We start from the raw sequence: 55,643 nt of genomic DNA, 5'->3' as shown, positions 1-55,643 counted from the left end.
GCGGCGGAGTTGAGGGCGTTGTAGCGGCCGCGAGTGCGGTCGGTCGCGAAATCGTTGTAGATGGCGGGGATCGTCGGCTGCATCATGGTCTCCCCGAACGCGAAGACGCCCATGAACGCGATCACCGCGATCGCGGCCGTGACCGAGTCGGGGAGCAGACCCGCGGCACCGAGCATGACCCAGGAGACGGCCCAGATGAGCGCCATGACCTGCATGACCCTGGTGCGGCGGCGACCGTTGATGAGGCGGAGGACGGCGAACTGCAGCAGCACGATGACAGCCGTGTTCACCGCGAACGAGATGCCGACCACGGCGGTCGACACCTGGGCGATCTGACGGGCGTAGGCGGGGAAGCCCGCCTCGATCTGTCCGTACCCGATGAAGACGGAGAAGAAGGTCAACAGCGTCATCCACAGCACCGCCGGTCGACGGAGGATCTCCCGGTAGCCGCCCTCGGTGGTCACCGCCGGGTCGGGCTCCGCCTGCGTGCGCACGTGCCGGAGCGGACCCAGGAGCAGTGCCAGCGGGATGAGGCTCGTGGCCGCGTCGATGAGGAAGATCGTGGTGAAGGTCGACGGCTCCGTCACGTCGACGAAGAAGCCGCCGATGATGCCGCCCACGCCGATGCCGAGGTTGACGAGGGCGAAGTTCACGCCGAAGTACTGCTGACGGACCTCGCCGTCGACCACCGAGGCGATGAGCGCGTTGAAGCCGGGCCAGGAGACCCCGAAGTTGACCCCGATGAGCACGACCGCGACGGTCGCGACGGCGGGATGCGTGGCGTAGGCGAGGAGCGTGCACCCCGCGATCATCGAGAGCAGTCCCACGATCAGCACACGGCGGGCGCCGAAGCGGTCGATGAGCGTACCGCCGGGGCCCGTGACGACGAGCCCCGTGATCGCGATGAGGCTCATGAGCGCCCCGGAGAACCCGAGATCGAAGCCGCGGACCTCGTGGAGGTAGATGATCGTGAACGGCAGCGTCATCCCCCGCCCGAGCGTCTGGATCGCCACGGTCGACAGCAGCCAGCGCCCCTCGGTGGGCAACGCGTTCCAGAAAGACCTCATACCGATCACCTCGTCATTGTTCCAGGAGCCGCGGACATCGGATGACCGCCGGGCTCCCGGGAGCAAAGCCGATATTCTGCGAACATGCCCGTGTCGTTCGAAGACTTCCGCTCCGCCCTGCTCCACGCACCGACCCGTGAGGCCTGGGGCCTCGTGCTCACCGATGCCGAGGCGCAGCAGGTCGCCGCGGACGAGCAGGCGAGCCGGGCCTGGTACGACTACTGGCTCGCCACCACGGCGCCGGCGACGCCCGCCCCCGCGGCGGCAGGGCTCGGCGGACACGAACTCCCCAGCGCCGCAGCGCCCGGGTTCGCTGCGGCGCCGCCGCCGGCACCGGCCGCGCAGGGACCCGTCTCCTCCGGTGGGCCGGAGATCGCGTTCCCCGCTTCGGAGAGCACCGGGAGGAAGAGCCGGGTCGGCCTCTGGGTGACGCTGGGCATCGTGGGCGCGCTGCTGCTGATCGCCGCGATCGTCACGGTGTTCGCGTTCACGACCGCACGCCACTGGACCAAGGTCGACGTGCCGGAGAAGCCCGAGACCTTCCACAGCGAGGAGTACGAGACCGGCAAGTACCTCGTCGCCGACGACGGCGTGAGCCCGTGCGCGGTGGACCAGGACTGGACGGACTGCATCGGCCTCATGGAGGCCGAGTACGCGGGCGCCTGCGCCGGGGTCGACCTCGTCCCCGCCGCCGCGGACCTGTGCGCCCAGCACCGCGCCGAGATCGACCGGATGATCGCGGAGGACGCGGACGGGATGTACGTGGCCTCCCTCGGCGATTTCGGACACCTCACCCGGACGCCCGAGACGGCGACGCGCCAGGTCTCGAACGACGATGCCGAGCCGGCCGTCACCCACGAGGCCGTGTGCTATCTGGGGTTCCTCGGGGAGTGCGAGTAGCCGGTTCACCATCCGCGGGTCTCGCCGGGGAGGCCGACCGAGCGTATCGTCGGGCACAGACCTGATCGGGTCGGGGACGAGGTGTCGACATGTGTCGGTGGCTGGCGTATGTGGGAGAACCGCTGCACCCGTCGGAGGTGATCCTCGACGCGCGACATTCGCTCGTGGCGCAGTCCCTGGACTCGCCACTCGGCGCGGAGACCGTGAACGGGGACGGCTTCGGCCTCGGCTGGTATCCGGTGTCGAACCGTGAGGACTCGGGGCAGCCGCCGGGGCCCGCGCTGTTCCGGAGCATGGAGCCCGCCTGGAACGATCTGAACCTGCGCGAGATCTCCCGCATGATCCGCAGCCCGCTGTTCTTCAGCCATGTGAGAGCCGCCGCCGGGCCGCCGGTCCAGCAGACCAACTGCCACCCGTTCCGGCACGCGAACTGGCTCTTCATGCACAACGGCGGCCTGACGGACTTCCTGACAGTGAAACGCGACCTCACTCTCGCCGTCGATCCCTCCCTCTTCCCGGAGATCCAGGGCACCACCGACTCCGAGGTGCTGTTCCACCTCGCCCTGACACTCGGCCTGCAGGACGATCCGATCGCGGGGATGCGGGCGGCCATCCGGGAGGCCGAGCGAGTGGGCCACGAGCATGGCATCCGCTTCCCGGTGCAGGGCACCTTCGCGGTCTCCGACGGCGCCACCGTGTGGGCGATCCGCTATTCGACCGCCGGACGCTCCCGCTCCCTCTTCCACTCCGCCGACATCGAGACTCTTCGTCGGATGTACCCCGATGCGGAACGTCTTCGCGTCTTCGGTCGCCGGGCGCACGTGATCGTCTCCGAGCCGCTGAACGATCTGCCCGGTGCGTTCGAAGAGGTCCCCGAATCCACGGTCTCGATCCTCGACGAGGCCGGCTACCGGTACGAGCCCTTCCTCGAAGCTGCGTGAGCACTGACGTTCCCGCCGGGGGAACGAGAAAACCCCCGCCGGAGCGGGGGTTTTCGAAGTGCTGGGGTACCTGGACTCGAACCAAGAACAACTGAACCAGAATCAGCCGTGTTGCCAATTACACCATACCCCAAGGGCGAAACCGGAGCCTCGCACCGAGAGTCAAGCTTACCCGAGCGGCGACCGATCACCAAAACCACCGGTGCCGTGTCGCCGCTCGGGCGCGTCGCGGATCAGTTCGCGAGGAACGCCGAGAGCGCGCGCAGGCGGCGCAGCGACTCGTCCTTGCCCAGCAGCTCCATCGACTCGAACAGGGGCGGCGAGACGCGGCGGCCGGTGATGGCCACACGCGGCGGCCCGTAGGCGACGCGCGGCTTGAGCTCGAGGTTCTCCACGAGCGCCGTCGACAGCGCCTCCTGGATCTTCTCCGGGGTGAAGTCCGTGACCGGCTCGAGGGCGGTGACACAGGCGTCCAGCACCTCGGCAGCGTTGGCCGGGAGCCCCTTGAGCGCATCCGCGTCGTACGACACCTCGTCGCGGAACAGGAAGCCGAGCATGCCCGGGACCTCGCCCAGCAGCTGCACGCGCTCCTGCACCAGCGGCGCCGCACGGAAGGCGAGGACGAGCTGCTCGTGGGTCGGCTCGTCGAACAGACCGGCCGCGGCGAGGTACGGCACCGTGCGCTCGGCGAAGTCCTTCACGTCGAGCATGCGGATGTGGTCGCCGTTGATCGACTCGGCCTTCTTCTGGTCGAATCGGGCGGGGTTCGGGTTCACGTTCTCGATGTCGAACGCGGCGATGAACTCGTCGAGCGAGAACACGTCGCGGTCCGGGCCGATCGACCAGCCCAGGAGCGCGAGGTAGTTCAGGAGGCCCTCGTGGATGAAGCCGCGCTCCCGGTGCAGGAACAGATCGGCCTGGGGGTCACGCTTGGAGAGCTTCTTGTTGCCGGTCTCCCCCAGCACGAGCGGCATGTGGGCGAACCGCGGCACGAACGTCGTCACACCCGCGTCGATGAGAGCGGCGTAGAGCGAGAGCTGGCGCGCGGTGGACGGCATGAGGTCTTCGCCGCGGAGGACATGGGTGATGCCCATCAGCGCGTCGTCGACGGGGTTCACGAACGTGTACAGCGGCACCCCGTTCGGGCGCACGACGACGAAGTCCGGGAAGGAGCCGGCGGGGAAGGTGACCTCGCCGCGGATCAGGTCCACGTACGTGAGGTCCTCGTCCGGCACGCGCAGGCGGAGGGCGGGCTGACGACCCTCGGCACGGAAGGCCGCCTTCTGCTCGTCCGTCAGGTCACGGTCGAAGTTGTCGTAGCCGAGCTGCTTCGCCCGGCCGTTGGCCTCGTTGCGGGCGTCGATCTCCTCGGCCGTCGAGTAGCTCTCGTAGAGCGCGCCCGTCGCGAGGAGCTTGTCGATCACCTCGCGGTAGATGTCGTGCCGCTCGGACTGCCGGTACGGGGCGTGCGGGCCGCCGACCTCGACACCCTCGTCCCAGTCGATCTTCAGCCACGTGAGCGCGTCGACGAGCTGGCGGAAGCTCTCCTCGCTGTCGCGCGCGGCGTCGGTGTCCTCGATGCGGAACACCATCTTCCCGCCGTTGTGACGGGCATAGGCCCAGTTGTACAGAGCCGTGCGGACCATGCCGACGTGCGGCAGCCCCGTCGGAGAGGGGCAGAAGCGGACGCGGACGTCGGCGCCGGCGGCGGTCGTGGTGAGGGGATGCGGAGTAGCCATAGCCCTTCGATTCTACGGGTGCGGGCGGGTCAGCCCCGGCGCGAGACCGCCACCGCCGCGCAGTGCTCCAGGGGCAGCACTGTTCCCACCCGATGGGCCGCGACCGTCTCCTCGAACCCCGCGCGGAACCGGCGTCGCTCGGCCGTGGAGAGCAGGGCGTACTGGGCGCCGGCGCCGGCCACACCCCCTTCGACGGAGGTCCACAGCGCGCCGGGGTCAGCCTCCCACGTCCAGGTGTGCTCGGTGACCACGACCTCCGGGAGCCCGGCGCCGGTGAGCACGTCCGCGAAGCCGTCCGGGGTGCGTGCGAAGTCTTCTTCGGCGGGGAGCCTCTCCCCCGCGTACGGCGGCAACCCCGCGCGTTCGACGACCTCCGCCCAGAACCACGACGGGGAACGGGTCCAGATCGTCGCGGCGACCGGACCACGCGCGACCCGACCCAGCTCGCGGGCGGCGGTCCGCGGGGAGGAGACGTGGTTCAGCACGAAGTTCGCCACGGCGGCATCGAAGGACCCGTCGCCGAAGGGCAGCGTCGGCGGTCCGCCCTCGACGATGCGCAGCGTCGGGTACTCCCGGTGGGCGACGGCACGCATCGTCGGCTCGGGCTCGCAGGCTGTGACGTCCCATCCCCGGCGTGCGAAGCGGGACGCGAGACGGCCTTCCCCCGCGCCGACGTCCAGCAGGCCACGACCCTCCGCCGGGCCGAGTGCGGCGGTGAGAAACTCGAAGGTCCCGGCGCACAGGGCGGCGTACGAAGCGGCATAGGCCTCTCCGACGCCGTCCCAGGCCTTCACCGCGCGCTGCTCCGGGCGAGCGGTGACAGCGCGACGATCGCGAGAACGAGCACCGAGGCCGCGATGCCGAGTCCGGCGTACTGGAAGTTCGACAGCACGATGCCGGCGAGGACGGACCCGGCGGCGGCGGACAGGCTCATCAGCGAGTCGCTGCGCCCCTGACGACGAGTGCGCACCTCGGGCGCGGAGGCTTCGGTGAGCAGTGCGGCACCCGCGACCGTCGCGGCACTCCAGCCGAGGCCGAGGAGGATGAGGGCGACCATGACGCCCCACGCCTCGGTGCCCGCGAAGACGGCGAAGGCCAGGGCGCCGCCGAGCAGAGCCTGCCCGAGCAGCACCACGCGCAGCCGCCCCCAGCGGTCGGCCAGCACGCCGAACACCGGCGAGAGCGCGTACATGCCGCCGACGTGCAGCGCGATGGTGATGCCGACGAGCGCTGAGACGTCCGCCGGTGTCGCCGCCGCACCGTGAGCGCCGTGGGCCATGTGCGAGAGATGCACCGGGGTCATCGCCATGACCGACGCCATCACCACGTGCGACCCCGCGATGGCGAAGATCGCGTAGCGGGCCACGCGCGGGCGGTCCGCCACGATGGCGCTCGTCGTCGCGGCCGCCGCCTGAGCGAGTCGCTGCGCGGCCAGCAGCGGATCGGGGCGCAGGGCGACGAGGTAGAGCGCGAGCGCCGCGCACTGCGCGACGAACGAGAAGACGTAGGAACCCGTCTGCGGAGGCATCCCGATCGCCTGTCCGACCATCTCCCCCGGGCCGAGCAGCAGCGGTCCCGCCACGCCGCCGATCGTCGTGGACCAGACGACGATCGAGAGGTCACGCCCGCGGTGCTGCGGCGCCGCGAGGTCCGTGGCCGCGAACCGGGATTGCAGGTTGCCCGCGTTCCCCGCACCGATCAGCAGGATGCCGACGAGCAGGAGCGGGAAGACGCGCACCGACGCCGCGAGGATCACCACGGCGATGCCGACGAGGGCGAAGAGATTGCCGAGGGTGAGGGCGCGGCGGCGTCCGAGCCGTGCGGCCATCCGGGCGAGCGGGATCGCGCAGAGCGCGGCGCCCAGGGTCACCGATGCCGTCGCGAGCCCGGAGAGCGCGTCGCTGCCGGAGATGTCCGCGGCGAGCAGCGCACCGAGCGACACGGTGGCGCCGAAGGCGATGCCGCCCAGCACCTGCCCCAGCGACAGCACGAGCACGGTGCGGCGCTGGACCGCCTGCTGCTGCGTCGCCGTGAGGGCGACGTCGGTCATGACGCGGGAGCGGCGTCGCGCACGGGGTTGCGCAGGATGCCGAGTCCGGAGATCTCCACCTCGACGGTGTCGCCCGCCTCGAACGTGCCGACGCCCGCGGGTGTCCCCGTCATGATGACGTCGCCCGGAAGGAGCGTGAACACCGCGGAGGCGTACTCGATGATCGCGGCGACCGAGTGGATCATGTCGGTGAGCGGCGCGTGCTGGCGAACCTCGCCGTTGACCCGCGTCTCGATCGTGGCCTGCGCGGGGTCGAAGTCCGTCTCGATCACGGGTCCGAGCGGGCAGAATGTGTCGAAGCCCTTCGCCCGCGACCACTGCCCGTCCTTGCGCTGCAGGTCGCGTGCGGTGACGTCGTTGCCGATCGTGTAGCCGAGCACGTGGTCGAGGGCGTTCTCCGCCTTCACGTTCTTCGCGATCCGTCCGATCACGACCACGAGCTCGCCCTCGTACTCCGTGCGCTCGGACAGCGCGGTGGGACGCACGATCGCGTCATCCGGGCCGATCACGGCGGTGTTCGGCTTGAGGAACAGCAGCGGCTCCTCGGGGGCCACTCCCCCCATCTCGGCGGCGTGATCGTGGTAGTTCTTGCCGACGCACACGACCTTGGAGCGCGGGATGACGGGCGCGAGCAGCGTGACCTCGGTCAGCGGGACGCGGGCGCCGGTGGTCTCGTACCCGGAGAACATCGGGTCCCCGGCGAGGACCACGAGCTCGCGGTCGTCGATGATCCCGTACATGATGGCGTCGTCGTGGCTGAACCGGGCGATCTTCATGCCTCCAGCCTAGATCCCCTCCTTTATCGTCGAGACCCCGCTTTCTCGTCGAGACCCCGGTTCGCTTGCGCGGGAGAGGCGGGGTCTCGACGGAAGCCCAGGGCCCCGGTGGAACTCATCCGGGAGGACGGATGCCGAACGCGGCGAGCCGTCGTCCGAGGTCCTCGGGGGTGCGGATGTGCCGGGAGCCCCAGCGCACCACCCGCGAGCCGGTCACCCCGCGGATCTCGTCCTCGCGGTGCTTCTCCGCCATCACCGCATCGGCCGCCGTGGGCATCGTCCGCAGCTCCGCATCCCGGTACTTGTCCTCCCCGTCGAACTCTCCGAAGGCCCGGGACCGCGGGAACCCGAAGTCGGCGAAGTACCGCGCGCCGTCGGAGCCCACGATGGGGACCTGCAGATCGATGTCTCGGAACCCGAGTCGATGCAACTGGAGGCGGCTCACGCTCTCGCCGGGAAGCTGGGCCCGCCCGTCCGCGAAGGCTCCGATCCATCGCGCGCGCCGCACACCCCGGAGTCCCGCCACGCACAGGCCTTCGACTTCGGCCCGCCAGGCGGCGACGGCATCCTGGTCCACCTCGTGCCCGTCGACCGAGACCAGCCGCAGTGCCGCATCCCCCGCGGCGACGACGGCCTCCGGTCGCAGCAGTCGGGCGAGATCGAACACGGTGCGGGCCAGCGACGTGCACCGGAGCCCGTGCCGCCGGACGACATCGCCCTCGTCGAGCATCATCTGGTGTCGGACGACCCCGGCCTCGGTCCTGGTGTGCCGACGGCTGCGGATCGCGGTGTGCACGTCGTCCCGGATCGGCCCCACGAGCGGCAGCCCCCAAAGGGCCGCCGCGGAGACATGCGAGAACACGGGACCCCCGCCCGGACTGGCCCTGCGGACGGCGCACACCCGCACGAGCTGCCGCCCCTCCGGCCACAGCTCGTCCCAGACCTCCGTGTCGACGTACGCCCCGCGGTGCACCCGTCGCAGCCTGCCGTGCGCGACCGCCGCCGCCAGCTCCCGTTCCGTGACGCCCGCATCGAGGACCTCCTCCCGCGACCGCACGAGATCCCAGGCATCGGAGAACGAGAGGCGCCGCGACATCCCCCCACTCTCCCCCGCTGATCTCTCCCTCCCAACGTTCTCCACACCCCCCACCCCTCATCCCCCACTCCCCCCGCACTGTGCAGGAACGACCCCGGCGCGCGAGACCCCGGGTACACGCCGAGACCCCGCCTACCACGCGTCGACACGGCGGGGTGTCGGCGGGAAGACGGGGTCTCGGGGAATGGAATCAGGCGTCGAGGCGGAGGAGCCAGCCGTGCTTGTCCTCGCGACGCCCGTACTGGATGTCGGTGAGCTCCTCGCGGAGCGACAGCGCCAGCTCGCCCAGCGGCTGCGGCTCGTCGAAGCCCTCGCCCACGAGCGCGCCGATCGGTGTCACGACCGCGGCCGTGCCACAGGCGAACACCTCGACGATGTCGCCGGAGGCCACGCCCTCGCGCCACTCGTCGATCGAGATCGGTCGCTTCTCGACCGTGTAGCCGCGGTCCTCGGCGAGCTGCAGCAGCGAATCCCGCGTGATGCCCTCGAGGATGCTGTCGGACTCCGGCGTGACGACACGACCGTCCTTGAAGACGAACACGACGTTCATGCCACCGAGCTCCTCGACGTCGCGGTTCTCGTTGAGGAACACGACCTGGTCGCAGCCCTTCGCGCTGGCCTCGGCCTGCGGCAGGAGGCTGGAGGCGTAGTTGCCCCCCGTCTTCGCCTTGCCGGTGCCACCGCGGCCGGCGCGGGCGTAGTCCTCGGAGAGCCAGATGCGCACCGGCTTCACGCCTCCGGTGAAGTAGGCGCCCGCGGGGCTGGCGATCACGTAGTAGGCGACCTTCTGCGCCGCTCGCACGCCGAGGAAGGCCTCCTTGGCGAACATGAACGGACGCAGATACAGGCTCTGGTCGGCACCGGAGGGCACCCACCGGCCGTCGACGGCGATGAGCTCCCGCAGCGACTGGATGAAGTACTCCGTCGGCAGCTCCGGCAGCGCGAGGCGGCGGGCACTGGCCCGCAGGCGCGCGGCGTTGCGGTCGGGACGGAAGGTGTGGATCGAGCCGTCGGCGTGCCGGTAGGCCTTGATGCCCTCGAAGATCTCCTGTGCGTAGTGCAGCACGGACGCCGCGGGGTCGAGCGGGATCGGACCGTAAGGCTGCACGCGCGGACGGTGCCAGCCGCCCTTGGCGGACCAGCAGATGTCGACCATGTGGTCGGTGAAGACGACCCCGAACCCGGGGTTCTCCAGCACTTCGGCGACGCGTGCCGGCGAGGCCGCGTTCAGGTTCTTCGTCACGGCGAACTCCAGGGGAGCCACGCTCGTCTCGGCGTCGATCGTCGTCATGTCGTCATCCAATCCTCGTGGGGTGGGCGCATCCTCGCGCCCTGTCAGCCTACGCCCGCCGTTCAGAGACGGGCAGTGATCGCGGAGCCGATCTCCGCGGTGGTGCGGGCACCGCTGCGGGCGGCGATGTCCGCCTCGACCGCGGCGCTCACACGCGCCGACTCGGCCGTCAGGCCGAGGTGGTCGAGCAGCAGCGCGATGGAGAGGATCGCGGCGGTCGGGTCGGCCTTCTGCTGACCCGCGATGTCCGGAGCCGAGCCGTGCACAGGCTCGAACATCGACGGGAAGTTGCCATCGGGATTGATGTTCCCGGAGGCGGCGAGGCCGATGCCGCCCGTGACGGCGCCGGCGAGGTCGGTGAGGATGTCACCGAAGAGATTGTCCGTCACGATCACGTCGAAGCGCGAGGGATCGGTGACGAGGAAGATGGTGGCGGCGTCGACGTGCAGATAGTCGACGGCGACGTCGGGGTGCTCGGCGGCGACCTCGTTCACGATGCGCTGCCAGATCGCGCCGGCGTGCACGAGCACGTTGGTCTTGTGCACCAGGGTGAGCTTCTGACGGCGGCGCTCCGCGAGGGCGAACGCATAGCGGACGACCCGCTCGACACCGAACGCCGTGTTCACGGAGGTCTCGTTCGCCACCTCCTGCGGCGTCCCCTTCCGGATCGCTCCGCCGTTGCCGACGTAGGGACCTTCCGTCCCCTCGCGGACGACGACGAAGTCGACCTCGCCCGGGTCCGACAGCGGACCGGGAGCTCCGGTGAAGAGCTTCGAGGGACGCAGGTTCACGTAGTGGTCGAGCGTGAACCGGAGCTTCAGCAGCAGCCCGCGCTCGATGTTCGCGTCCTTCAGCCGCGGGTCGCCCGGCGTCCCGCCGACCGCGCCGAGGAGGATCGCGTCGTGTGCGGCGATCGCGGCGAGGTCGTCGTCCGTGAGCGTGTCGCCCGTCTCGAGGTACCGTCCGGCACCGAGCGAGAAGCGGGTCTTGTCGAACGTCACGTCGCTGTCGGCCGTGACGGCGTCGAGCACCTTCTCCGCCTCGGCGATGACCTCGGGACCGATGCCGTCACCCGGGATGACGGCCAGCTTCACGACACGCGACATGAGACTCCTTGCGCACTGCACGGGGGTGGACCGACCGCGGCGCGACCGCGGGTCGAACGGGCCGGTCCCCCCAGCGTAGTGGTCAGTGCGTGGGTGCCTTGCGCAGTGTGACGGCCGCGATGACCGCCGCGACGACGACGAGGCCCGCCCCGATGAGCGAGGTCACGGTGACGCCGGAGCCGAACGCGTCGGCCGCTGCCTGCCACAGGGCGTCGCCGAGCGCGGCCGGGAGCTCGTGGGCGGCGGTGTACGCGCCGGCCAGCGTCTCCTGCGCAGCGCGGGCCACCTCGGCCGGAAGCCCCTCGGGCAGCACCAGCGCGCCGCGGTAGAACGCGGTGATGATGCCGCCCAGGATCGCGGTCCCCAGCACGGCACCGAGCTCGTACGCCGTCTCGGACACCGCGCTCGCGGCACCGGCCTTCGCCGCGGGGGCGCTGGAGAGGATGAGCTCGTTCGAGATGGTCTCGGCCGCGCCGATGCCGATGCCGAGGACGACGAAGGCGAGGATGAGCGGTGCCACGACGTGCTCGTGCGTCGTGAAGGCGACGATGAGGTACCCCGCGACGGAGAACACCAGCGCCGCCGGGATAAGCACGTGCGGCGGCACCCGCCGCGAGATCGGCACCACCGTGAGTCCGGCGACGATCATCGCCGCCATCCCCGGCACGAGCGCGAGGCCCGCGACCATCGGCGAGAGCCCCAGCACGAGCTGCAGGTGCTGCGAGACGAAGTACAGGAACCCGACGAGGGCCACGACGCTGAGCAGGTTCACCAGGATCGCCCCCGAGAACGACCCGCGGCGGAACAGGGCCATGTCGAGCATCGGGGTGTCGGCACGGAGCTGACGGCGCACGAACAACGTCCCCATCACGAGGCCGAGCAGCGCCCATCCCCCGGCGTACAGCGACGGGCCGTCGACCGCGAAGGACTTGATGGCGTAGACGACCGGGATCATCGCGGCCATCGAGAGCACGATGCTGAGCGGGTCGATGCGGCCGGGATTCGGGTCACGGCTCTCCGGCACGAGCAGCGGCGCGGCGATGAGCAGCGGGATGAGGACGGGCACGGCGATGAGGAACACCGAGCCCCACGCGAAGTGCTCGAGGAGGAAGCCGCCGACGATGGGGCCGAGCGCGGATCCGGCGGAGAACGCAGACGCCCAGACCGCGATGGCCATGCGGCGCTGGTCGCGGTTCTGGAAGATCGACCGCAGCAGCGAGAGCGTCGAGGGCATCAGCATGGCGCCGAAGAAGCCGAGCAGGGCGCGGGCGGCGATGAGCAGTCCCGCGGTCGGCGCGAAGGCGGCCAGAGCGGAGACCACGGCGAACCCCGTGGCTCCGATGAGGAGCAGGCGGCGGCGCCCGAAGCGGTCGCCCAGCGTCCCCATGGTCACCAGGAGTCCGGCGAGCACGAGCGGATAGACGTCGATGATCCACAGCTGCTCGGCCCCGCTCGGCGCGAGCGAGATCGAGATCTCGGGCAGCGCGAAGCTCAGCACCGTGTTGTCCACCGACACCAGCAGCACCGGGAGCATGAGGACGACGAGCGCCGCCCACCCCCGAGCCCCGACGCGGGGAGCTTCCGTCTCTGTCGTCGGGATCGACGCAGTACGGGTCATGGAACACCTTTCCTTCCTGTGGACCGCTCGTTACTAAACCGTCCGGCTGGTATAGTAACAGATGCAGCCCTCCCGATCCCGCTCAGAGGATGACCGATGCCCCGCCCTCCCCTCGCCCGTGAGAAGGTCCTCGACGCCTTCGAGGCGATCCTCATCGACGACGGCGAACGCGCCGCGACGCTCGAGGCCACGGCGAAGGCCGCCGGCGTGTCGAAGGGCGGCCTGCTCTACCACTTCCGCTCCAAGGACGACCTGGAGACCGGGCTCCTGGAGCGCCTGGACCACCTGACCACCCTCGACCTGGAGCGCATGCGCGCCGCCGAGGAGGGCCCCGTCGCGTACTACGTCCGGACCTCGGTGATGGAGGACGACGCCCTCGATCGGGCGCTCATCGCCACGACTCGGCTGGCCCAGGGCGGCTCGACCGCCGCGTCCGACATGCTCCGGGATACCCGGCGTCGCTGGGCGGAGACGATCCGTCCGCACGTCCGCGACACCGCCAGCCTCGACCTCGTGATGCTCGTGAGCGACGGCCTCTACTTCAACAACTCGCTCGACGTGCACGGGCCGGAGCGCCTGGTCCCGCGCAGCGACGAGCTCGCCGATCTCATCGCCCTCGTGCTGCGCGCCACCGCCTGACGCCGGACAAGGCTGCGGGTACGGAGAAGGGCGGGAGCCTCGCGCTCCCGCCCTTCTCCCCCGCTCTGCGGTGTCAGACCTCGGTGATCTCGATCTGACGGAAGAGGTCGGCGTCGATGGCACCGCGCACGTCGTCCAGCAGCTCCTCGGACACGGGCGAGTCGAGCGTCAGCACGCTGAGCGCCTGATCGCCCGCCGCGAGCCGCGAGATCTGCATGCCGGCGATGTTGATCCCGGCCTCGCCGAACTTCTGCCCGTAGACGGCGACGATGCCGGGACGGTCGGTGTAGAGCATCACGACGTGGTGCTTCTCGATCGGCAGCTCCAGGGCGTGGTCGTTGATGCCGACGAGCTTCTCGGCCTGCTTCGGTCCGGTCAGCGTGCCCGACACCGAGAGCTGCGTTCCGTCGGACAGCGCCCCCGTGAGGGTGATGACGTTCCGGTACTCCTCGCTCACGTCGTCCTTGAGCAGGCGCACCGCGATGCCGCGCTGCTCCGCCAGGAGGGGCGCGTTCACGTACGACACGGTCTCGCTCACGATGTTCGTGAAGACACCCTTGAGGGCCGCGAGCTTGAGCACGCTCACGTCGTAGTCGTTGAGCTCGCCGTGCACCTCGACGTCGAGGCTCGTGAGCGGCGACGTGGCCAGTGCGGCGAAGATCTGACCGAGCTTCTCCACGAGCGAGATGCCGGGACGCACGTACGGGTCGATGACGCCGCCCGCGACGTTGACCGCATCCGGGACGAGGTCACCGCCGAGCGCGAGCCGCACCGAGCGTGCGACCGAGACGCCGGCCTTCTCCTGTGCCTCTTCCGTGCTCGCACCGAGGTGCGGCGTGACGACGACGTTCGGGAGGTCGAGCAGGGCACGGGCGCTGCCACCCTCGGCCGGGGGCTCGGAGGTGAAGACGTCCAGACCCGCACCGGCGATCTCACCGGCGACGAGAGCTTCGTGCAGCGCCTCCTCGTCGATGAGCCCGCCGCGGGCGACGTTCACGACGAAGGCGGTCGGCTTCATGGCGGCGAACTGCTCGGCGCCGATCATGCCCGTCGTCTCCGGGGTCTTGGGCATGTGGATCGTGAGGAAGTCGGCTTCGGCGACGAGCTCGTCCAGCGAGAGGAGCTGCACGCCGAGCTGCTGGGCGCGCGCCGAGGTGACGTAGGGGTCGTACGCGACGACGCGCATGTCGAAGGCGGCCAGGCGAGCGGCGACGAGAGCGCCGATCCGGCCGAGTCCGACGATGCCGACGGTCTTCTCGAAGAGCTCGGCACCGGTGAAGGAGCTGCGCTTCCACTGGCCGGCGGAGAGCGAGGCGTGCGCGGCCGGGATCCGGCGGGCGAGGCTGAGGATGTGGCCGACCGTCAGCTCGGCGGCGGAGACGATATTCGACGTCGGGGCGTTGACGACCATGACGCCGGCCGCGGTCGCAGCCTTGATGTCGACGTTGTCGAGGCCGACACCGGCCCGCGCGACGACCTTGAGCTTCGGCGCGTGCGACAGCGCCTCCTCGTCGATGCGGGTCGCGGAGCGGATGAGCACCGCGTCCGACTCCGCGAGGGCGGCGAAGAGCGCCTCGCGATCGGTGCCCTCGACGTGGCGGACGTCGAAGTCGGGGCCGAGCGCCTCGATCGTGGCGGGAGAGAGTACTTCGGCGATGAGCACGACAGGCTTCGGCACAGTGGATCCTTCGGGGCAGCGCGACAGGCGGGAGGGGCCGATGCGCCGCACACCGTCGGGGGCGCGATCGCGACAACTCTACCGGAGCGCCGGGACCGCTCCGTGCCGTGTGACGGCGTGACGGATCCGGCTCAGACGCTGGGCAGCGTCAGACTCAGCGCGAGCAGGCTCATCCAGAACACCGCGACGATGCCGAGTCCGGCGAGGAAGGTCAGGGCGAGCTCGCCCACACGACGGCGTCGGCCGATCGCGAAGGCGAACCCGAACACGATCACGGGGAACACGACACCGAACAGCAGCGTCGCCCATCCGGTGCCGGTGAGGCCGGTCTGGGCCATGGTGATGAGGTGCGCGACCGCGTTCCACACCGCATACGCGTAGAAGAGCCCGGCGAGGGCGATGACGGTCCACACGAGCCAGCGCGGCGAACCGGTCGCCACGGCGGACGGTGTCTTCGGAGCGGTCATGCGCCGATCACCCCCACGGTCACGAACGGCCACGGCACGAGCAGCACGACGCCCGCCAGGAGCACCGCGGCGCGGATCCAGGATGCCCGGCCCCGCGTCAGCACCCACGTCGCGAGGAACCAGAGCGCGGGGGCGGCGATCGCCAGCACGAACCAGGGCAGGAACATGAAATCCGCGACGAGGAACGAGGCGAGCGGCTGCAGGCGGAGACCGCCGGCGATCCACCCCACGGTGTAGAGCAGGTAGACGCCCCCGACGACACCGACGAGGACCAGCATCGCATTGCTGAGACCGGAGGGCGCTGCGGTCTCCTCGTCCACCGACGCGGGTGCAGACGCCGAGGGTGCGACGGCCTCGGCCGGGATCGGTTCCGGAGCAGGCGTGGAACGCCGTGCGGCGTCCCGGGGGCGCTGCTCCGCGCTGTCGTCGCCGTCCCAGCTCAGGGCGTCGTCCGAATCGGATGTCATCTCTCCAGAGTAGGACACCCCGACCACTAGGCTCGGGGATGCCTCGGCGGGGTCGCCGGGGACTTTCGGGGGAAAGGACAACCATGGCCGAGAACGAGCCCACGTCGTCTGCTGCGCCGCGTCGTTCCACGGCCGGCGCCACGACCGGCGAACCGCCCGCGGGCTGGACGCCGAGCCCGGAGGCCAAGGCCTCCGCGACGCGCTTCCGCATCATCGCCGCGGTCCTCTGGGCGCTCGCGATCGCGGGCGAGGCCATCGGCATCTTCTGGCTCCTGCGCCAGCGCGAGTTCGTCGATGAGGGCGGCGCGCTGCTCCGCGATCCGGACACCGGCCTCCTGGAAGAGCAGGGAGCGACGGCGCAGTTCCCCCAGTGGGCGTTCGTCGCCCTGCTCGTCCTGCTGTTCGTGATCGCGGCGCTGTCGATCATCGGCTCGATCCTGTGGAAGAAGGCCAACACTCTCGACCCCGCGCGCCGCGCCGACAAGACGCGGTTCTTCGTCCAGAACCAGCTCGGCGCGATCATCGCGGTCGTGGCCTTCCTCCCCCTGGTCATCCTCATCTTCCTGAACAAGGACATGGACAAGCGGCAGAAGGCGACCGCCGGCATCGTCGGCATCGTCCTGGCCGTCCTCGCCGCGATCGTCGGGACGAGCTTCGCCCCGCCGTCCGTCGAGCAGTACACCGCAGACCAGTCGGCCGTGATCCAGCTCCTCGGGGCCGATGAGGTCGTGTGGGTCGACGGCGGCAAGGTCTATCACGTCTGCGATGAGGTGCCCGCGATCCAGACCGGCAGCGAGATCCGCACCGGCACCACCTCCGAGGCCATCGAGGCGGGGAAGATCAGGCTCACCCTGCAGTTCGCGTCCGAGCTGCGCACCTGCGGCCTGGCGGTGCCCGAGAACGCCGACGAGATCACCGAGGCCCTCCGCGCGATCCAGGCCAGTCAGGTCGACACGCCTCTGCCCGCTCCCGTCTGGGCCGACCCGACGGACGCACCCATCGAGATCCAGGACGCCCCGGCCGACGAAGGCTGACGTCAGGAGGCGCTCAGGGCCTCGACGAGACGGTCCTCCGCCGAGGCGAGGTGGGCGCGCAGCACCGCGGCGGCGCGCTCCGCGTCCCCGGCGGCGACAGCCTCGAGCATCTCCGCGTGCTGCGCGGCGATGAGTTCGGCATCGAGGAGACGCCGCCCCTGCACCTGCGCCATGCACAGCCGCACCTCGTCCAGCACGCTCCGGTACATGCGGCTGGTCCGCTCGCTGCCCAGGGCGTCGATGAGCGCCGTGTGGAAACGGAGGTCGGGATCGACCGTCGCGGGATCAGGGCCAGGTGCCATCGCCTGCAGCTCGGCGTTCGCCGCCACGGCGGCCGCCGGCACGGCGGCGCTCTCCGCCAGCTCGCGTAGTGCCGCGCTCTCCAGCCGGATCCGCGTGCGGTAGACGTCGCGGACGGTCTGCGCCTCGATGCCGACCACGCGCGCCGTGCGATGCGCCGTCCGCACGAGCAGCCCGCTGGCCACCAGCTGCTCGATGGCCGCTTTCGCGCTGGGACGTGCGACGCCGTAGGCCTGGGAGACCGCCGCCTCGGTCAGCGGCTCCCCCGAGCGGATCTCGCCGGAGAGGATCCGGCTGCGCAGCTGTCCGGTCACGGCGTCGACCACGCCGACCACGCCGAGGGGGCGCTCCGCGATCGAGGTCATGCGGAACAGTCTAGTGAGGCGTCCGTCGTTCAGTACACTTGTCAGACAATCTTCGAGCGGAGCAGAGGAGCACCGTGCCCACCACCCTCGACCACCCCCTCGATCCCGCACTGCTGGGGACCGAGACGCAGGTCCACGCCCGATCCATCGACCGGTTCGCGCGCGCCCACGACGCCTCCCACTACCTGCTCATCCCGGACGCGGTGCTCTCCCCCGCGGACGCCGAGGGCGTCGCCCGTGCGTTCACGGCGGTCCGGGCGGCCGGACGCACGCTCACGTTCCGCTCCGGCGGCACCAGCCTCTCCGGACAGGGCGTCAGCGGCGATATCCTCGTCGACACGCGCAGCCACTTCCGCGATATACACATCGAGGACGACGGCGCCGCGGTCAGGGTCGGCCCCGGGGCCACCGTCCGGCAGGTGAACACGCGGCTGGCCCGGTATCGCCGCAAGCTCGGGCCGGATCCGGCCAGCGAGATCGCCTGCACGATCGGCGGCGTCGTCGCGAACAACTCCAGCGGCATGGCCTGCGGCATCACGGAGAACTCGTACCAGACGATCACGTCGATGGTCGTCGTGCTGCCCAGCGGCACCGTCCTGGACACCGGACGCGCGGACGCCGCGGACGTGCTCCGCGCCGCGGAACCCTCTCTGTTCGCCGGGCTGTCGTCGCTCCGGGAGCGTCTGCTCGCCTCGCCCGGGAACGTCGCGTTCCTGCGGCAGCAGTTCTCGATGAAGAACACGATGGGCTACGGCCTGAACGCCCTGCTCGACTTCGACGACCCGGTGCGGATCCTGGAGCACCTCCTCATCGGATCGGAAGGGACCCTCGGCTTCGTCGCAGAGGCCCGTTTCCGCACCATCGAGGTGCGCCCCGCGATCGCCACCGGTCTGCTCGTCTTCGAGACGCTGTCGGCGGCGATGACCGCGCTCCCCGCTCTCACGGAGCTCGGACTCGCGACGATCGAACTCCTGGACGCCGCCTCGCTGCGCGTCGCCCAGGGCCTGAGCGACGTCCCGGCCGCGATCTCCGAGATCGACGTCCAGGGCCACGCCGCCCTCCTCGTCGAGGTGCACGCCGTGGATGACGACGCCCTCGCCGTCGCGAGCGCATCAGCGCAGACGCACTTCGATGCCCTCCCCCTCGCCGTCGCCCCACGCATGACGACCGATGCCGCCGAGCGCGCCGCACTGTGGCACGTCCGCAAGGGCCTCTACACCGCTGTCGCCGGGGCGCGGCCGTCCGGGACGACCGCGCTCCTCGAAGACATCGTCGTCCCCGTCCCCCGGCTGCTGGCCACCTGCGAGCGACTGATCGAGCTGTTCGCGCAGCACGGCTACGAGGGTTCCGTGATCTTCGGGCACGCGAAGGACGGGAACGTCCACTTCCTGCTCAACGAGCGCTTCGACGACCCCGAGAGCGTGGCGCGATACCGCCGCTTCACGGACGACCTCGTCGAGCTCGTCCTCGCGCAGGAGGGATCCCTCAAGGCCGAGCACGGTACCGGACGCATCATGGCGCCGTTCGTGCGGCGTCAGTACGGCGACGAGCTCACCGACATGATGTGGGAGATCAAGCGGCTGTTCGATGCGGACGGGATCCTCAACCCCGGCGTCGTGCTGTCCGACGACCCGGACTCGTACCTCCGGGATCTCAAGCGCGTGCCCACGGTGGAGCGCGAGGTGGACCGCTGCGTGGAGTGCGGCTACTGCGAGCCGACCTGCCCGAGCAAGAGCATCACGCTCACCCCGCGGCAGCGCATCGTGCTGCGGCGGGACATGGCCTGGGCCGAGGAGCAGGGCGACACGGCGCTGCTGCGGGACCTGCGCGCGGACTACGACTACGACGGCATGCAGACCTGCGCGGTCGACGGCATGTGCGGCGTCGCGTGTCCGGTGGACATCAACACCGGCGACCTCGTACGCCGCCTCCGGGCCGAGCAGGAGAACGCCGTGGAGGGTGCAGCCTGGGGAACGGCGGCGAAGCACTGGAGCACCGTCACGCGCGCCGGCGGCGTCGCCCTCACGGTCGCCGATGCTCTCCCCGTCCCGCTCGTGCGCGGCGCGACGCGGGTCGGGCGCGCGGTGCTCGGCGCCGACACCGTCCCCCTCTACGACGGCGGCCTCCCCCGCGGCGGCACCGCGCCGCCTCGACCGGTCTCGCCTCCCGACGCCCAGGCCGTCTTCTTCGGCGCCTGCATCGGCACGATGTTCGGTCCGGAGGACGGGGGTCCCGGCTCCCGCGACGCCCTGCGCGCCCTGCTCGACCGCGCCGGGATCCCCGTCGTGGTCCCGGAGGAGAACGGCGGGCTCTGCTGCGGGACGCCGTGGAAGTCCAAGGGACACCTGGACGGCTATCGCCTCATGTCCGACCGGGTGCTGGCCTCGCTCTGGGACGCCAGCCGCCACGGGGAGCTCCCGGTCGTCTGCGACGCGGCCTCCTGCACCGAGGGCCTCGACGTCATGCTCACCCAGGCCGTCGCCGCCCATCCGGAGTACGCCGGTCTGCGCATCGAGGACGCCACCACGTTCGTCGCGCGGGGGGTGCTGCCGCGCCTCTCCGTCGATGCGAAGCTCCCCTCGATCGCCGTGCACCCGACCTGTTCGACGACCGCGCTCGGCGCGACCGGGGCGCTGACGGCGATCGCTGCGGCCGTCGCTGACGAGGTCTTCGTGCCCGACGGCTGGGGCTGCTGCGCGTTCGCCGGTGACCGCGGCATGCTGCACCCCGAGCTCACCGCGAGCGCGACGGCCCAGGAATCGGCCGAAGTCTCCGCGGCCGATACGGCCCGCGGCGGCTTCGACGCCTTCGTGTCGGCCAACCGCACGTGCGAGATCGGCATGACCCGCGCCACCGGCCGCCCGTACCGCCACGTGATCGAGGTTCTCGAGGAGCGCACGCGCCCCTAGCTCAGCGACGAAGGGCCCCCGTCGGATCACCGACGGGGGCCCTTCTGCGGAGCGTGTGTCAGGCGCCGTGCGCGGTGAGCACGGCGACCGGAGCCTCGCGGAGACCGGCCGGGATCACGATGCGGGTCGAACCGCCGTCTGCGGACACCTCCGCCGGGGTCCCGTCGGCCCACGACAGCGCAGCGGCCGTGAGCTCGGACGGCAGCTCGAACTCGCCGTCCGCCGGGTCGAGCGCATGCACGTGCACCGCGTCGGTGGACGTGGTGTAGCGGCGAGGAGCCCCCGTGCGCTCCCCCATCCGCGTCCAGGGCCGCGTGCCGTAGATCGCCGCACCGTTCACGGCCAGCCAGCTGCCGAGCTCCTGCATCGCCTTCCGCTGCAGCGCCGGAATGGATCCGTCCGCCGCGGGGCCGACGTTGATGAGCAGGTTGCCGTTCTTCGCGACCACGTCGACGAGGAGCCGGATCAGGGCCGCGCCGGAGAGCGAGTGGCGCTCGTCCTCCGCCTGGTTGAACCCGAACGAGTAGCCGAGCCCGCGGGTCGACTCCCACGGCTCAGGGATGATGTCCGGGATGTCCGTGTATTCGCGGGTGAGGAACCCGTGGTACGGCACACCCCAGCGGTCGTTGACCACACCGTCCGGGACGGCGTCGAAGTACCGCTGCAGGAGTGCGGCCACGGCGTACTCCTCCGTGCCCTTGCCGCCGTCCGGCCACTCGATGTCGTTCCAGAGCACGTCGGGCGCGAACCGCTCCACGAGCTCCTCGAGCTGCGCGGCGGCGTACCGGGAGAAGTGGGCGTCGTTGCGACGGAACCGGAACAGGTCGGTGTCCGACTCGATCGGCGGGAAGTCGCTGACGTGCCAGTCGAGCGCTCCGGAGTAGTACACGCCGAACTTGGCTCCCGCCCGCCGCGTGGCGTCGTGGAACTCGGAGATGAGGTCACGGCGAGGGCCGCGCGCGACGGCGTTGAATCCGGTCGTGGCGGTGTCCCACAGACAGAACCCCTCGTGGTGCTTGGTCGTGGGCACGACATAGCGCGCTCCGGCCGCGACGAGTTCACCGACGAAGGCCTCGGCATCGAAGGCGTCGGCGTCCCACCGGTCGGCGAGGTCCTCGTACGAGGTCCCAGGACCGTAGGTGCGCTGGTGGCGCTCCCACGTCGGGCTGCCCGGGATGCGCACCGTGTTGCCGTACCACTCCGCGTACTGGTGCCACGCATAGGCATCCTCGGTGGGGATGTTCACGCCCTCCCCGTGCTGCACGGCCCACGCCGGCACGGAGTACAGCCCCCAGTGCACGAAGAAGCCGAGCTTGGCGTCGCGGTACCAGTCCGGCACGCCGTTCGCGGGGTAGACCGGCGACGCCGCACCGAAGTCGGGGCCGGTGCGCTTCTCGAAGTTCATCATGATGCCGTGTCCTCCTCGTCGGCCCCGCGGCGCACGACCACCGCGGTCAGATCGGGGTCGCCTGTCGTGTCGAACGGGAACACCCCGGGGCGCAGGCGATGGTGTCCGAGGCGGAGCAGGTCCTGGTCCACCCCGCCCGGGGTGAGCGCCAGCGTCCATCCCGCCGCCAGCTCGTACAGCTCCGGCTCCAGGTAGCCGATCTTCACGACCACGATGTCGGCCGTCGTCGGCTCGAGCCCCAGCATCCGGAAGTCGGAGAGGTGGTGGAAGGGCTTGCGGCGCTCGGTCACGATGGCGTGCAGCCCGCCGACAGCGATCACCACCTGGGTGCCGGCGTCCGGGTCGCCGTCGGTGACGGAGAACACCGTGCCGGTGATCTCGACCGGTCCGTGGGGCCCGGAATCGACCGCGGCTCCGGCTGACAGCGTGACCGTCGCACCGACGCCCGCCTCCACGGCTTCGGCGACGGCCCGCGGATCGAAGATCGAGGCGACCAGCGTCGTGTGCGTGCCGTCGGTGAGCTCGGGTCGCTGCAGCAGGTGGGCGAGGGTCCAGGTCACATCGCCCGCTCCCCCGGCCGTCGGGTTGTCCCCGGAGTCGGAGATCACGTACGGACGCGGGGCACCGGGGGCCAGCGCCTCCTCCAGCGCGTCGTCGAGGCTTCCCGTCTTCGCGACGAAGACGAAGTCCTTCCGTGCCTCCCAGAACATCCGGGCCACGCGCTCCGCCTCACGGGCGATGACCTCCCTGTCGTCCCCGGTGACGACGACGTACGCCTGGCAGCGCGGCTCGTCGGCCCATGCATAGCCGATCCACACCGACGCGTCCACGACGCCAGGCAGCGCCTCGATCTCCGGCAGCTCGGCGTAGATGCTCCGCGCGGGCTCCAGTCGCGTGCTCGTCTTCTCCCCGGGCAGCAGCACGGGCACGGGCACCCAGGCCGTGAAGGGCCGCCGTGCCTGCACGTCGCTGCCGTGCGGGCCGCGGAGACGGTCGAGCAGGTTCCACACCGCCCGCTCCTTCGTGTTCAGCCAGTCCTCATGCGGCGCCATCCGGTAGCAGGTGAGCAGATCCACCGCGTCGCGCAGAGTCTCCGAGACGTTGCCGTGCAGGTCCATCGATGTGGAGACGAGGGTGTCCGGGCCCAGGGCGTCCCGCACCGCGAGAGCGAGGTCGCCCTCGGCATCGTCCATCCCGACGACGCTCATCGCGCCGTGGATGTCGAAGAAGAATCCGTCGAACGGCCCCTGCGTGCGGAGCCCCTCGACGATCGCGTCCTTCATCCGGCGGTAGGTGTCCGGGTCCACGGCACCGCCGGGCAGCGAACGGCCGTGCGTGAGCGGGACCCACTCCGCCGCCTCGGCGAGCTCGCGTCCGGCGTCGAGGAACGGGTAGTACGCCCGCAGTGCATCGCCGGTGCGGATCGTGAAGGCCTCGTCCCCGGAGATATGCGGGGAGAAGGTGCTCGACTCGATGGAGATGCCGCCGATGCCGATCCGGGGCCGCGCGAGCCCGCCCTCGGCGAGCGGCGGCAGCGGACCCATCCAGATCTCGTGGGCTTCCGGGCGTGCGGTCACGGTGGTGTTCTCCTCTGCGGTCGCAGTCGTGGTCAGGAAACGGGGGCGAGGGCGCGTCGTGCGCTCTCGATGGCGCCGAGCGCGACGGCGTCGGCTCCGAGGACGGCGGGGACGACGCGCAGCGCGATGCCCGACACCGGGGCATCGGTACCGAGCGTCCGCTCGATCGACGGCTCCAGGAGGTCCCAGGCGGCCGTGACCCCGCCGCCGACGATGGCGATCGGCAGGTCGAGGAGCGTCGCGGCACTGGCGCAGGCGAGAGCGAGCGCCCGTCCGGCGGCGTCGAACACGGCGCGGGCGTCGGCGTCGCCGGCCCGTGCGGCCTCCGCGACCTCCCTGGCATCGTTCACCGGACGACCGGTGCGCTCCTCGAACCGCCGGGCGATCGACGTCCCGGACGCCAGGGTCTCCAGGTGACCGGTCTGCCCGCAGGTGCAGACGAGGTCGCTGTAACCGGGCGTGTGCCCGATCTCGCCGGCCGCGCCGTGGGGGCCGTGGTGCAGCTCCCCGCCGATGACCAGCGCGCCGCCGACGCCCGTGCCGAGCATCACACCGAGCACATCGGGAACGCTCGGACCCGCCGCGGCGGCTTCTCCGAGGAGGAAGGCGTTCACGTCGTTCTCGACCCGCACCGGGACGCCGACGCGCTGCGCCAGCTCCGGGCCGAGCGGGAAACCCGCCCAGTCTGCGAACAGGGCGGACGCGGCACGGATGGTGCCGCTCTCATGGTCGATGACGCCCGCGGCACCCACCCCCACCGCGGCGACGGCGACACCGGCCTCGGCCGCCAGCCGCGTGACGAGGTCGGCCGCCGCATCCGCCATGGCCGAGCCGCCGACGCTCGCGGGCGCCGGGACGCTTCCGCGTGCGAGGACGTCTCCGAAGGCGTCCACGACGAGGGCCGCGATCTTCGTGCCCCCGATGTCCACCCCCGCCAGCGCGAAGTCGGACCCGGGGCTCGTGGTCGTTCGTCGAGGGTCGTCCGTCTGCTGCCCGACCGCGCTCATCGTCCGCCCAGTCCGGCCATCGCGATGCCCTTGACCAGGTGCTTCTGCAGCACGATCACGAGCAGGGTGGTCGGGATCATCGAGATGATCGCGGCGGCCATCTGCAGGTCCCACCGGGTGCCGGTGAGACCGGCGAAGCTCGCCAGACCGACCGGCAGCGTGCCGTGCGCGTTGTAGTCGACCGTGACGATGAGGGGCCAGAGGTAGCTGTTCCAGAAGGACAGGAACGTGAAGACCGCGAGTACCGCGACCGCGGACTTCGACAGCGGCAGGATGATCTGCAGGAAGGACCGGACAGGGCCGGCGCCGTCGACACGGGCCGCCTCCTCCAGCTCGTAGGGGATGCCGCGGAAGAACTGCCGCATCAGGAACGTGCCGAAGGCGCCGAACGCGAAGGGCAGGATGAGCGCCTGATAGGTGTCGACCCAGTTGAACCACTGCATGACCTGGAACATGGGAATGACGAGCACCTCGGCGGGCACCATCAGCGTGGCCAGGAAGAGGACGAAGACCGCGTCGCGGCCCTTCCAGCGCAGGCGCCCGAACGCGTATCCGGCGGTCGTGGACACCACGAGCACGACCAGGGTGCCGCCGATCGCCACGATGAACGAGTTCATGATGTACGTGAGGAACGGTCCGTAGGCGAAGACGTCGACGAAGTTGCTCCAGCGGAGCTCGGAGCCCACGAGCGTCGGCGGCATCGAGAACATCTCGGAGTTCGGCTTGAGGGCCGAGAAGAACGCGTAGACGAGCGGCGCGATGAAGATGAGCGCCGCGACGTAGATGGTGACGTGCGCGAGGATCAGTCGGGCGCGCGCGCCCGGCGTGGTCGCCGCACCACGCGCCTTCTCCCGCTCGCGCTGACGCCGCGGGGCGGTGCCGGTGGGCCGGACGAGGGTCTCAGTGCTCATAGTGCACCCACTTCTTCTGTGCGGCGAACTGGATGCCCGTGATCGCGATGATGATCGCGAACAGGATCCACGCGGCGGCGGCGGCGAGTCCGAGATCGCCGAAGGTGAAGCCCTGCTCCCAGATGTACATCACGAGGGGCTTGGTGGCGTTGCCGGGGCCGCCTCCGGTGAGCATCTGCGGCTGGACGAAGACCTGGAGCGAGGTGATCATCGTCATGATCGTCGCGAAGAAGATCGACGGCGAGATCATCGGGATGATGATGCTCCACACACGCCGGATGCCCTGTGCGCCATCGATACTGGCCGCTTCCAGGACGCTCTCCGGGAGCTGCTCGAGGGCGGCGGAGAAGATCAGCATGTTGTAGCCGAGTCCCTGCCAGACGCTCATCACGACGACCATGATCATCGCCCAGTTGGGGTCGGCGAGGAAGTTCGGCAGCTCGATGCCGAACCAGGTGACCGAGAGGCCGTTGAAGAGCCCCTGCGGCTGCAGCATCATCTTCCACACCAGGACGTTCGCGACCATCGGGGTCACGACGGGGATGAAGAAGAGGACGCGCAGGGCACCGCGGCCGCGGATGCGGGGGCCGAGGCCGAGGGCGAGCACGAGCGAGAGAGCGACGCTCAACGGCACGTACAGCAGCGTGTACACCGCCGAGTTGCGCAGCGCGGGCCAGAAGTCCGGGCTGCTGGTGAACAGCTTGACGTAGTTGTCCACCCCGTTGAAGGTGCGTTCGCCGAAGGTCGGCCAGTCGAAGACGCTCATCACGATCGAGAGCCCCACGGGCACGATCGTGAACAGGGCGAGGCCCACCAGGGCTGGGCTTGCGAAACCCAGCGCCTGGCGGCCCTCGACCTTGGCGAGCGATCCTCGACGTCTCGTCGTGATCGTCATCTCGTTGTCTTTCTCTGTTACTGCTGTGCGGGCCGGATCCGGCTCACTCGCCGAACTGCGCCTGGGCGTTCGACAGCAGCTCCTCCATCGTCATCTGGCCGTTGTAGACGCTGACGAGGTTGGGCTGGATGTAGCTGTCGAGCTTCTGCCAGTTCTTGGTCATGTACAGCGGCACCGTGTCGCCGAACGCGGCCTCGAACACCGACTGGACCTGGTCGCGGTACTGTTCGTCGATCGACTCGAAGTACAGCGGCTGCGACGAGATGCGGGCCGGGTAGGAGCGGCCGGACGACGCGATGTAGTCCTGCGCGTCCTCGCCGACGAGGGAGCCGAGCACCTTCAGCGCGGCCTCCGGGTTCTTGCAGTTCTCGGCGATGCCGTAGCCGGAGCCGAGGATGGGACCGGGGTTGCCGTCCACGCCCGCGGGCAGCGGCACCATGCCGGCGGCGAAGCCGGACTCGTTGTTGAGGTAGCTGACGGCGTTCCAGGTGCCGTCGACGGCCATGGCCGCGTTGCCACCCGTGTACTGGTTCTCGCCCCAGCCGGTGTCGGAGGCGGAGGCGACCGGAGCCGCGACCTTCTTCTCCGTGACCAGGCCGGCGTACCAGGACGCGGCGTCGACGAAGTCCTCGTCGTCGATGTGCAGCGTGCCGTCCTCGGAGGCGGGCTGCGTGGCGGAGTACGCGATCGGCATCGACATCCACTGGTAGCCGCCCATGCCCATGCCGAAGCCGTACTTGCCGTCCTTCGTGGCGTCGGCGGCGATCGTGTCGAAGTCGTCGAACGTCCAGCCGATCTCCGGCGTGGCGGCACCGGCGGCGCTGAGCATGTCCTGGTTGTAGTAGACGAGCATCGTGGCGACGTCGAACGGCACGCCGTAGACCTTGCCCTCGAAGCTGAGGATGCCGTCGGCGCTCGGGTTGAACTCCGACCAGTCGATGCCCGCGGTCTTGAGATCCTCGTCGCTGAGCTCGCGGAAGCCGGCCGTGTAGCCGCCGAGCTGCGCGCCGCTCATGCCGGTGATGCACGCCATGTTGCCGCTGGCCATGTTGGTCGTGAGCTTGGTGAAGAAGTCGCTCCACGGCGACGTCTGCAGCTTGATCTTGATGTCCGGGTTCTGCTTCTGCGCGAACTCGATCTGCGCCTCCAGCGCATCGACGTCCGACTCGCTGCCGGCCCACATGTCCACCACGATGGTGTCGCCGTCGGCCGAGCCCCCGGATCCCCCGCTGCTCGCACAGCCGGTCATCGCCACGGCCACGCCCGCGACAGCGGCGACAGCCCCCACACGCAACTTCTTCATTGAATGCCTCCTGAGAAGGGATAGGTTATTTCGAGACTCGAACTAACCAATTAGGATTTCGTATGAAGTTACGCTGTCATAGTTCGCAAGGTGCCGCAAGCTGAACATCCGATGTTTATAGGGTGGTGATAATTCGTCACTCGCCTGAAACACGCGGCACCCCCGCTACGCTGACGATGCCTCGAGACGAAGGGCCTCCATGACGAACCCCGCCGACACCACCGTCGACGACCCGCACACGCGGCGCATCCTCGACTTCGTCGCCCGCGGACAGGCGCGCTCCCGCTCCGAACTCGCCTCCGCCCTCGGCGTGGCCGCGTCGACGGTCGGCCTGCGCGTACAGGCGCTCCTCGATGCCGGCGTGCTGGAGGAGGCGGGGGCCGGCACCTCCCGCGGCGGACGACGGCCGCGCGTGCTGCGGATCGCCGGCGACGGCATCGTGCTGTCCGCCGATCTCGGCGGACGCCATGCCCGCATCGGCCGGCACGACCTCAGCGGCGGCCTGCTCCACTCGGAGACCATCGCGATCGACGTCGCGGACGGCCCGGAAGCGACGCTGGAGAGAGTGTCGGAGGTCTTCGAGCGCCTGCTCGCCGAGACACGGGTCCACGCGATCGGCGTGAGCCTACCCGGCCCCGTCGACGTCGCGACCGGCTCCGTGGATCAGCCCTCACGGATGCCGGGGTGGCCCGGGTTCCGCGTCGGCGAGCACCTCGCGGAGCGCCACGGCGTGCCCGTCGTCGTCGACAACGACGCCAACCTCGCCGCCCTCGGCGAGCACCGTCGCCAGCTCGGGCACACCCAGCACAGCATCACCGTCAAGGCGGGCACCGCGATCGGCAGCGGGATCATCGTGGACGGGCACATCCATCGGGGAGCGACCGCCGCAGCCGGCGACATCACGCACACGCGGATCGACGGCAGCGGCGACATCCCCTGCTCCTGCGGTAACACCGGCTGCCTGGAGACCGTGGCCAGCGGCGCGAGCCTCGTCCGCCAGATGCGCGAGCGCGGCAACACCGAGGTCCGCACCACGGCCGACGTGCTGACACTGGCACGGGACGCGGACCCGCTGGCGACGACGCTCGTCCGCACCGCGGGGACCCACCTGGGTCAGGCGCTTTCCGGGGTCGTGAACTTCTTCAACCCGCACGCCCTGTTCCTCACCGGGAGCATGAGCGCCTCCGAGCCGTTCATCGCCGCGGTGCGCAGCCGGGTCTACGAGGCCTGCCACCCGCTCGCGACCCAGCGTCTGCGGATCGAGGCCGCGGCCACCGGGGCGGACGCGATCCTGCACGGCGCCGCCCGCCTCGCGCTCGAGGGCATGGACATCCCGGTGGCGACGGCCTGAGCCGCCGCCACCGTCAGCCTCACTCCCCCGTGAGGCGCAGTTCGATGACCGGCATCAGCACGTCGGGACGCCGTACCGGAAGATGCACCGTGAGCGTCCCCTCGGCCTCGCCCGCCGGCGTCATCAGGTCGGCCTGCTGGTCCGGGTCGCTGACGCTCGTACGCAGCCAGGACCCGTCGTTCAGCAGGCGCGCATACGAGACCTTGCCCGCAAGACCGGGCAGATGCACGAAGCCCAGCGGCCAGCTGAACAGGCTCAGGTAGAGCCGGTCGCCGCGGAGCGTGTACACGCCCTCACGGGGCGGCGTGAACGGCGCGTGACCGGCCCCGATCACGGCGCGGTCGTGCAGGCGCATCCACTCCCCGATCTCGGCGAGGGTCTCCGCATCCCGGGGCGCGATCGCCCCACGCCCGTCCGGGCCGATGTTCAGGAGCATGTTGCCGCCCATCGACACCGAGTCGACGAGCATCTGCGCGAGCAGCACCGGCGACTTCTGGTCGGTGTTGTCCCGGTGGTACCCCCAGGAGCCGTTGAGCGTCTGGCATGCCTCCCACACGAGGGGCACGCCGTCGCGGACGATGGGAGCCGTCGGCTGATACTGCTCGGGCGTCACGAAGTCCGCGGGGATGCCGAGCCGGTCGTTGACGAGCATCTCCGGCTGCAGCTCCCGACACAACGCGAGCAGCGCCTCGGCGTCCCAGTCCTGCGGCCCCTTCCCCTCCCAGCCGTCCTTGGACTCGGGATAGGTGAAGTCGAAGAACAGGTAGTCGATGTCGCCGTACCCGGTGAGCAGCTCGCGGACCTGACCGTGCAGGTACTCGCGGTAGCGGGCCATGTCGCGCCCCTCGTTCAGGGCGTGCGCGTTCTCGTCGTCGCGTCGCGGGTGGTTCCAGTCCACCGTGAAGTCGGGGTGATGCCAGTCGATGACCGAGTGGTAGAGGCCGACCCGGATCCCCTCGGCACGGAGGGCGTCGACGTACTCGCGCACCAGGTCGCGCCCGACCGCCGCGACGGAGGTGAAGTCGGTCAGCTTCGAGTCCCAGAGGCAGAAGCCGTCGTGGTGCTTCGTCGTCAGCACGACGTAGCCCATCCCCGTCTCCTTGGCGGTCTTCGCCAGGGCCGCGGCATCGAAGAGGTCGGGATCGAAGTTGTCGAAGTACGGGCGGTACTCCTCGTCGGTGAGGCGTTCGTAGTTCTGCACCCACTCGTGCCGCGCGGCCCCGCTGTAGAGGCCGAAGTGGACGAACATGCCGAAGCGGGCGTCATCAAACCATTCCTGTCGCATGCGTCCATCCTGGCACAGACATCGGATGTCTGCGCCGCGGAATGCCGTACGGAACGCCGAACGGGCGCCCCCGGAGGGACGCCCGTTCGTTCGCGAGTCGAATCAGCGCGCGGCGCTACCGTCGACGTAGTCCTCGTCCTGCTGCTTCCAGGCGAAGAGCGAACGCAGCTCCTTGCCGGTCGCCTCGATCGGGTGCTGCTCTTCCTTGGCGCGGAGGGCGAGGAATTCCTCGGCCCCGTTGTCCTGGTCCTCGATGAAGCGCTTCGCGAACGCGCCGGACTGGATGTCGGACAGGACGCCCTTCATGCTCTCCTTGACGCGCTCGTCGATCACGCGCGGGCCGGACACGTAGTCACCGAACTCGGCGGTGTCGGAGATCGACCAGCGCTGCTTGGCGATGCCGCCCTCCCACATGAGGTCGACGATGAGCTTGAGCTCGTGCAGCACCTCGAAGTAGGCGATCTGCGGCTGGTAGCCCGCCTCGACGAGGGTCTCGAAGCCCGCCTGGACGAGGTGGCTCATGCCGCCGCAGAGCACGGCCTGCTCGCCGAACAGGTCGGTCTCGGTCTCCTCGGTGAAGGTCGTCTTGATGACGCCGGCACGGGTGCCGCCGATGGCCTTCGCGTACGACAGCGCGAGGTCCCAGGCCTGGCCGGAGGCGTCACGCTCGACGGCGATGATGTCGGGGATGCCGCGGCCGGCGACGAACTCGCGACGCACCGTGTGGCCGGGAGCCTTCGGGGCGACGAGGATCACGTCGACACCCTCGGGTGCGTCGATGTAGCCGAAGCGGATGTTGAAGCCGTGCGCGAAGGCCAGGGTCTTGCCCGCCGTCAGGTTCGGGGCGATGGACTCGCTGTAGATCGTGCGCTGGTGCTGGTCCGGCGCGAGGATCATGATGACGTCGGCCCACTCGGTCGCCTCGGCGACGGTCTTCACGGGGAAGCCGGCCTCCTCGGCCTTCGCGGCGGACTTCGAGCCCTCCTTGAGGGCGATCGCGACCTCGACACCCGAGTCGCGCAAGTTCTGGGCGTGGGCGTGGCCCTGCGAGCCGTAGCCGACGATCGCGACCTTCTTGCCCTGGATCAGGGACAGGTCGGCGTCGTCGTCGTAGAAGATCTCGGTGCTCACTGGTTTCTCTCCTTGGTTGTGGTTGTGCGGGACGCGCGGTCCCAGAGTCTGTCGAAGGGTCAGCCGCGCAAGACGCGCTCGGTGATGCTCTTGCCGCCGCGGCCGATCGCGAGGAGGCCGGACTGGGCGATCTCCTTGATGCCGAAGGGCTCCAGAGCGCGAAGCAGCGCCTCGACCTTGCCCTTGTCGCCGGTGACCTCGATGACGAGGGCGTCGGCGGCGTAGTCGACGACCGACGCGCGGAAGAGGTTGACGACCTCGATCACGTTCGAGCGGCTGGCGTTGTCCGTGCGCACCTTCACGAGCATGTGCTCGCGCTGCACGGACGACGCCGGGTCGAGCTCGACGATCTTGATGACGTTGATCAGCTTGTTGAGCTGCTTGGTCACCTGCTCGAGCGGCAGTTCCTCCACGTCGACGACGACCGTGATGCGGGAGATCCCCGGCACCTCGGTCACGCCGACGGCGAGGGAGTCGATGTTGAAGCCGCGGCGCGCGAACAGGCCGGCGACGCGGGTCAGAAGGCCGGGGGTGTTCTCCACCAGCAGGCTCAGGACATGGGTCGACATGGCTCAGTCCTCCTCGTCGAACGCGGGCGCGTGGTCGCGCGCGTACTGGACATAGCTGTTGCTGACCCCCTGCGGCACCATCGGCCACACCATGGAGTCGGCGCTCACCACGAAGTCGATCACCACGGGGCGGTCGTTCGTCTCCAGCGCGAGCTGGATGGCGGCGTCGACCTCCTCCTCCTTCTCCACGCGGATCGCGAGGCAGCCGTATGCCTCCGCGAGCTTCACGAAGTCGGGGATGCGGATCGTGCCGTGCCCGGTGTTCAGGTCGGTGTTGGAGTGGCGGCCGTCGTAGAACAGCGTCTGCCACTGCCGGACCATGCCCAGCGACGAGTTGTTGATGATCGCGACCTTGATCGGGATGTTGTTGATCGCGCAGGTGGCGAGCTCCTGATTGGTCATCTGGAAGCAGCCGTCGCCGTCGATCGCCCAGACCTGGCGCTCCGGCTCGGCGACCTTCGCTCCCATGGCCGCCGGCACCGAGTAGCCCATCGTGCCCGCACCGCCGGAGTTCAGCCAGGCGTTCGGACGCTCGTACTTGATGAACTGCGCGGCCCACATCTGGTGCTGCCCCACACCGGAGGCGAAGATGCCCTCCGGTCCGGTGAGCTCGCCGATGCGCTGGATCACGTACTGGGGCGCGAGCAGGCCGTCGGTCGTCGGCGCGTACCCGAGGGGGAACTCGTTCCGGAGGCCGTCGAGGTACGACCACCACTCCTCGATGTCGGGCTTCGTGTCTGCCGTCGCTCCGCGGAAGGCCGCGTCGAGATCGGTGAGCACGTCGCGCACGTCTCCGACGATCGGCACGTCGGCCGTGCGGATCTTGGAGATCTCCGCCGGGTCGATGTCGACGTGCACCACCTTCGCGTGCGGCGCGAACAGTGCCGCCTTGCCCGTGACGCGGTCGTCGAACCGTGCGCCCAGCGAGACGAGGAGGTCGGCCTCCTGCAGCGCCAGCACGGCGGGGACCGTGCCGTGCATGCCCGGCATTCCCAGGTGCTGCGGATGCGAGTCGGGGAAAGCACCTCGCGCCATCAGCGTCGTGACGACGGGCGCACCGGTCGACTCGGCCAGTTCGAGCAGCTCGGCCGCGGCCCGGCCGCGGACGACACCGCCGCCCACGTACAGCACCGGCTTCTTCGCCTCCGCGAGGAGCGCGGCCGCCGCCTGGATCTGCTTGCCGTGCGCCTTCGTCACCGGGCGGTACCCGGGGAGCTCGATCTTCGGCGGCCACACGAAGGGCGCGGTCGCCTGCTGCGCATCCTTGGTGATGTCCACCAGCACCGGACCGGGGCGACCGGTGCCGGCGATCTCATAGGCAGCCGCGATGGCGCCGGGGATGTCCGCGGCGTCCTTCACGAGGAACGAGTGCTTCGTGATCGGCATCGTGATCCCCACGATGTCGGCCTCCTGGAAGGCATCCGTGCCCATCAGCGTCGAGAACACCTGACCGGTGATCGCGAGCAGCGGCACCGAGTCCATGTAGGCGTCGGCGATCGCCGTGACGAGGTTGGTCGCCCCGGGGCCCGAGGTGGCGATGCACACGCCGACCTTGCCGGATGCGGAGGCGTATCCCTCGGCCGCGTGGCCCGCGCCCTGCTCGTGCCGCACGAGGATGTGACGCAGCTGCGACGCATCCATCAGCGGGTCGTAGACCGGGAGGATCGCGCCGCCGGGAAGGCCGAAGACATCCGTGACACCGAGAAGCTCGAGCGAGCGGACGACGGCCTCCGCACCGGTGATCTCCGGAGCGGATGGACGGGCGGGCGGCCTCGGCACGGCCGAGACGGAGTCAGCAGTCATGACTTTCCTTCTGATGAACTGTGCGGGACACCGGCGCTCCGATCGAGCGGTTCCTGAGCCGGTCGATGGATCAGCCGGTCGTCGCTCCCTCGGCGGCGGACCGCACGAGGCGCGAGTACTTGGCAAGAACGCCTCGGGTGTAGCGCGGGGGAAGCGGCTCCCAGCCAGAGCGGCGGGAGGCGAGCTCCGCCTCGTCGACGAGTAGGTCGAGAGAGCGAGCTGCGATATCGACCCGTATCAGATCACCATCGCGCACGAAGGCGATAGGACCTGCGTCCACCGCTTCGGGTGCTATATGTCCGATGCACAGGCCGGTTGTGCCGCCTGAGAATCGTCCGTCCGTCAAGAGTAGTACATCTTTTCCGAGCCCCGCGCCCTTGATGGCCGCGGTGATGGCGAGCATCTCGCGCATACCCGGTCCGCCCTTGGGGCCCTCGTACCGGATGACGATGACCGTCCCCGGCTCGATGGTCCCCGCGGCGACCGCGTCCATGGCGGCGCGCTCGCGCTCGAAGACCCGCGCGGGACCCTCGAAGACGGCCGCGTCGAAGCCGGCGGTCTTGACCACGGCACCCTCCGGAGCGAGCGACCCGTGCAGGATCGTCAGGCCGCCGGTGGCGTGGATGGGGTTGTCGAAGGTGTGGATGACCTCGCCGTCGATCGGCTGCGGGTCGAGCTCGGCGAGGTTCTCGGCGAGCGTCTTGCCCGTGACGGTGAGCGCGTCGCCGTGCAGGAGGCCCTCGTCGAGCATCGCCTTCATGATGACGGGGATGCCGCCGTGCCGGTCGACGTCGTTCATGACGTACTTGCCGAACGGCTTCATGTCGGCCACGTGCGGGACCTTGTCGCCGATGCGGTTGAAGTCGTGCAGGCTCAGCTCGACCTCGGCCTCCCGGGCGATCGCGAGGAGGTGGAGCACGACGTTGGTCGAGCCGCCGAGGGCCATCGCGAGAGCGATCGCGTTCTCGAACGCCTCCTTGGTGAGGATGTCGCGCGTCGTGATGCCCTGACGGAGCAGGTTGACGACGGCCTCGCCCGACCGGTGCGCGAAGTAGTCGCGGCGGCGGTCGGCAGCGGGCGGCGCGGCGGAGCCCGGCAGGCTGAGCCCGAGCGCCTCGGCGACGGAGGCCATGGTGTTGGCGGTGTACATGCCGCCGCACGCGCCCTCACCGGGAGCGATGGCGCACTCGATGCGCTTGAGGTCCTCCTCGCTCATGAGGCCGGCACGGCAGGCGCCGACCGCCTCGAACGAGTCGATGATCGTGACGTCCTTCTCGGTGCCGTCGGAGAGCTTGACCCAGCCCGGCGCGATCGACCCGGCGTAGAGGAAGACGCTCGACAGGTCGAGGCGCGCGCTGGCCATGAGCATGCCGGGGATCGACTTGTCGCAGCCCGCGAGCAGGACGGAGCCGTCGAGGCGCTCGGCCATCATCACGGTCTCGACCGAGTCGGCGATGACCTCGCGCGACACGAGCGAGAAGTGCATCCCCTCGTGGCCCATCGAGATGCCGTCCGAGACGGAGATGGTGCCGAACTGCAGCGGGTAGCCACCGCCGGAGTGCACGCCCTCCTTCGCCCCCTGCGCCAACCGGTCGAGGCTCAGGTTGCAGGGTGTGATCTCGTTCCAGCTGGACGCGATGCCGATCTGCGGCTTGTCCCAGTCGGCGTCCCCCATCCCGACCGCGCGGAGCATGCCGCGGGAGGTCGTGGCCTCGATGCCGTCGGTGACGACGCGACTGCGGGGCTTGATGTCGATGGGCGCGCTGGTGGAGGGATCATGCGAGGACATGACGAGAGTCTATTCCTGCGCGACGGCCCTCTCGTTCGCGAGCGTCTCCAGAAGCGCGGCGATCTGTTGTGGAGAGTCCACACGGAGGGTCGCGGCGCTCTCCCCCGGTCCGACGCGCACGCCGAGGTCGCCTTCCTGCAGCACGCGCATCGCATCCTCGTCGGTCACGTCGTCACCGGCGAAGAGGATGCCCGTCGCGTCGAAGCGCTCCCGGAGGGCGATCATCGCGGCGTCCTTGCCCTCGTTCCGCGACGAGAACTCCAGCACCCGGTGGCCGGCGCGCCGGCGCCACTGCGGGAAGCGCTCGGCGACGAGGGCGTCGATCTCGGCGAAGACTCTCTCCTCCGTCTCCCGGTCCGCGCGCCGGGTGTGCACGCCCATGCCGAAGGTCTTCGGCTCCAGTTCCGCGCCCTCGTAGCGATCGATGATCGGCTGCGCGGCGTCCCACAGCTCCTCGCGCACCCCGGGCTCGGTCGTGTCCCCCGGGGCGTCGGCGGCACCCTCACCGGGGAACCAGTACTGCGCGCCGTGGGAGCCGGCGAGGACGACCACGGAATCGTCGGTGTGCTCGGTGATCTCTCTGAGGTCGTGCATGCTGCGACCGGAGACGTAGGCCACGATCGTGTCGGGCATCGCCGCGAGACGGGCCATCTGCACGGCGACCTCCGGCAGCGCCCGCGCGGCCATCGGGTCCGCGACGAGCGGGGACGCGGTGCCGTCGAAGTCGAGGGCCACGACCAAGCGCGGCGTCGTCGCGAGGGCGGTGAGGTCGGCGTCGGCGGTTCCGGGGATCCAGGGGCGCGTCACGGTGTCTCCGATCGAGAAGAAGGGTGTGCAGGGAGTGCGGTCAGCGGCGGCGGACGTCGGCCAGAGCGTCGAGGAAGGATGACGACCAGGCGTTCACATCGTTGTCCAGCACCCGGCGGCGGAGGGAGCGCATGCGCCGCGCCTGCTCGGCGGGGGACATCTCCACCGCCTCCATGATCGCGTCCTTGAGGCCCGCGATGTCGTGCGGGTTGACGCGCACGACCTGGCGGAGCTCGTCCGCCGCGCCGGTGAACTCGCTGAGCACGAGGACGCCGCGGTTGTCTGTCCGGGTGGCCACGTACTCCTTCGCCACCAGGTTCATGCCGTCACGCAGCGCTGTCACGAGCATGACGTCGGCCGCGAGGTACAGAGCGACCATCTCCTCGCGCGGGTACCCCTGGTGGAGGTAGCGGATGGCGGAGTGACCGACCGTGTCGTGGTCGCCGTTGATGCGGGCCACCGCGAGCTCGATCTCGTCCCGGAGGTGCGCATAGGCGTCCACCCGCTCCCGGCTCGGGCTCGCCACCTGGATGAGGGTGACGTCCTCCACGTCCAGGCGGCCGTCTTCGAGGAGCTCGCCGTATGCCTTGATCCGGTGCCCGATGCCCTTGGTGTAGTCCAGGCGGTCGACGCCGAGGAGGATGCGCTTGGGGTTGCCGAGGCTGGCGCGGATCTCCGCGGCCCGCGCCCTGACGTCTTCGCGGGCGGCGAGTTCGAGGTACGGGGCGGTGTCGATGGAGATCGGGAAGGCCTTGGCGATGGCCGTCCGCGAGCCTCCCTGATCCGGGACCGCGATGCTCGACCCCTTCACCTCGTAGCGCAGCCGGCGCCGGACCGCGGTGAGGAAGTAGGTCGCGTCCTGCGCCCGCTGGAAGCCGATGACGTCGGCGCCGAGCAGTCCGCGCAGCACCTGGTCCCGCCAGGGAAGCTGGGCATAGAGGCCGTGGGCCGGGAAGGGGATGTGGTGGAAGTAGCCGATGGTGACGTCGGGGCGCAGCTCGCGGACCATCTGCGGCACCAGCTGGAGTTGATAGTCGTGCACCCAGACGGTGCCGTCCTGCGCCGCCGCGGCCGCGGCCGCCTCCGCGAAGCGACGGTTCACCCGCACGTAGGCGTCCCACCACTCGCGGTGATACTGCGGCGGCGCGATGACGTCGTGGTACAGCGGCCAGATCGTGTCGTTGGCGAAGCCCTCGTAGTAGTCGGCGACCTCGTCGGAGCTCAACGCCACCGGGATCAGGTGGATGCCGTCGGCGTCGAAGGCCTCGAGCTCCACGTCGGGCTGGCCCGGCCAGCCGACCCAGGCACCGTGTACACGGCGCATCATGGGCTCGAGGGCGGCGACGAGGCCGCCGGGCGACGTCCGCCACGTCTCCTCGCCGTCGGGGCCCACGACCCGGTCCACCGGGAGGCGGTTGGCGACGACGACGAAATCAGCAGCGGTCACAGGGGCACTCCTCGGTCCAGTAGCTTCCAACCTATCGAGGATGCGCGCCGACCGCCGGTCCTCCCTCAGGCCTTGACAGCGGACGCCGCGCGGTGCACACCGCTGAGAGCCCAGTTCCCGAGGCCCGCCGCGAACGCGATGCCGGCCGCGATCATCGGGAGGACGAGCGCAGCGGAGGTGCCGAGGCTCTCAGCGATCTCCCCCGCCACCGCGGCGCCGATCGACTGACCGACGATCACGCCGGAGCCGAGCATCGTCATCACCGTCGCCGACCGGCCACGGGGGCTTCGAGCGGCTCCGAAGCTGTACTGGGTGACGAGGGTCGGACCGATGCCGATGCCCATGATGGCCAGGGCCAGCATCATGCCCCTGGGGGAGTCGACGATGCCGAGGAGCAGCGATCCGGCGAGCAGGATCCCCGAGAACACGAGCCAGCGCGCGCGCAGGGAGAACCGGACGGGGAGCCAGGCGACGCCGAGGGCGAGCACCGCGGAGCCGACGCCCATCACGCCGTACAGCAGCCCCGCCTGCTCCGGGGCTCCGAGGTCGGCCATGAACGAGGTGAGCGAAGTGAGCATGGTGCCGAAGAAGATCCCGACGCCGAGGATGCCGAGGACGACGATGAGGAGCTGCGGACGGAACAGCTCGGACACGGCGGACGGTGCCCGACCGTCGTCGGTGCGGTCCTGGGAGACGTGCCGTCCGCTCGGGTGCAGGGCGAAGGCTCCGACGAACACCAGGGTCAGCGCGGCGGCCCCGACCAGCGGGGCCCACGGCGCGAGCGCCGAGGCGAGCACACCCACGAGGAAGGGCCCGAAGACGAAGACGGTCTCGTCCGCGGCCGACTCGTACGCCATCGTGCCGGAGACGGTGCGCGCGCGGCGCTCCGCGGGCATCCGCTCGCCGATGATCGTCACCAGCCGGGAGCGCGAGAGCGGCGCCACCTGGGGCGCGGTCGCGCCGATGCCGATCGCGGCGAGGAGCACGAACCCGTCAGCGGCCGGGCCGTAGACGACCGCCGTGAAGAGCAGGAGCATCGCCGCGTTGCCCACGGCGAGCGCGAGGAGGACCGTGCGCTGACCGAAGCGGTCGGCGGCGGCGCCCAGGAGCGGTCCGAAGCAGGCGGTACCGAGACCGACCGCAGCCGAAGTGAGTCCGCCGAGGGAGAGCGACCCCCGCGCCGACACGACGACGGTGAGGACCCCGACCACCATCATGGCGAACGGCAGTCGCGCGATGAACGCGATGAGGAAGTACGGCAGGCCGGCGAGGCGGAAGAGGCTCGACTCGGCGGTGTCAGGCGTGGTGCTGGTGTGTGTCATGGCTCTCGCGCGTCGATGACGCGTGTCGGGTGCCGCCGCTGTCCGCCGGAGACGCCGACGGCCGGTAGATACACGGTTTTCTGCGGCCGCGGGTGAACCGCGACCCTCCCATGATATCCGGTGGCCCTGGACGGACGCCCTGCCAGCCTCTCCCCCGGCTTGTCAAGGCTCCGGCCCCCGCGCCCCGGCTGCGGGTACCGTAGGGGCATGCGCTACCTCTTCAGCACCGGACTCGTCGCCGCGATCTCGGCTGGGATCTCGCTGCTGCGCGGCACCCGCAATGAACCCATCACCTGGCGCTCGCTCCTGTCGTGGGTGAGCTGGGGCATCACGATGGCGCTCGCGGTCGGCGCGGTCGTCGACATGCGCCGCGAACGCCACGGCGTGCCGGTGGACGCCGACTCCCCGCAGTCGGTGAAGAAGTCCAAGAAGGCGCAGCGTCTGCAGTTCCGTTCGCAGAAGGCCCTCGCCGATGCGCAGGGGCACGCCCAGGACAAGCGGTCCTGACGCACCCCCGCGCCTCCCGCGTCAACGGGTGAGGATCAGCGCCTCGCCCTGACCGCCGCCGCCGCACAGGCCGACCGCCGCGGTTCCGCCACCCCGGCGGGCCAGCTCGTGCGCGACGTGCACCACGAGACGGTTGCCGGAGGCGCCGATCGGATGACCGATCGCGATGCCGCCGCCGTGCACGTTGACGATGTCGCCGTGCAGCCCGAGCTCGGTCTGCGAGCGGGCGACCACGGCCCCGAACGCCTCGTTGATCTCCACGAGATCCAGATCCTGCGGCGTGATGCCCTGTTTCCGGCACGCCTGCTCGATCGCCCGCGCCGGCTGCGCCTGGAGCGAGTTGTCCGGGCCGGCGGTCTGGCCGCTCGCCCCGACGGTCACGAGCACCGGCCAGCCTTTGGCCTCGGCCGTCCCGCGCGTCGTGACGACGACGGCGGAGGCGCCGTCCGAGATCTGGGACGAGTTGCCTGCGGTGATCGACCCGCCCTCGGCGAAGGCGGCACGCAGTCCCGCGAGGGTCTCCACCGTGGTCTCGGGGCGCACCCCTTCGTCTCGGGTCACCCGCACGGGCTCGCCCCGGCGCTGCGGCACCTCGACGGCGACGATCTCCGCGTCCAGCACCCCGCTCTCCTGGGCGGCGGCGGCCCGCTGATGCGAGAGCGCCGCCACCTGGTCCTGCATCTCTCTGGTGAGCTCGTATCGCGCGTTGTGCCGTTCCGTCGACGCGCCCATGCTCTCCCGGTCGTAGGCGTCCGTCAGCCCGTCGTAGGCCATGTGGTCGAGGACCTCGACGGTGCCGTAGGTCCAGCCGTCGCGCGATCCCATGAGCAGGTGCGGCGCGCGGGTCATGGACTCCATGCCGGCGGCGACGACCACCTCGGCGTCCCCGGTCCGGATCATGCGCGCCGCGTCGATCACCGCGGTGAGCCCGGACAGGCACACCTTGTTCACGGAGTGCGCGGGCACGTCCCAGCCGATCCCTGCGCCGATCGCCGCCTGACGGGCGGCGTTCTGCCCGGATCCGGCGGCGAGCACCTGTCCCACGATCACCGCGTCGACGTCTGCCGGATCCACTCCCCCCTGCTCCAGGGCGCCGCGGATCGCGAACGATCCGAGCTGCGGCGCGGTGAAGGCGGCGAGCTGTCCTTTCAGCCGGCCCTGCGGGGTGCGCGCCGCGGCGACGATGACGACATCGTTCTCACTCATTGCTCGGTCCTTCCGTTCTCCAGTTCCGGGGCGAGGCGGAGGGACGGCTCCGTGGCCTCCCGTACCTGCTGCACCGTGACATCGGGCGCGACCTCGACCAGCACGAGGCCCTCCCGCGTCACGTCGATCACCGCGAGGTCCGTGATGATCCGGTCCACGACGCCGCGGCCGGTCAGCGGCAGCGTGCAGGCGTCGACGATCTTCGCCGAGCCGTCCTTGGCGACGTGCTCCATCAGCACGATCACCCGTCCGGCGCCGTGCACGAGGTCCATGGCGCCCCCGGGGCCCTTGACCATCTTGCCCGGGATCATCCAGTTCGCGAGGTCGCCGGAGGCGGAGACCTGCATCGCCCCGAGGATGGCGGCATCGATCTTCCCGCCGCGGATCATGCCGAAGCTGAGGGCGGAGTCGAAGAACGCCGCTCCGGGGAGCGTGGTCACCGTCTCCTTCCCCGCGTTGATGAGATCCGGGTCGACCTCGTCCTCCCGCGGGTAGGGCCCGACCCCGAGGATGCCGTTCTCCGACTGCAGCACCACGGTCACGTCGGACGGGACGTGGTTCGGGACGAGCGTAGGCAGGCCGATGCCGAGGTTCACGTACGCGCCGTCCGGGAGCTCGACCGCAGCGCGCGCGGCCATCTGATCTCTGGTGAGCGCCATGTCAGGCTCCTTCCGCGGCGACGGTCCGCCGCTCGATGCGCTGGGGGATGTCCTCGCCGACCTCGACGATCCGGTGCACGAAGACCCCGGGCAGGTGGATCGTGTCCGGATCCAGCTCCCCCGGTTCCACGAGCCGCTCCACCTGCGCGATGCACACGCGTCCGGCCATCGCGGCGAGCGGGTTGAAGTTCCGGGCTGCCTTCCGGAACACGAGGTTGCCGTGCCGGTCGCCGCGCGCCGCATGCACCAGGGCGAAGTCGGTGGTGATGGCCTCCTCCAGCACGAACTCGCGGGGCTCGCCGTGCACCGCGAACGTGCGCACGTCCTTGGGCGGTGAGCCCACCGCGATCGATCCGTCGGGGTGATACCGGCGAGGCAGGCCCCCGTCGGCCACCTGGGTGCCCACGCCCGTCTGAGTGTAGAACGCGGCGATCCCGGATCCTCCCGCTCGCAGCTTTTCGGCGAGCGTGCCCTGCGGCGTCAGCTCCAGCTCGAGCTCCCCGGACAGGAACTGCCGCTCGAACTCCTTGTTCTCCCCCACGTACGACGAGGTCATCTTGCGGATGCGCTGCGCGGCGAGCAGCACGCCGAGCCCCCAGTCGTCCACCCCGCAGTTGTTGCTCACCACGCTCAGGTCGGTCGTGCCCTGCGCGAGGAGCGCTTCGATGAGCGCGATCGGGTTCCCGGAGAGTCCGAAGCCTCCGACGGCGAGCGAAGCGCCGTCCGGGATGTCGGCGACGGCGGCCTCCGCGGATTCCCACTGCTTGTCGATCACGTCTGCTCCTTCGGTTCCGTGTCCCCACCAGCCTCCCGCCCCGGCGGAGTCACGGCCAGCACCCTCTTGCGATGTGGACGCCCGCGCCACTAGCGTCCACGATGTGGACACTGCGACGAACCCCGTCCCCGGCACTCAGGCTGTCGCGCGGGCGGCGCGGCTCCTGCGACTGGTGACGGCCGCCGGCACCGACGGCGCCACCCTGCAGGAACTCGCGGGCAGCGCCGGTCTCTCCCGCCCCACGACGCATCGCCTGCTCAGCGCCCTGCGCGTGGAGGGGCTCGTGGACCGGGACGGCGACAGCAGCCGCTGGATGCCGGGACCCGAGCTTTTCCTCATGGGATCCGTGGCCGCCGCTCGATACGACGTGACGGCCCTGGCCCGGGACATCGTGCGGTCGCTCGCCGTGAAGACCGAGGAGAGCGCCTTCTTCTCCGTCCGGCGCGCGGACGAGACGGTCTGCCTGCTGCGGGAGGAGGGCTCGTTCCCCATCCGCTCCTTCGTGCTGAGCGAGGGGGTGCGCTTCCCGCTCGGAGTGGCGAGCGCCGGCCTCGCGATCCTCGCGTTCCTCCCCGACCATGATGTGGATGCCTATCTGGAGCGCCATCCTGAGCTCGTCGAGAGCTGGGGGCGCGCTCATGGCGAGCGCCCGCTGCGGAAGCGCCTCGCCGAGACGAAGGAACGCGGATTCGCCGTCAACCCCGGCCTGATCGTCGAGGGGAGCTGGGGCCTCGGCGCGGCGGTGTTCGACCGTGCAGGGCGCCCGGAGTGGGCGCTCAGCCTCACCGGTGTCGCCTTCCGCTTCGGCCCGGAGCGTCAGGCCGAGCTGGGCCGGATCCTCCTCGCCCACGCCCATCAGCTCTCGGCGAGGATCGCCCACGCCCGGCGGTGACCTCGATACATATCAGTAGGTATATACTTTCTGGTATGAACCGCTCGGAGGTCATCCCGTCGCTCGTCCTGTCGGGGTACGCGCTGGGTCGCATCGCCGCCCAGGACGCGGGGAACGACGCCCCCGCGGCGCAGTGGCGGGTGCTCAGCCTGCTCGATCAGTCCGGTCCCCGCCGTGTCGGCGAGCTCGCCGCAGCAGCTCGCACCACGCAGCCCGGGATGACCCGGCTGCTCGGCACGCTCGAACGCGAGGGTCTCGTGCATCGCTCCCCCGATGCCGACGACTCCCGTGCCACCGTCGTCGCCGTGACCCCGGACGGGACGGCGGCCCTGACTGCCTGGCGCTCCGAGTTCCGGGAGACGATCGCGCCGCGGTTCACCGACCTCGACGACGATGACTGGCACGCCCTCACCCGTGCGGCAGAGATCCTCGCCGCCCGCACCTCCGCAGACCGGACAGGAGAGATCCGTTGAACACCGCCCCCGCATCCCGCACCCCGTCGGTCTGGAAGCAGCCCGCCCAGGTGTGGGCCGTCGCCTTCGCGTGCGTCGTCGCCTTCATGGGCATCGGCCTCGTCGATCCGATCCTCCCGGCTATCGCGGAGTCCCTCGAAGCGACGCCGGTCGAGACGGAGCTCCTCTTCACCAGCTATCTCCTGGTCACCGGCCTCGCGATGCTCGTCACGAGCTGGATCTCCAGCCGGATCGGCGCCAAGGCCACGCTCCTGGTCGGACTCGGACTGATCGTGGTGTTCGCCTTCCTCTGCGCGATCAGCGGCAGCGTCGACGCCGTCATCGGATTCCGGGCCGGCTGGGGTCTGGGCAACGCGCTGTTCATCTCGACCGCGCTGGCCACCATCGTCGGCGCGGCATCCGGCGGCAGCAGCGCGGCGATCGTGCTGTACGAGGCTGCTCTCGGCCTCGGCATCGCCGTGGGCCCGCTGCTCGGCGGCATCCTCGGCGAGCAGAGCTGGCGCGGACCGTTCTTCGGCGTCGTCGCCCTGATGGCCATCGCGTTCATCGCCGTCCTGGTGCTGCTGCGAGGGCCGGGCGAGAAGCGCACCCCCGTGAAGTTCTCCGCCCCCTTCACCGCTCTGCGCCGTCCCGCTCTCGCGATCCTCGCCGTGGCCGCCCTGTTCTACAACATCGGCTTCTTCGTGCTGCTGGCGTTCTCGCCGTTCCCCCTGGGCTTCGGGGCCATGGGCATCGGCCTGACGTTCTTCGGCTGGGGCGTCGCCCTCGCGGTCACCAGCGTGTGGGTCGCGCCCGTGCTGATGCGCCGGATGCCGAGGACCCACGTCATCCTCACCGTGCTGCCGCTGCTCGCCGTCGACCTCGTCGTCGCGGGGCTGGTGGTCGCCGAACCTGCCGCTCTCGTCGTGTGCATCATCGTGGGCGGCCTGCTCCTCGGCGTCATGAACACCGTGCTGACCGAAGCCGTGATGGAGGCGACCGACCTCCCCCGCTCCGTCGCCTCCTCGGCCTACTCCGCGGTCCGCTTCCTCGGCGGCGCGATGGCCCCGCCGATCGCGGCGCTCCTGTGGCACCTGTTCAGCGCGACCGTGCCGTACCTCTTCGCCGCCGCCGCCGTCCTTCTGGCAGCACTGACGATCCTCCTCGGCCGGAAGGTCCTCGCGCACATCGACGACGAACCTGCCGACGCGACCGCGGAGGACGCGGCGGCGATCCTCGTCGGTGACGCCGGCTGACACGCTCGACTACCGTGGGGGCATGAGCGACCCCTCTTCCCTCCCCGAGCGCAGCCGACGGGTGCAGGAGCACCTCCTTGCGGCCGGTGTCGAGACCGAGATCCGGGTCCTGCCGGACTCGGCACGCACCGCTGAGGAGGCGGCCGCCGCCATCGACTGCGACGTCGCCGCGATCGCCAACAGTCTCGTCTTCCTCGCCGACGGCCGCCCCGTCCTCGTCATGACCAGCGGCGGGCACCGGGCGGATCTCGCCGTTCTCGCGCGGAGCATCGGGGCGCGTGCGGTGGCCATGGCGCCACCCGCCGTCGTCCGTGAGGCCACAGGACAGGCGATCGGCGGAGTGGCGCCCGTCGGCCATCCCGCACCCCTCCCCACCTTCATCGACCGCGCCCTGCAGCAGCACGACGCGATCTGGGCCGCGGCGGGCCATCCGCACACCGTCATGCCGCTGACCTTCGCCCAGCTGTCGAGCCTCACCGCCGGCACGGTGATCGAGGTCGTCTGACCGGATGTCCGCCCCATGCCCCATGATGGAGGCGATACCGGCCGCGGTCGGGTGACCGACGACAGGGAGGCGACGACATGTGCGGACGATTCGCGAACGACGCGACGACGGACGAGCTGATCCGGGAGTTCGTCGCCGAGGGCGGCCGACCGGAGGACTGGTGGAAGTCCTGGCACGGCGCCTACTCGATCGCGCCCACCGAGAGCGCCCCCATCGTCCGGGACCGGGGTGAGGGCCGCATCCTCGAACTCGTGCGGTGGGACTGGCAGAGTCCCCCCAACCGTCCCCAGCGCGCCCCGCTGATCAATGCACGGATGGAGAAGCTCGCCGCCGGATTCTGGGCGCCGGCGTTTTCTGCGGCCCGCTGCCTCGTCCCGATGCGCGGGTACTTCGAGTGGACAGGTGAGAAGGGGCACAAGACGCCGCATTTCCTCCACGGGGACGGCCTGCTCGCCGCCGCCGGCCTCACCTGGTCGATGGAGCACGAGGGCGAGAAGGTGCGCTGCTTCGTCGTCGTCACCAGGGAGGCGCGCGACGCCGGCGGCGAGGTGCACGACCGGATGCCCGCCTTCCTGACCCCCGACACGTGGGACGCCTGGCTCACACCGGAGAAGCTCACCGGGCAGACCAAGTTGGACACGCTGGCAATGCTCGATCACACCTCCGCCGACGTCGCGGCGACGCTCCGCGGCCACGTCGTGGACCGCAAGGTGAGCAACACCCGCACCGTCGACCCGTCCGATCCCACGCTTCTCGATCCGGTGGCCTGAAACGGGGAGACACGCGACGACGCACGACACCCCGGTCGGGTAGGAGAACGGGCAGAAGTGTGAAACGCTGAGCACACCCCACACCAGCGGTCATCGCGTCCGCGCCTCTTGGCACAGGTTCCCGTGGCGAGAAGGGAATCTTGCAATGGGCAAGTTCATCTACGAGAACAGCGTCAAGGTCGACATCGAAGACCGCGCTCTCACTCACATCCAGCTGGTCATGACCGCGAAGCTCCGCCGTGGCGAGCCTTTCGGCTTCACGTGGAAGGACGACGTCAGCATGGGCGGCGGCCGGACGACGGTCTGGATCCATGCCGGCAGCTCGCTCGTGTACAAGTACCACGGCAGCCGTCAGCCCAGCGTGAACCGCGCCTGGATCGAGGCTCTCGCATTCACAGCGAACGCCCCGAGCGGGCTGTATCTCGTCCCCGAGCCCGCGGAGCAGCAGCAGCCGGACGAGCGCGAGAGCGCTCTCACGCGCTCCTAACACGCCGACGGAGCGGGTTCAACCCCCCTTCGTGTCGGCCCTGTCCCTTCGTACCGTGGAGCCATGGGGAACCATACGGGAATGACGACGACGCACATCGAGATCGATGGGCACGACTTCCTCCTGCCTCGCAGCACGGACGTCGCGGACCTCATGTCTCGGATCGAAGCGGCCGCCCGCTCGCAACCGACCTTCATCGACTTGGCGACGGGCGATGCGCTGACGAGCGTGCTCATCACCGCCCAATCCCGGGTGGTCGTCTACCTGATCCGCGAGGACACGGGGCAGGATGCCCCCATCGACGTCCGTTCGACGCTCGACTGGGATCTCTGAGGAGCACGGCCCGCTCGTAGACTGGACCGATGCTCGTCGCTCTCATCCGCCCCCGAGGATCCATGACCGTCGACGTCACCGGGACATCCCTCGAAGACGTCCACACGCAGCTCGATGCTCATCGTGAGCCGGGCTACGCGCTCACGTCCGCCCCGGTGCGCATGCTCAAGGGCGAGGCGAAGATGGAGGCGACGGGAACGTTCCATCGCATCGACGGCGTCGAGCAGATCGAGGCCGACGACATGGCAGGCATCGAGGCCAAAGTGCCCGAGGGCTGGCAGTTGCTGTCCGTCCGTCGCGCCTGACGCGCGAACCGCCCACCCGAGCGCACGTTTCCCCCCTCGCGCAGGTCGACGACCCGCACGCTCCGTGCGGGCTCGAAAAGGCTTGCCGTGGGAGGCGTGTATCAGTCCGAGGTAGGATCAGCGTCAGCAGAACTATGGGACGTGGCCAGAGGCGGGTAACGTCTCGGGTTCTGCGACTCAGGTTCACGTGGCGGCGTTGCGGCGGGACCGCGTCAACCAATCATGTCCGGCGCGAGCTAGCCTGTCCGTTCCCAGTACCCCTCCGTCGTCGAGACAGGAAGAACGACCGTGGGTTCACTCGCGGTCTCCGTGACCGCAGCTATTGTCGTGACGCCGTCCAGGTAAGCCCTCTCTTCCTCGCCAAGGCCGGGTAGGGAGAGCGAGCCGTCGCCCTTGACTACTCCGATCAGGGCGCCATTCCGAGCGACCGGGTAAGCCGGAGCAGGCTCGAATCGCCCAGGTTCGTCGAGGACTGCGAATATCCGCTGACCCTGGAATCCCTTGCGAACCACTTCAGGGTTAGTTGTCCCGTCCAGCCACAGGGCCACTTCGATCTTCGACGACAGTTCGGTCTTGGGGTCGAAGTCGTTCAGAACCTCGACACTAAGGATCACGGTGCGCCAGGTTGCGTTCGTGTCGTCGAACTCAAGGTTTTCACGGACAATTGTGTCGTCACCGCTGACACCGTCGCGGTGGCTCGTTCCCGGCCGAACGTCCAGGACTCGCCCTTCTACTGTGGCATCGAACATCCGCACCCCAGGGTCGCCGTCCAACGAGACCTTGAAGTTGGGAAGCGTCTCCTCGAGGGTACGGTCGAACCACTCAGCATCTCCCGCACCGCTCTGGCGGGCCAACGCATCGTTGAGGCGTTCGACGTCTTCAGCGGAGGCCACAGCGCGCGTCGATGCGGGGGCGGCGGCATCGACCGTGCTGGTTCGGATAGCGCCGGTCACAATGAACCCTACGGCGAGGCCAGCAACGGCAGTCGCGGAGACGATGGCGAAGCGTGTCGTGCGCATCAGGTTTCCTCTTGACTCTCAGTACGCGGCGTTCAGGTGGGCCCAGTCGTGGGAATCGCTCTCAGCCGTGGTCAACCCATTGCAACCGGCGTACGACGTCGCGCCCGACCAACGTTGAGTAGTGCCCGAAGCGAGGACCTCGAGAAGTATTCGTCGACTGCTAGAGCGATTTGACTGATGTCGTCAAGGCGTTCACTTCGGTGGGCATCTCCCAGGGTGACCATACAGCCCAGCATCCCGCCTGTCTGTCGGCTGTTCGGGGGACGGCTGTCATGTTCGAGCCCCTCCGTAGAAGACGAGCCGGCCACGCTTCACGAAGCCTGGGCCGGTGCCGGGCGTCATGCGCCACGCAGCCAGGGTGTTCTTCGCCCGGAGGAGAAATTCTTCCTCATCGGGCGTCGGGAGACGTTGCGGCCGCCTCTCGAGACTTGCTGCGCATGTAGGCGGGGCGTTGCGTGCGTCCGCCCCAGATTGAGGGACGTTGAGTTGCGCGTGGGTTGCACGCCCGGGTGCACAACGGTGCTTCGCGAACCGGAGATGCTGCGACTGCACCCGCCCCCCGAAAGCAGAAAAGCCCTGTCCAGACTGGCGAGAGTCTAAACAAGGCTGTTCCGTGCACCCCCAGGGACTTGAACCCTGAACCCACTGATTAAGAGTCAGTTGCTCTGCCGATTGAGCTAGAGGTGCGTGGCCCGGGATAACCCCGACCGAGGAATTACATTACCAGCGGTTGGCGTCGAGACGAAATCCACGGCGACCCGGGCGTGGCTCGGGCGTTTCGCCCGCGATCCTGGCCGATGGTCTCTGCGGCTGCGTCGATGACGGCGACTATTCTGAGAGCGTGACCGCCACTTCCGACGCCGCTGACCTGCGCGCCGATCTCCAGCTCGCCCTTCGCCTCGCCGACGCCGCGGACGCGCAGTCGCTCCCCCGGTTCGACGCTGCGGATCTGGAGATCTCCACGAAGGCGGATCACTCCCACGTGACCGACGCCGACCTCGCCACGGAGCGCGCGATCCGCCGACTCCTCGAGGAGGAACGTCCCGACGACGGCATCTTCGGCGAGGAGTTCGGCGCCCAGGGCAGCACCGTCCGGCAGTGGATCATCGATCCGATCGACGGCACGGCGAACTTCCTCCGGGGCGTCCCGCTGTGGGGCACGATGATCGCTCTCGCGATCGACGGTGTGCCACGGGTCGGCGTGGTCAGCATGCCGGCGCTCGGTCGACGGTGGTGGGCGGCGACGGGACACGGCGCCTGGACCGTCGATGACCGCACGGAGCGACGCCTCGCCACCTCCTCCGTCTCGGCGCTGGATGAGGCCAGCGTGAGTTTCCAGAGCATCGCCCAGTGGCGCGACGCCGGGCAGCTGGACGCCCTGCTGCGTCTGAGCGAGCACGTCTGGCGCGATCGGGCGTACGGCGATGTCTATGCGTACATGCTCCTGGCGGAGGGACGATTGGAAGCCGTCGCCGAGTTCGATGTGAAGGAATACGACATCGCCGCCGCCGTGGCCATCGTCACCGAGGCGGGTGGGCGCATGACGGCTTTCGACGGTTCCGAGACGATCTCGGCGCGCTCGACACTCGCCACCAACGGCATCCTTCACGATGACTTCCTCCGCCTTCTGCACGACTGATACCCCGAGGCACCATGAACCCCCGACGACTCGCGGCTCTGACCGGCCTCGTACTGATCGGGGCGCTCCTCACGGCGTGTACCGACGACGGCGCCCCCGACCCGTCGCCCTCGCAGGAGCCCACGTCCGCCGCGGGTGACGCGGGGGCGACGCCGGCGGCCACGGATGAGCTGACGTGCGAGTCGATGATCTCGGAGGGCACGGTCGCCGCCCTCACCGAAGCCGGGTGGACCGCCGAGCCGCGGGAGTTCCGCGTCGGCGGCGTCGAGCTCTCGGAGGGACTCCTGTGCTTCTGGGCGGACTTCACCGTCCCGTCCGATCACGGTCAGATGTACGGCTGGTCTGCGCTCTCCCCCGCCGACGCCGAACGGGCGCGGGAGGGCCTCGAGGACGAGGGCTGGCGGAGCGAGGAGAGCGCCCAGGGCGTCTACGTCACGGAGGATCCTCAGTACGCGATGAGCACCGACGAGGACGGCTACGGCATGACGTACCTCTTCGGCGACGGCTGGGTGAAGGTCGCCGACACCAAACAGGGGCTGCTTCTGGTCGAAGGCCGGGACTGAGCAGCGCATCATCCCGACGACGTTGTCAAGCGTCTGGGCTCGACGCTGCCAAGAGAGCATGCTGGAGGTATTCGTCGAGGAAAGGAACGCGCATGGCTAACGACAGCGACCGCAACGACATCAGCACCGAGCCCTCCCCCGGCCCGGAGGAGAACGACAACCTCGGCGCCGAGGACAACAAGGGCGAGCCGCGAACGGTTCCGCCCACGGATGGGTCCGACGATGACGGGGACGACGTCCTCGCGGAGGATCCGGACCGCTCGCACTGAGCCTGTCGAACACAGGAGCCCCGCCTCATGACGAGGCGGGGCTCCTGTCGTCTCGTCCGGGCGTCGACCCCTGGACGATCTCGTCGACGAGGTGGATCCCCCCAGTCGAGTTGGCCGACTGCATCAGATCCTCGATCCACTGCGGATTCAGTTTCGGCGGCTCCCGACCTTCGAACGTGAAGCGCAGCGGGATCGCCGGATGCAGCCAGATCGTAGAGCGACCGTAGGCCTCTCCCTCGGGGTGGGTCCAGGACACCGTGAAGCTCTCGTTGCGTCGGAGCTTCGTCGCGATCACGACCTTGAGGTGCGCGAGCGCTCGGTCTTCGATGTGGAGCTGGCTCGTGCCGTCGTACATGATGAACCCCATGTGCGAATCGTAGGCCCGCGTTCCATCCGTCACCAGAGGCAGTCAGGTCCTCTGGAGTTCATGGCCGCCGGGATCTGAGCGCGAGCATGTCTGTATGAGCGCCCACCGCTGAGTGACGTCCCCCGAAGAGGGGACAGACGGCTCCTGGCATACGTCGATACTCTGGCCGGATCAGGGGACTCGTGCGAGATACGAGAGGTGCGAGCGTCGATGGCCGGTCACGCCGATCATCGCCCGGCGCTCATGATCGGAAGGACTTCTCATGACGATCGATGTCGTTGCGGAGCCGCTGGTGGCAGCAGTCCGCGAGGCGTGGGCCAGGGCGCGGGGAACGATCCTCGTGCCCTCGGGATTCCAGCTGACGGAGGTGACGGTCGATGCCGGATCGTTGACTGCTCAGGTGGCCGACCCCGCCGGCTCGCGATTCGGCATGCGCGTGGCGCTTCCGAATGCCGCGCGGTGGGAGGGTCGTGTCCAGGGCGGAGAGGGGACAACAGAGCACTGGGCGCTGTGGAGCGTCATCGTCCCCCTCATGGAGGAGCTGGAGACGGACGCCGCGCACCGCTTCCGTCCGGACGCCGACGGCGTCCGCTGGGTGACCTCATAGGAGAAGCCCCGGTGTCCCGGACGAGAGTCCGAGCCACCGGGGCTTCTTTCTGGTGACAGCGACCTGGTGGAGCTGGGGGGAATCGAACCCCCGTCCAACGCTGAGTCTCCACGCCTTCTCCGGGCGCAGTCTGTGGAAGCGTTCTGCTCGGCTCCGACCTTTGTCACAGACACCTAAGTCGACGAGCCCAGCCTGGGAAGAGTCCCACGTGACGTCCAGACGCCGTCACGCAGCAAGATTCCTAGATGACGCCAGGATCCGTATCGGAATCACATACGGTCTGACGGACTATCGGGCTCGCTTAGGCAGCGAGGGCGAAGTCGTTGCGCTTGGTTTCGGCAACTATTGTTTTGCAGAGAGCGTTTACGAGATAACTCTGCATCCTCGGCCCGCTTCTCGTGGATTCACAGGCGCTGTCGAAACCGATCAGCCCCGTGGTCCTTCTCTCGAAGGAGCCGCTGTCACACTGTGGAATTGTCACTCCCGGGCGACGAGCACCCGAGCATCTCAGACTACAACGTTCGCGTCTCGGCCGCCATTCCCCGCCGCCGATGCCGGTCGCGTAGAGTCGGCCCATGAGCGATGTGACAGTCACCGTCCGCGGCGAACACGAGGCGCGTCTGTCGCCGGAACGGGCGACCATCCGCGTCACGGTTCGCGCAGAGGGTCCGGAGCGCGCGACCGTCGTCGACCACGTCCTGCGTCTGACCGAACCCGTCCGCAGCAGCATCGTGGGACGTGTGGATGCCGGCACCGCCCTCGACTGGAGCAGCACGCGACTCTCGGTGCGTGCCGAGCGCCCGTGGAACGCCGAGGGGAAGCGTCTCGCCCCGGTGTACTACGCGAGCATCGACGTGACCGCGACCTTCGCGGAGGCCTCGGAGCTTTCCCTCTGGATCTCCGACATCTCCGCGTGGGACGGTGTCGAGATCGGTTGGGTCGACTGGCATCTCACCCCGGAGACCCGCGTCCGCGTGGAACGAGAGGTCGCCGCACAGGCCGTCGGCGTGGCCGTGACGAGGGCCGAGGCCTACGCCGCTGCTCTCGGTCTCGCCCAGGTGACTCCCGTGGAGATCGCTGACACCGGCCTGCTCTCCTCCACGACGCCGGCGCCGGGCGCTCCGCTCGGGAAGGCACGCGGCGCCGTCGCCTTCGCGGCCGATGCCGCCCCGGCCATGGAGTACGAGCCGCAGGATATCGTGCTCACGGCAACCGTCGAGGCGCGGTTCCTCGCTCGCTGACCCGCGCCCTCAGTCGGCGACGACGAAGGGGGCGAGGTCGGCGGCGAGGCGCTCCGACACGTGCGCGTGGACGGCGGTACCCGCCTCCTCGTGCTCGACCGACAGCAGCATCCCGGTCTCGTGGATCGCGGCGACAAGGTCTCCACGGTCGTAAGGGATCACGGCGTGGAGCTCGACCGCGGGCTTCGGCAGGGCCTCCTCGATCGCTGCACGGAGTTCGGCGATGCCCTCACCCGACCGCGACGACACGAAGTGCGCCCGCGGCTCCAGGCCGCGGAGAACCAGCCGCTCGTCTTCGGGGATCAGATCGGCCTTGTTGAAGACGACGAGCTCCGGCATGTCACGCACACCGACGTCGCCCATCACGTCACGCACGGTCTGCAGCTGTCCGGCCGGATCGGGGTGCGAGCCGTCGACCACGTGGAGGACGACGTCTGCGTCCCCGACCTCCTCCAGCGTCGAACGGAAGGCTTCGACGAGCTGGTGCGGCAGGTTGCGCACGAAGCCGACGGTGTCGGTCAGCGTGTACACGCGGCCGTCCTCGGTCTCCGAGCGCCGCACGGTCGCGTCGAGGGTGGCGAACAGCGCGTTCTCCACGAGGACGCCCGCGCTCGTCAGCGCATTGAGCAGACTGGACTTTCCGGCGTTCGTGTATCCGGCGATGGCGACAGACGGGATCGTGTTCCGCTTGCGCTCGGCGCGCTTCGCCTCACGTGCCGGGGCGAAGTCGCGGATCTGCTTGCGCAGCAGCGCCATCTTCGTCCGGATGCGTCGACGGTCGAGCTCGATCTTCGTCTCACCAGGACCGCGCGAACCCATACCGGCGCCGCCGGCGCCGACCTGTCCACCGGCCTGACGGCTCATCGATTCACCCCAACCACGCAGGCGCGGCAGCAGGTACTCGAGCTGTGCGAGCTCGACCTGGGCCTTGCCCTCCCGGCTTTTGGCATGCTGGCTGAAGATGTCGAGGATCACAGTGGTCCGGTCGATCACCTTGACCTTCACGACGTCCTCGAGCGCTCGTCGCTGGCTGGGCGCCAGCTCGGTGTCGGCGATGACCGTGTCGGCGCCGACCGCCGCGACGATGTCCTTCAGCTCCTGGGCCTTGCCTCGCCCGAGGTAGGTGGCGGCATCCGGGTGCGGGCGGCGCTGCAGCACGCCGTCGAGCACGACCGCGCCCGCTGTCTCCGCGAGCGCCGCGAGTTCGCGCAGCGAATTCTCCGCGTCCTCCTGGGCACCCTGCGGGTACACCCCGACGAGCACGACGTTCTCCAGCCGGAGCTGGCGGTACTCGACCTCGGTGACGTCCTCGAGTTCGGTGGACAGACCACCCACGCGCCGCAGCGCGTGCCGATCTTCGAGGTCCCACTGTTCGCCGTCGGCCGTCGAATGCGCGGCCGTCGCTTCGTCCTGGAGTGCCTGCGCGGCGCCGAACGTGCGCACCTCGGAGCGCTTCTCTGCGTTCGCCAGCACGCGGTCGACCGTCTGGTCGTCGGTGGAGGGTGTCTTCGTCTCCGTCATCCGTTCCTGTCTCTGGTTTCCTCGCGAGCCTTAACCTTAGCCCGCGCTGTCCGGTACGCTCACCGTATGGGGTCCGACCACTATTTCACTGCGGCCCCGGCTAGCCCCGAGAACCTGCGCAAGATCCGCGTATCCCTTGCAGGCCGTGAGCTCGAAGTGACCACCGCGGGTGGTGTCTTCAGCCCGGATCGACTCGACGCCGGCACCGCAGTGCTCCTCGCCAACATGCCTCCCGTTCCTCCCGGAGGTCATCTTCTCGACCTCGGGAGCGGTTGGGGGCCGATCTCCCTGTCGATGGCACTGGCCTCGCCGCACGCGACCGTCTGGGCGGTGGACGTGAACGAGCGGGCCTTGGATCTCGTACGTCGCAACGCGGCTGCCCTTGGCCTCACCAATATCAACGCCTCCCTGCCCGAAGATGTTCCCGACGACGTGACCTTCCGCACGATCCGGTCCAATCCGCCGATCCGCGTCGGGAAGAACGAACTGCACGGGCTGCTGGAGAAGTGGATCCCGCGGCTCGACGAACGCAGCGACGCGTGGCTCGTCGTCCAGCGCAATCTCGGCGCCGACTCTCTGCAGCGCTGGATCGCTGCGACCTTCCACCCCGGTTTCAGCGTCTTCCGCACGGCGACGGGCAAGGGCTACCGCATCCTCAAGGTGAGGAAGCACGGGACGCCGCCGACGGAACCGATCGACGTCGTCTGAGACTCCCCCTCACCCCTCAGACCAGATCAACTTCGCCCTGGTAGACGAGCTGAGCAGGTCCGGACAGCGCGACGTGCTCCCCGTCCTCGGCGGGGAACATCCGGACTCCGAGCGTGCCACCCGGGACCTCGACCTTCCAGTTGTCAGGCGCCTGGGCACCGGCCCAGTAACGCACGGCGAGTGCGGTGGCGGCCACGCCCGTGCCGCAGCTCAGGGTCTCGCCGACGCCGCGTTCGAACACACGCATCCGCACGTGGCCGACGCCGTCGCGCACGAGGGGCTCGCCGGGCACCACGAACTCGACGTTCGCCCCGGCGGGCGGAGCCGGTTCCAACTCGGGCGCGCGCGTGAGTTCCAGCAGGCCGAGCTCCGCGTCGGAGGCGAGCGCCACCACGACGTGCGGGTTCCCGACGTCGATGCCCAGTCCGGGCCGGGTCACGGTCAGCCCGTCCGCGCGCACCAGCGGGTCGACGCCCGACAGGCGCCACGCGCCCAGGTCGACCTGGTAACCGCT

Annotated in this window: 55 protein-coding genes, 2 tRNA genes and 1 other RNA gene (2 of these 58 running past the window's edge); 21 read left to right on the top strand and 37 right to left on the bottom strand. The window is 69.8% G+C overall.

The genetic code is table 11. From position 1 onward, the window contains the following. Window positions 1–1,067, bottom strand: the 5' portion of a protein-coding gene (locus AB0310_RS03740; protein WP_366236609.1) for an MFS transporter. The gene continues 208 nt to the left of window position 1, outside the view; the window shows 1,067 of its 1,275 coding nt (coding positions 1–1,067); it begins with the start codon at window positions 1,065–1,067; the stop codon falls past the left edge of the window. An 84-nt stretch (window positions 1,068–1,151) separates the two neighbouring features. On the opposite strand from AB0310_RS03740, the gene AB0310_RS03735 reads away from it, so the two are divergent. Together AB0310_RS03735 and AB0310_RS03730 are read left to right on the top strand one after the other, a co-directional pair. Next, on the top strand, window positions 1,152–1,967 hold the full coding sequence (locus AB0310_RS03735; RefSeq protein ID WP_366236608.1) for a hypothetical protein: 816 nt from the start codon (window positions 1,152–1,154) through the stop codon (window positions 1,965–1,967). A gap of 89 nt (window positions 1,968–2,056) precedes the next feature. Then, entirely contained in the window at window positions 2,057–2,908 is an 852-nt protein-coding gene (locus tag AB0310_RS03730; protein ID WP_366236607.1) for a class II glutamine amidotransferase, read from the top strand. A 61-nt stretch (window positions 2,909–2,969) separates the two neighbouring features. On the opposite strand, the gene AB0310_RS03725 is transcribed toward AB0310_RS03730, so the two are convergent. The 9 genes from AB0310_RS03725 to AB0310_RS03685 all read right to left on the bottom strand — a co-directional run bounded on the left by AB0310_RS03725 (window position 2,970) and on the right by AB0310_RS03685 (window position 12,584). Continuing rightward, a tRNA-Gln gene (locus tag AB0310_RS03725) sits at window positions 2,970–3,041 on the bottom strand. Window positions 3,042–3,141: 100 nt separating this feature from the next. Continuing rightward, window positions 3,142–4,647: a glutamate--tRNA ligase gene (gene gltX / locus AB0310_RS03720; protein ID WP_312672760.1), complete on the bottom strand. Its 1,506-nt coding sequence runs from the start codon at window positions 4,645–4,647 to the stop codon at window positions 3,142–3,144. Window positions 4,648–4,676: 29 nt separating this feature from the next. After that, window positions 4,677–5,441 carry a class I SAM-dependent methyltransferase gene (locus AB0310_RS03715; RefSeq protein ID WP_366236606.1) on the bottom strand — a complete coding sequence of 255 codons (765 nt, stop codon included), beginning with the start codon at window positions 5,439–5,441 and terminating at the stop codon, window positions 4,677–4,679. After that, on the bottom strand, window positions 5,438–6,697 hold the full coding sequence (locus tag AB0310_RS03710; RefSeq protein WP_366236605.1) for an MFS transporter: 1,260 nt from the start codon (window positions 6,695–6,697) through the stop codon (window positions 5,438–5,440). Before AB0310_RS03710 ends, AB0310_RS03715 begins: the two co-directional genes overlap by 4 nt. Then, window positions 6,694–7,473, bottom strand: coding sequence for a fumarylacetoacetate hydrolase family protein (locus tag AB0310_RS03705; RefSeq protein WP_187663938.1), 780 nt, complete (start codon window positions 7,471–7,473; stop codon window positions 6,694–6,696). The genes AB0310_RS03710 and AB0310_RS03705 overlap by 4 nt, the downstream gene beginning before the upstream one ends. 115 nt (window positions 7,474–7,588) lie before the next feature. Continuing rightward, the gene (locus AB0310_RS03700; RefSeq protein ID WP_366236604.1) at window positions 7,589–8,569 is read right to left on the bottom strand and encodes a type IV toxin-antitoxin system AbiEi family antitoxin domain-containing protein; all 981 of its coding nucleotides are present in this window, start codon (window positions 8,567–8,569) and stop codon (window positions 7,589–7,591) included. Window positions 8,570–8,759: 190 nt separating this feature from the next. Further along, window positions 8,760–9,860, bottom strand: a complete 1,101-nt coding sequence (locus tag AB0310_RS03695) for a branched-chain amino acid aminotransferase (RefSeq protein ID WP_366236603.1) — start codon at window positions 9,858–9,860, stop codon at window positions 8,760–8,762. Window positions 9,861–9,922: 62 nt separating this feature from the next. Beyond that, the gene (locus AB0310_RS03690; RefSeq protein ID WP_259951707.1) at window positions 9,923–10,966 is read right to left on the bottom strand and encodes a 3-isopropylmalate dehydrogenase; all 1,044 of its coding nucleotides are present in this window, start codon (window positions 10,964–10,966) and stop codon (window positions 9,923–9,925) included. Window positions 10,967–11,048: 82 nt separating this feature from the next. Beyond that, a complete protein-coding gene (locus tag AB0310_RS03685; RefSeq protein ID WP_366236602.1) occupies window positions 11,049–12,584 on the bottom strand; it encodes an MFS transporter in 1,536 nt (511 codons plus the stop codon). A gap of 96 nt (window positions 12,585–12,680) precedes the next feature. Between AB0310_RS03685 and AB0310_RS03680 the strand changes: the two genes are divergently transcribed. Next, a complete protein-coding gene (locus tag AB0310_RS03680; protein WP_187663933.1) occupies window positions 12,681–13,223 on the top strand; it encodes a TetR/AcrR family transcriptional regulator in 543 nt (180 codons plus the stop codon). Window positions 13,224–13,296: 73 nt separating this feature from the next. On the opposite strand, the gene serA is transcribed toward AB0310_RS03680, so the two are convergent. The 3 genes from serA to AB0310_RS03665 all read right to left on the bottom strand — a co-directional run bounded on the left by serA (window position 13,297) and on the right by AB0310_RS03665 (window position 15,835). Further along, window positions 13,297–14,901 carry a phosphoglycerate dehydrogenase gene (gene serA / locus AB0310_RS03675; RefSeq protein WP_366236601.1) on the bottom strand — a complete coding sequence of 535 codons (1,605 nt, stop codon included), beginning with the start codon at window positions 14,899–14,901 and terminating at the stop codon, window positions 13,297–13,299. 131 nt (window positions 14,902–15,032) lie between these two features. Next, window positions 15,033–15,368, bottom strand: a complete 336-nt coding sequence (locus tag AB0310_RS03670; protein ID WP_366236600.1) for a hypothetical protein — start codon at window positions 15,366–15,368, stop codon at window positions 15,033–15,035. Further along, window positions 15,365–15,835 carry a hypothetical protein gene (locus tag AB0310_RS03665; protein ID WP_268776404.1) on the bottom strand — a complete coding sequence of 157 codons (471 nt, stop codon included), beginning with the start codon at window positions 15,833–15,835 and terminating at the stop codon, window positions 15,365–15,367. Before AB0310_RS03665 ends, AB0310_RS03670 begins: the two co-directional genes overlap by 4 nt. An 83-nt stretch (window positions 15,836–15,918) precedes the next feature. Between AB0310_RS03665 and AB0310_RS03660 the strand changes: the two genes are divergently transcribed. Continuing rightward, entirely contained in the window at window positions 15,919–16,869 is a 951-nt protein-coding gene (locus AB0310_RS03660) for a hypothetical protein (RefSeq protein WP_366236599.1), read from the top strand. Window positions 16,870–16,871: 2 nt separating this feature from the next. On the opposite strand, the gene AB0310_RS03655 is transcribed toward AB0310_RS03660, so the two are convergent. Continuing rightward, a complete protein-coding gene (locus AB0310_RS03655) occupies window positions 16,872–17,534 on the bottom strand; it encodes a GntR family transcriptional regulator (protein WP_366236598.1) in 663 nt (220 codons plus the stop codon). Between the two features lie 74 nt (window positions 17,535–17,608). Between AB0310_RS03655 and AB0310_RS03650 the strand changes: the two genes are divergently transcribed. Next, entirely contained in the window at window positions 17,609–20,443 is a 2,835-nt protein-coding gene (locus AB0310_RS03650) for an FAD-binding and (Fe-S)-binding domain-containing protein (RefSeq protein ID WP_366236597.1), read from the top strand. Between the two features lie 58 nt (window positions 20,444–20,501). Here the strand turns inward: AB0310_RS03650 and AB0310_RS03645 are convergent, their stop codons facing one another. The 6 genes from AB0310_RS03645 to AB0310_RS03620 form a co-directional block, all read right to left on the bottom strand. Continuing rightward, window positions 20,502–21,851 (bottom strand): alpha-L-fucosidase, encoded by a 1,350-nt coding sequence (locus tag AB0310_RS03645; RefSeq protein WP_366236596.1) that lies wholly within the window; start codon window positions 21,849–21,851, stop codon window positions 20,502–20,504. Next, window positions 21,848–23,395: a M81 family metallopeptidase gene (locus AB0310_RS03640; protein ID WP_366236919.1), complete on the bottom strand. Its 1,548-nt coding sequence runs from the start codon at window positions 23,393–23,395 to the stop codon at window positions 21,848–21,850. Before AB0310_RS03640 ends, AB0310_RS03645 begins: the two co-directional genes overlap by 4 nt. Window positions 23,396–23,460: 65 nt before the next feature. After that, a complete protein-coding gene (locus AB0310_RS03635) occupies window positions 23,461–24,435 on the bottom strand; it encodes an ROK family protein (RefSeq protein WP_315636970.1) in 975 nt (324 codons plus the stop codon). After that, window positions 24,432–25,346: a carbohydrate ABC transporter permease gene (locus AB0310_RS03630; protein ID WP_060920974.1), complete on the bottom strand. Its 915-nt coding sequence runs from the start codon at window positions 25,344–25,346 to the stop codon at window positions 24,432–24,434. The genes AB0310_RS03635 and AB0310_RS03630 overlap by 4 nt, the downstream gene beginning before the upstream one ends. Next, window positions 25,336–26,241, bottom strand: coding sequence for a carbohydrate ABC transporter permease (locus tag AB0310_RS03625; protein ID WP_060920975.1), 906 nt, complete (start codon window positions 26,239–26,241; stop codon window positions 25,336–25,338). Before AB0310_RS03625 ends, AB0310_RS03630 begins: the two co-directional genes overlap by 11 nt. A 43-nt stretch (window positions 26,242–26,284) precedes the next feature. Continuing rightward, on the bottom strand, window positions 26,285–27,544 hold the full coding sequence (locus tag AB0310_RS03620; protein ID WP_060920976.1) for an ABC transporter substrate-binding protein: 1,260 nt from the start codon (window positions 27,542–27,544) through the stop codon (window positions 26,285–26,287). A gap of 199 nt (window positions 27,545–27,743) precedes the next feature. Here AB0310_RS03620 and AB0310_RS03615 point away from each other — a divergent pair, with 199 nt between their 5' ends. Continuing rightward, the gene (locus AB0310_RS03615; RefSeq protein WP_187663923.1) at window positions 27,744–28,895 is read left to right on the top strand and encodes an ROK family transcriptional regulator; all 1,152 of its coding nucleotides are present in this window, start codon (window positions 27,744–27,746) and stop codon (window positions 28,893–28,895) included. Window positions 28,896–28,914: 19 nt separating this feature from the next. Here AB0310_RS03615 and AB0310_RS03610 read toward each other — a convergent pair whose 3' ends face one another. From AB0310_RS03610 to AB0310_RS03575, 8 genes are all read right to left on the bottom strand, one after another. After that, window positions 28,915–30,180, bottom strand: coding sequence for an alpha-L-fucosidase (locus tag AB0310_RS03610; protein ID WP_187663922.1), 1,266 nt, complete (start codon window positions 30,178–30,180; stop codon window positions 28,915–28,917). A 102-nt stretch (window positions 30,181–30,282) separates the two neighbouring features. Continuing rightward, window positions 30,283–31,311, bottom strand: a complete 1,029-nt coding sequence (gene ilvC, locus AB0310_RS03605) for a ketol-acid reductoisomerase (protein WP_025103269.1) — start codon at window positions 31,309–31,311, stop codon at window positions 30,283–30,285. Between the two features lie 59 nt (window positions 31,312–31,370). After that, on the bottom strand, window positions 31,371–31,880 hold the full coding sequence (gene ilvN / locus AB0310_RS03600) for an acetolactate synthase small subunit (protein WP_025103268.1): 510 nt from the start codon (window positions 31,878–31,880) through the stop codon (window positions 31,371–31,373). A gap of 3 nt (window positions 31,881–31,883) precedes the next feature. Then, window positions 31,884–33,683 (bottom strand): acetolactate synthase large subunit, encoded by a 1,800-nt coding sequence (locus AB0310_RS03595; protein WP_259953916.1) that lies wholly within the window; start codon window positions 33,681–33,683, stop codon window positions 31,884–31,886. Window positions 33,684–33,753: 70 nt separating this feature from the next. Then, entirely contained in the window at window positions 33,754–35,472 is a 1,719-nt protein-coding gene (gene ilvD / locus AB0310_RS03590) for a dihydroxy-acid dehydratase (RefSeq protein WP_259953917.1), read from the bottom strand. 9 nt (window positions 35,473–35,481) lie between these two features. Further along, window positions 35,482–36,279 carry a trehalose-phosphatase gene (otsB, locus tag AB0310_RS03585; RefSeq protein WP_366236595.1) on the bottom strand — a complete coding sequence of 266 codons (798 nt, stop codon included), beginning with the start codon at window positions 36,277–36,279 and terminating at the stop codon, window positions 35,482–35,484. Window positions 36,280–36,319: 40 nt separating this feature from the next. Beyond that, entirely contained in the window at window positions 36,320–37,726 is a 1,407-nt protein-coding gene (locus tag AB0310_RS03580) for an alpha,alpha-trehalose-phosphate synthase (UDP-forming) (RefSeq protein ID WP_366236594.1), read from the bottom strand. Window positions 37,727–37,791: 65 nt separating this feature from the next. Continuing rightward, window positions 37,792–39,048 carry an MFS transporter gene (locus AB0310_RS03575; protein ID WP_366236593.1) on the bottom strand — a complete coding sequence of 419 codons (1,257 nt, stop codon included), beginning with the start codon at window positions 39,046–39,048 and terminating at the stop codon, window positions 37,792–37,794. Between the two features lie 207 nt (window positions 39,049–39,255). Here AB0310_RS03575 and AB0310_RS03570 point away from each other — a divergent pair, with 207 nt between their 5' ends. Next, window positions 39,256–39,555 carry a hypothetical protein gene (locus AB0310_RS03570; protein WP_025103262.1) on the top strand — a complete coding sequence of 100 codons (300 nt, stop codon included), beginning with the start codon at window positions 39,256–39,258 and terminating at the stop codon, window positions 39,553–39,555. 21 nt (window positions 39,556–39,576) lie between these two features. On the opposite strand, the gene AB0310_RS03565 is transcribed toward AB0310_RS03570, so the two are convergent. From AB0310_RS03565 to AB0310_RS03555, 3 genes are read right to left on the bottom strand one after another with little or no spacing between them, the layout of a single operon-like run. Further along, complete coding sequence (locus tag AB0310_RS03565) at window positions 39,577–40,761, bottom strand: acetyl-CoA C-acetyltransferase (RefSeq protein WP_187663916.1); 1,185 nt, start codon at window positions 40,759–40,761, stop codon at window positions 39,577–39,579. After that, a complete protein-coding gene (locus tag AB0310_RS03560; RefSeq protein ID WP_259953922.1) occupies window positions 40,758–41,420 on the bottom strand; it encodes a CoA transferase subunit B in 663 nt (220 codons plus the stop codon). The genes AB0310_RS03565 and AB0310_RS03560 overlap by 4 nt, the downstream gene beginning before the upstream one ends. Window position 41,421: 1 nt before the next feature. Beyond that, window positions 41,422–42,195, bottom strand: a complete 774-nt coding sequence (locus AB0310_RS03555) for a CoA transferase subunit A (RefSeq protein ID WP_366236592.1) — start codon at window positions 42,193–42,195, stop codon at window positions 41,422–41,424. A gap of 103 nt (window positions 42,196–42,298) precedes the next feature. Between AB0310_RS03555 and AB0310_RS03550 the strand changes: the two genes are divergently transcribed. The 8 genes from AB0310_RS03550 to AB0310_RS03515 all read left to right on the top strand — a co-directional run bounded on the left by AB0310_RS03550 (window position 42,299) and on the right by AB0310_RS03515 (window position 47,195). Next, window positions 42,299–43,087 (top strand): IclR family transcriptional regulator, encoded by a 789-nt coding sequence (locus tag AB0310_RS03550; RefSeq protein WP_259953924.1) that lies wholly within the window; start codon window positions 42,299–42,301, stop codon window positions 43,085–43,087. Between the two features lie 35 nt (window positions 43,088–43,122). Then, a complete protein-coding gene (locus tag AB0310_RS03545) occupies window positions 43,123–43,560 on the top strand; it encodes a MarR family winged helix-turn-helix transcriptional regulator (RefSeq protein ID WP_268776417.1) in 438 nt (145 codons plus the stop codon). Next, window positions 43,557–44,795: an MFS transporter gene (locus tag AB0310_RS03540; protein WP_280566394.1), complete on the top strand. Its 1,239-nt coding sequence runs from the start codon at window positions 43,557–43,559 to the stop codon at window positions 44,793–44,795. Before AB0310_RS03545 ends, AB0310_RS03540 begins: the two co-directional genes overlap by 4 nt. A gap of 22 nt (window positions 44,796–44,817) precedes the next feature. Then, window positions 44,818–45,300, top strand: coding sequence for a YbaK/EbsC family protein (locus tag AB0310_RS03535; protein WP_366236591.1), 483 nt, complete (start codon window positions 44,818–44,820; stop codon window positions 45,298–45,300). Window positions 45,301–45,377: 77 nt separating this feature from the next. Then, entirely contained in the window at window positions 45,378–46,070 is a 693-nt protein-coding gene (locus AB0310_RS03530) for an SOS response-associated peptidase (RefSeq protein WP_280566397.1), read from the top strand. A 145-nt stretch (window positions 46,071–46,215) separates the two neighbouring features. Then, on the top strand, window positions 46,216–46,557 hold the full coding sequence (locus AB0310_RS03525) for a DUF7882 family protein (protein WP_187663908.1): 342 nt from the start codon (window positions 46,216–46,218) through the stop codon (window positions 46,555–46,557). An 81-nt stretch (window positions 46,558–46,638) separates the two neighbouring features. After that, window positions 46,639–46,890: a hypothetical protein gene (locus AB0310_RS03520; protein ID WP_366236590.1), complete on the top strand. Its 252-nt coding sequence runs from the start codon at window positions 46,639–46,641 to the stop codon at window positions 46,888–46,890. A 29-nt stretch (window positions 46,891–46,919) separates the two neighbouring features. After that, window positions 46,920–47,195 (top strand): hypothetical protein, encoded by a 276-nt coding sequence (locus tag AB0310_RS03515; RefSeq protein ID WP_268776422.1) that lies wholly within the window; start codon window positions 46,920–46,922, stop codon window positions 47,193–47,195. A gap of 236 nt (window positions 47,196–47,431) precedes the next feature. Here AB0310_RS03515 and AB0310_RS03510 read toward each other — a convergent pair whose 3' ends face one another. Together AB0310_RS03510 and AB0310_RS03505 are read right to left on the bottom strand one after the other, a co-directional pair. Then, window positions 47,432–48,214, bottom strand: coding sequence for a hypothetical protein (locus AB0310_RS03510; protein WP_366236589.1), 783 nt, complete (start codon window positions 48,212–48,214; stop codon window positions 47,432–47,434). Window positions 48,215–48,828: 614 nt separating this feature from the next. Beyond that, window positions 48,829–48,901 (bottom strand) — tRNA-Lys (locus AB0310_RS03505). 154 nt (window positions 48,902–49,055) lie between these two features. Here AB0310_RS03505 and AB0310_RS03500 point away from each other — a divergent pair. From AB0310_RS03500 to AB0310_RS03490, 3 genes are all read left to right on the top strand, one after another. Further along, complete coding sequence (locus tag AB0310_RS03500; protein ID WP_280566402.1) at window positions 49,056–49,853, top strand: inositol monophosphatase family protein; 798 nt, start codon at window positions 49,056–49,058, stop codon at window positions 49,851–49,853. A gap of 14 nt (window positions 49,854–49,867) precedes the next feature. Then, window positions 49,868–50,416 carry a hypothetical protein gene (locus AB0310_RS03495; RefSeq protein ID WP_366236588.1) on the top strand — a complete coding sequence of 183 codons (549 nt, stop codon included), beginning with the start codon at window positions 49,868–49,870 and terminating at the stop codon, window positions 50,414–50,416. A 92-nt stretch (window positions 50,417–50,508) separates the two neighbouring features. Further along, complete coding sequence (locus AB0310_RS03490) at window positions 50,509–50,685, top strand: hypothetical protein (RefSeq protein ID WP_187663903.1); 177 nt, start codon at window positions 50,509–50,511, stop codon at window positions 50,683–50,685. A gap of 25 nt (window positions 50,686–50,710) precedes the next feature. On the opposite strand, the gene AB0310_RS03485 is transcribed toward AB0310_RS03490, so the two are convergent. Next, window positions 50,711–51,052, bottom strand: coding sequence for a DUF7882 family protein (locus tag AB0310_RS03485; protein ID WP_187663902.1), 342 nt, complete (start codon window positions 51,050–51,052; stop codon window positions 50,711–50,713). A gap of 262 nt (window positions 51,053–51,314) precedes the next feature. Between AB0310_RS03485 and AB0310_RS03480 the strand changes: the two genes are divergently transcribed. Beyond that, window positions 51,315–51,659, top strand: coding sequence for a hypothetical protein (locus AB0310_RS03480; RefSeq protein ID WP_366236587.1), 345 nt, complete (start codon window positions 51,315–51,317; stop codon window positions 51,657–51,659). Between the two features lie 64 nt (window positions 51,660–51,723). Here AB0310_RS03480 and ssrA read toward each other — a convergent pair. Then, window positions 51,724–52,093, bottom strand: a transfer-messenger RNA (tmRNA) gene (gene ssrA / locus AB0310_RS03475). A 141-nt stretch (window positions 52,094–52,234) separates the two neighbouring features. Between ssrA and AB0310_RS03470 the strand changes: the two genes are divergently transcribed. After that, window positions 52,235–52,900, top strand: a complete 666-nt coding sequence (locus AB0310_RS03470) for an SIMPL domain-containing protein (protein ID WP_187663900.1) — start codon at window positions 52,235–52,237, stop codon at window positions 52,898–52,900. A 9-nt stretch (window positions 52,901–52,909) separates the two neighbouring features. Here the strand turns inward: AB0310_RS03470 and hflX are convergent, their stop codons facing one another. Then, complete coding sequence (gene hflX, locus AB0310_RS03465; protein WP_187663899.1) at window positions 52,910–54,421, bottom strand: GTPase HflX; 1,512 nt, start codon at window positions 54,419–54,421, stop codon at window positions 52,910–52,912. Window positions 54,422–54,487: 66 nt separating this feature from the next. Here hflX and AB0310_RS03460 point away from each other — a divergent pair, with 66 nt between their 5' ends. Further along, entirely contained in the window at window positions 54,488–55,129 is a 642-nt protein-coding gene (locus AB0310_RS03460) for a class I SAM-dependent methyltransferase (RefSeq protein ID WP_259953970.1), read from the top strand. A gap of 16 nt (window positions 55,130–55,145) precedes the next feature. On the opposite strand, the gene dapF is transcribed toward AB0310_RS03460, so the two are convergent. Next, window positions 55,146–55,643, bottom strand: partial view of a diaminopimelate epimerase gene (gene dapF / locus AB0310_RS03455; RefSeq protein ID WP_187663897.1) — the 3' portion only. 375 nt of this gene lie beyond the right edge of the window; 498 of the gene's 873 nt are visible here — the last part of the coding sequence; its start codon lies off the right edge, out of view; the stop codon is at window positions 55,146–55,148.

The sequence above is a fragment of the Microbacterium meiriae genome (genome assembly GCF_040702565.1).
In the GTDB taxonomy this organism is placed as follows: domain Bacteria; phylum Actinomycetota; class Actinomycetes; order Actinomycetales; family Microbacteriaceae; genus Microbacterium; species Microbacterium meiriae.
This window is presented reverse-complemented; position numbering and strand designations above follow the sequence as displayed.

Coding starts and splice junctions, on each gene's coding strand:
- AB0310_RS03490 (WP_187663903.1), top strand. CDS start 50,509: ATGGCTAACGACAGCGACCGCAACGACATCAGCACCGAGCCCTCCCCC.
- AB0310_RS03635 (WP_315636970.1), bottom strand. CDS start 24,435: ATGAGCGCGGTCGGGCAGCAGACGGACGACCCTCGACGAACGACCACG.
- AB0310_RS03615 (WP_187663923.1), top strand. CDS start 27,744: ATGACGAACCCCGCCGACACCACCGTCGACGACCCGCACACGCGGCGC.
- AB0310_RS03655 (WP_366236598.1), bottom strand. CDS start 17,534: ATGACCTCGATCGCGGAGCGCCCCCTCGGCGTGGTCGGCGTGGTCGAC.
- AB0310_RS03665 (WP_268776404.1), bottom strand. CDS start 15,835: ATGACATCCGATTCGGACGACGCCCTGAGCTGGGACGGCGACGACAGC.
- AB0310_RS03705 (WP_187663938.1), bottom strand. CDS start 7,473: ATGAAGATCGCCCGGTTCAGCCACGACGACGCCATCATGTACGGGATC.
- AB0310_RS03670 (WP_366236600.1), bottom strand. CDS start 15,368: ATGACCGCTCCGAAGACACCGTCCGCCGTGGCGACCGGTTCGCCGCGC.
- AB0310_RS03515 (WP_268776422.1), top strand. CDS start 46,920: ATGCTCGTCGCTCTCATCCGCCCCCGAGGATCCATGACCGTCGACGTC.
- AB0310_RS03685 (WP_366236602.1), bottom strand. CDS start 12,584: ATGACCCGTACTGCGTCGATCCCGACGACAGAGACGGAAGCTCCCCGC.
- AB0310_RS03530 (WP_280566397.1), top strand. CDS start 45,378: ATGTGCGGACGATTCGCGAACGACGCGACGACGGACGAGCTGATCCGG.
- AB0310_RS03630 (WP_060920974.1), bottom strand. CDS start 25,346: ATGAGCACTGAGACCCTCGTCCGGCCCACCGGCACCGCCCCGCGGCGT.
- AB0310_RS03520 (WP_366236590.1), top strand. CDS start 46,639: ATGACGACGACGCACATCGAGATCGATGGGCACGACTTCCTCCTGCCT.
- AB0310_RS03610 (WP_187663922.1), bottom strand. CDS start 30,180: ATGCGACAGGAATGGTTTGATGACGCCCGCTTCGGCATGTTCGTCCAC.
- AB0310_RS03625 (WP_060920975.1), bottom strand. CDS start 26,241: ATGACGATCACGACGAGACGTCGAGGATCGCTCGCCAAGGTCGAGGGC.
- AB0310_RS03645 (WP_366236596.1), bottom strand. CDS start 21,851: ATGATGAACTTCGAGAAGCGCACCGGCCCCGACTTCGGTGCGGCGTCG.
- AB0310_RS03460 (WP_259953970.1), top strand. CDS start 54,488: ATGGGGTCCGACCACTATTTCACTGCGGCCCCGGCTAGCCCCGAGAAC.
- AB0310_RS03735 (WP_366236608.1), top strand. CDS start 1,152: ATGCCCGTGTCGTTCGAAGACTTCCGCTCCGCCCTGCTCCACGCACCG.
- AB0310_RS03695 (WP_366236603.1), bottom strand. CDS start 9,860: ATGACGACGATCGACGCCGAGACGAGCGTGGCTCCCCTGGAGTTCGCC.
- AB0310_RS03570 (WP_025103262.1), top strand. CDS start 39,256: ATGCGCTACCTCTTCAGCACCGGACTCGTCGCCGCGATCTCGGCTGGG.
- AB0310_RS03510 (WP_366236589.1), bottom strand. CDS start 48,214: ATGCGCACGACACGCTTCGCCATCGTCTCCGCGACTGCCGTTGCTGGC.
- AB0310_RS03700 (WP_366236604.1), bottom strand. CDS start 8,569: ATGTCGCGGCGCCTCTCGTTCTCCGATGCCTGGGATCTCGTGCGGTCG.
- AB0310_RS03480 (WP_366236587.1), top strand. CDS start 51,315: ATGACGATCGATGTCGTTGCGGAGCCGCTGGTGGCAGCAGTCCGCGAG.
- AB0310_RS03575 (WP_366236593.1), bottom strand. CDS start 39,048: ATGACACACACCAGCACCACGCCTGACACCGCCGAGTCGAGCCTCTTC.
- gltX (WP_312672760.1), bottom strand. CDS start 4,647: ATGGCTACTCCGCATCCCCTCACCACGACCGCCGCCGGCGCCGACGTC.
- AB0310_RS03535 (WP_366236591.1), top strand. CDS start 44,818: ATGAGCGACCCCTCTTCCCTCCCCGAGCGCAGCCGACGGGTGCAGGAG.
- AB0310_RS03690 (WP_259951707.1), bottom strand. CDS start 10,966: ATGTCGCGTGTCGTGAAGCTGGCCGTCATCCCGGGTGACGGCATCGGT.
- AB0310_RS03710 (WP_366236605.1), bottom strand. CDS start 6,697: ATGACCGACGTCGCCCTCACGGCGACGCAGCAGCAGGCGGTCCAGCGC.
- AB0310_RS03525 (WP_187663908.1), top strand. CDS start 46,216: ATGGGCAAGTTCATCTACGAGAACAGCGTCAAGGTCGACATCGAAGAC.
- ilvD (WP_259953917.1), bottom strand. CDS start 35,472: ATGTCCTCGCATGATCCCTCCACCAGCGCGCCCATCGACATCAAGCCC.
- AB0310_RS03470 (WP_187663900.1), top strand. CDS start 52,235: ATGAGCGATGTGACAGTCACCGTCCGCGGCGAACACGAGGCGCGTCTG.
- ilvN (WP_025103268.1), bottom strand. CDS start 31,880: ATGTCGACCCATGTCCTGAGCCTGCTGGTGGAGAACACCCCCGGCCTT.
- AB0310_RS03485 (WP_187663902.1), bottom strand. CDS start 51,052: ATGGGGTTCATCATGTACGACGGCACGAGCCAGCTCCACATCGAAGAC.
- hflX (WP_187663899.1), bottom strand. CDS start 54,421: ATGACGGAGACGAAGACACCCTCCACCGACGACCAGACGGTCGACCGC.
- AB0310_RS03730 (WP_366236607.1), top strand. CDS start 2,057: ATGTGTCGGTGGCTGGCGTATGTGGGAGAACCGCTGCACCCGTCGGAG.
- AB0310_RS03620 (WP_060920976.1), bottom strand. CDS start 27,544: ATGAAGAAGTTGCGTGTGGGGGCTGTCGCCGCTGTCGCGGGCGTGGCC.
- AB0310_RS03595 (WP_259953916.1), bottom strand. CDS start 33,683: ATGACTGCTGACTCCGTCTCGGCCGTGCCGAGGCCGCCCGCCCGTCCA.
- AB0310_RS03640 (WP_366236919.1), bottom strand. CDS start 23,395: ATGGGTCCGCTGCCGCCGCTCGCCGAGGGCGGGCTCGCGCGGCCCCGG.
- AB0310_RS03560 (WP_259953922.1), bottom strand. CDS start 41,420: ATGGCGCTCACCAGAGATCAGATGGCCGCGCGCGCTGCGGTCGAGCTC.
- AB0310_RS03660 (WP_366236599.1), top strand. CDS start 15,919: ATGGCCGAGAACGAGCCCACGTCGTCTGCTGCGCCGCGTCGTTCCACG.
- AB0310_RS03565 (WP_187663916.1), bottom strand. CDS start 40,761: ATGAGTGAGAACGATGTCGTCATCGTCGCCGCGGCGCGCACCCCGCAG.
- AB0310_RS03495 (WP_366236588.1), top strand. CDS start 49,868: ATGAACCCCCGACGACTCGCGGCTCTGACCGGCCTCGTACTGATCGGG.
- AB0310_RS03680 (WP_187663933.1), top strand. CDS start 12,681: ATGCCCCGCCCTCCCCTCGCCCGTGAGAAGGTCCTCGACGCCTTCGAG.
- AB0310_RS03545 (WP_268776417.1), top strand. CDS start 43,123: ATGAACCGCTCGGAGGTCATCCCGTCGCTCGTCCTGTCGGGGTACGCG.